General features: G+C 72.2%; 56 protein-coding genes (1 of these 56 running past the window's edge). 30 read left to right on the forward strand and 26 right to left on the reverse strand.

Annotation, left to right across the window (positions count from 1 at the left end):
• Positions 1–1,443: 1,443 nt before the first annotated feature.
• Positions 1,444–2,748, reverse strand: a complete 1,305-nt coding sequence (locus tag AB0H75_RS47935) for an RIP metalloprotease (RefSeq protein WP_367808337.1) — start codon at positions 2,746–2,748, stop codon at positions 1,444–1,446.
• Positions 2,749–2,894: 146 nt separating this feature from the next.
• Between AB0H75_RS47935 and AB0H75_RS47940 the strand changes: the two genes are divergently transcribed.
• Positions 2,895–3,491, forward strand: a complete 597-nt coding sequence (locus AB0H75_RS47940) for a response regulator transcription factor (RefSeq protein ID WP_367808339.1) — start codon at positions 2,895–2,897, stop codon at positions 3,489–3,491.
• Between the two features lie 131 nt (positions 3,492–3,622).
• Here the strand turns inward: AB0H75_RS47940 and AB0H75_RS47945 are convergent, their stop codons facing one another.
• Positions 3,623–4,738 carry a PP2C family protein-serine/threonine phosphatase gene (locus tag AB0H75_RS47945; protein ID WP_367808341.1) on the reverse strand — a complete coding sequence of 372 codons (1,116 nt, stop codon included), beginning with the start codon at positions 4,736–4,738 and terminating at the stop codon, positions 3,623–3,625.
• Between the two features lie 129 nt (positions 4,739–4,867).
• Here AB0H75_RS47945 and AB0H75_RS47950 point away from each other — a divergent pair, with 129 nt between their 5' ends.
• Positions 4,868–6,100: a GNAT family N-acetyltransferase gene (locus AB0H75_RS47950; RefSeq protein WP_367808343.1), complete on the forward strand. Its 1,233-nt coding sequence runs from the start codon at positions 4,868–4,870 to the stop codon at positions 6,098–6,100.
• Between the two features lie 36 nt (positions 6,101–6,136).
• Positions 6,137–6,289 (forward strand): hypothetical protein, encoded by a 153-nt coding sequence (locus AB0H75_RS47955; protein WP_367808345.1) that lies wholly within the window; start codon positions 6,137–6,139, stop codon positions 6,287–6,289.
• Between the two features lie 14 nt (positions 6,290–6,303).
• Here AB0H75_RS47955 and AB0H75_RS47960 read toward each other — a convergent pair whose 3' ends face one another.
• Positions 6,304–6,771, reverse strand: coding sequence for a ribose-5-phosphate isomerase (locus tag AB0H75_RS47960; RefSeq protein WP_367808347.1), 468 nt, complete (start codon positions 6,769–6,771; stop codon positions 6,304–6,306).
• 90 nt (positions 6,772–6,861) lie between these two features.
• Here AB0H75_RS47960 and def point away from each other — a divergent pair, with 90 nt between their 5' ends.
• Positions 6,862–7,347, forward strand: a complete 486-nt coding sequence (gene def / locus AB0H75_RS47965) for a peptide deformylase (RefSeq protein ID WP_367808349.1) — start codon at positions 6,862–6,864, stop codon at positions 7,345–7,347.
• Between the two features lie 60 nt (positions 7,348–7,407).
• Here def and AB0H75_RS47970 read toward each other — a convergent pair whose 3' ends face one another.
• Positions 7,408–8,811: an aldehyde dehydrogenase family protein gene (locus tag AB0H75_RS47970; protein WP_367808351.1), complete on the reverse strand. Its 1,404-nt coding sequence runs from the start codon at positions 8,809–8,811 to the stop codon at positions 7,408–7,410.
• A 149-nt stretch (positions 8,812–8,960) separates the two neighbouring features.
• On the reverse strand, positions 8,961–9,581 hold the full coding sequence (locus tag AB0H75_RS47975; protein ID WP_367808353.1) for a disulfide bond formation protein DsbA: 621 nt from the start codon (positions 9,579–9,581) through the stop codon (positions 8,961–8,963).
• Positions 9,582–9,671: 90 nt separating this feature from the next.
• On the opposite strand from AB0H75_RS47975, the gene pepN reads away from it, so the two are divergent.
• From pepN to AB0H75_RS47990, 3 genes are all read left to right on the forward strand, one after another.
• The gene (gene pepN, locus AB0H75_RS47980) at positions 9,672–12,236 is read left to right on the forward strand and encodes an aminopeptidase N (RefSeq protein WP_367808355.1); all 2,565 of its coding nucleotides are present in this window, start codon (positions 9,672–9,674) and stop codon (positions 12,234–12,236) included.
• A gap of 136 nt (positions 12,237–12,372) precedes the next feature.
• On the forward strand, positions 12,373–14,112 hold the full coding sequence (locus AB0H75_RS47985; protein ID WP_367808357.1) for a protein kinase: 1,740 nt from the start codon (positions 12,373–12,375) through the stop codon (positions 14,110–14,112).
• A gap of 92 nt (positions 14,113–14,204) precedes the next feature.
• Positions 14,205–15,167: a hypothetical protein gene (locus AB0H75_RS47990; RefSeq protein WP_367808359.1), complete on the forward strand. Its 963-nt coding sequence runs from the start codon at positions 14,205–14,207 to the stop codon at positions 15,165–15,167.
• Between the two features lie 35 nt (positions 15,168–15,202).
• Here AB0H75_RS47990 and AB0H75_RS47995 read toward each other — a convergent pair whose 3' ends face one another.
• Positions 15,203–15,577 carry a DUF5130 family protein gene (locus AB0H75_RS47995; protein ID WP_367808361.1) on the reverse strand — a complete coding sequence of 125 codons (375 nt, stop codon included), beginning with the start codon at positions 15,575–15,577 and terminating at the stop codon, positions 15,203–15,205.
• A gap of 27 nt (positions 15,578–15,604) precedes the next feature.
• Positions 15,605–15,895, reverse strand: coding sequence for a hypothetical protein (locus tag AB0H75_RS48000; protein ID WP_367808363.1), 291 nt, complete (start codon positions 15,893–15,895; stop codon positions 15,605–15,607).
• Positions 15,896–16,100: 205 nt separating this feature from the next.
• On the opposite strand from AB0H75_RS48000, the gene AB0H75_RS48005 reads away from it, so the two are divergent.
• The 4 genes from AB0H75_RS48005 (at position 16,101) to AB0H75_RS48020 (ending at position 20,104) form a co-directional block, all read left to right on the forward strand.
• Positions 16,101–16,928 (forward strand): nuclease-related domain-containing protein, encoded by an 828-nt coding sequence (locus AB0H75_RS48005; protein ID WP_367808365.1) that lies wholly within the window; start codon positions 16,101–16,103, stop codon positions 16,926–16,928.
• A gap of 216 nt (positions 16,929–17,144) precedes the next feature.
• Positions 17,145–18,983, forward strand: a complete 1,839-nt coding sequence (gene ilvD, locus AB0H75_RS48010; RefSeq protein ID WP_367808367.1) for a dihydroxy-acid dehydratase — start codon at positions 17,145–17,147, stop codon at positions 18,981–18,983.
• Positions 18,984–19,106: 123 nt separating this feature from the next.
• Positions 19,107–19,610 carry a helix-turn-helix transcriptional regulator gene (locus tag AB0H75_RS48015; RefSeq protein WP_367808369.1) on the forward strand — a complete coding sequence of 168 codons (504 nt, stop codon included), beginning with the start codon at positions 19,107–19,109 and terminating at the stop codon, positions 19,608–19,610.
• Between the two features lie 152 nt (positions 19,611–19,762).
• Positions 19,763–20,104: an STAS domain-containing protein gene (locus AB0H75_RS48020; protein WP_367808372.1), complete on the forward strand. Its 342-nt coding sequence runs from the start codon at positions 19,763–19,765 to the stop codon at positions 20,102–20,104.
• A gap of 58 nt (positions 20,105–20,162) precedes the next feature.
• On the opposite strand, the gene AB0H75_RS48025 is transcribed toward AB0H75_RS48020, so the two are convergent.
• From AB0H75_RS48025 to AB0H75_RS48035, 3 genes are read right to left on the reverse strand one after another with little or no spacing between them, the layout of a single operon-like run.
• Complete coding sequence (locus tag AB0H75_RS48025) at positions 20,163–20,390, reverse strand: zinc ribbon domain-containing protein (RefSeq protein ID WP_367808374.1); 228 nt, start codon at positions 20,388–20,390, stop codon at positions 20,163–20,165.
• 3 nt (positions 20,391–20,393) lie between these two features.
• On the reverse strand, positions 20,394–21,191 hold the full coding sequence (locus AB0H75_RS48030) for a GNAT family N-acetyltransferase (protein WP_367808376.1): 798 nt from the start codon (positions 21,189–21,191) through the stop codon (positions 20,394–20,396).
• 45 nt (positions 21,192–21,236) lie between these two features.
• Positions 21,237–21,746, reverse strand: a complete 510-nt coding sequence (locus tag AB0H75_RS48035) for an HNH endonuclease (protein ID WP_367808378.1) — start codon at positions 21,744–21,746, stop codon at positions 21,237–21,239.
• 302 nt (positions 21,747–22,048) lie between these two features.
• Between AB0H75_RS48035 and AB0H75_RS48040 the strand changes: the two genes are divergently transcribed.
• From AB0H75_RS48040 to AB0H75_RS48055, 4 genes are all read left to right on the forward strand, one after another.
• Complete coding sequence (locus AB0H75_RS48040; protein ID WP_367808380.1) at positions 22,049–24,106, forward strand: prolyl oligopeptidase family protein; 2,058 nt, start codon at positions 22,049–22,051, stop codon at positions 24,104–24,106.
• A gap of 10 nt (positions 24,107–24,116) precedes the next feature.
• Complete coding sequence (locus AB0H75_RS48045; RefSeq protein ID WP_367808382.1) at positions 24,117–24,908, forward strand: helix-turn-helix domain-containing protein; 792 nt, start codon at positions 24,117–24,119, stop codon at positions 24,906–24,908.
• 5 nt (positions 24,909–24,913) lie between these two features.
• Positions 24,914–25,264 carry a VOC family protein gene (locus AB0H75_RS48050; RefSeq protein ID WP_367808384.1) on the forward strand — a complete coding sequence of 117 codons (351 nt, stop codon included), beginning with the start codon at positions 24,914–24,916 and terminating at the stop codon, positions 25,262–25,264.
• 70 nt (positions 25,265–25,334) lie between these two features.
• Positions 25,335–26,015, forward strand: coding sequence for a DUF6461 domain-containing protein (locus tag AB0H75_RS48055; RefSeq protein ID WP_367808386.1), 681 nt, complete (start codon positions 25,335–25,337; stop codon positions 26,013–26,015).
• Positions 26,016–26,052: 37 nt separating this feature from the next.
• Here the strand turns inward: AB0H75_RS48055 and purU are convergent, their stop codons facing one another.
• Complete coding sequence (gene purU / locus AB0H75_RS48060; protein ID WP_367808388.1) at positions 26,053–26,907, reverse strand: formyltetrahydrofolate deformylase; 855 nt, start codon at positions 26,905–26,907, stop codon at positions 26,053–26,055.
• A gap of 280 nt (positions 26,908–27,187) precedes the next feature.
• Here purU and AB0H75_RS48065 point away from each other — a divergent pair, with 280 nt between their 5' ends.
• The 4 genes from AB0H75_RS48065 to AB0H75_RS48080 all read left to right on the forward strand — a co-directional run bounded on the left by AB0H75_RS48065 (position 27,188) and on the right by AB0H75_RS48080 (position 30,256).
• On the forward strand, positions 27,188–28,138 hold the full coding sequence (locus AB0H75_RS48065) for an anion permease (RefSeq protein ID WP_367808390.1): 951 nt from the start codon (positions 27,188–27,190) through the stop codon (positions 28,136–28,138).
• 43 nt (positions 28,139–28,181) lie between these two features.
• Positions 28,182–28,814, forward strand: a complete 633-nt coding sequence (locus tag AB0H75_RS48070) for a DUF47 domain-containing protein (protein WP_367808392.1) — start codon at positions 28,182–28,184, stop codon at positions 28,812–28,814.
• A 119-nt stretch (positions 28,815–28,933) separates the two neighbouring features.
• Complete coding sequence (locus AB0H75_RS48075) at positions 28,934–29,386, forward strand: hypothetical protein (protein WP_367808394.1); 453 nt, start codon at positions 28,934–28,936, stop codon at positions 29,384–29,386.
• 72 nt (positions 29,387–29,458) lie between these two features.
• A complete protein-coding gene (locus tag AB0H75_RS48080; RefSeq protein ID WP_367808396.1) occupies positions 29,459–30,256 on the forward strand; it encodes a hypothetical protein in 798 nt (265 codons plus the stop codon).
• A 49-nt stretch (positions 30,257–30,305) separates the two neighbouring features.
• Here AB0H75_RS48080 and AB0H75_RS48085 read toward each other — a convergent pair whose 3' ends face one another.
• From AB0H75_RS48085 to AB0H75_RS48095, 3 genes are read right to left on the reverse strand one after another with little or no spacing between them, the layout of a single operon-like run.
• A complete protein-coding gene (locus tag AB0H75_RS48085) occupies positions 30,306–30,770 on the reverse strand; it encodes an NUDIX domain-containing protein (RefSeq protein ID WP_367808398.1) in 465 nt (154 codons plus the stop codon).
• A gap of 8 nt (positions 30,771–30,778) precedes the next feature.
• A complete protein-coding gene (locus AB0H75_RS48090; protein WP_367808400.1) occupies positions 30,779–31,744 on the reverse strand; it encodes a YbgA family protein in 966 nt (321 codons plus the stop codon).
• Between the two features lie 50 nt (positions 31,745–31,794).
• Positions 31,795–32,067, reverse strand: a complete 273-nt coding sequence (locus AB0H75_RS48095; protein ID WP_367808402.1) for an ArsR/SmtB family transcription factor — start codon at positions 32,065–32,067, stop codon at positions 31,795–31,797.
• Between AB0H75_RS48095 and AB0H75_RS48100 the strand changes: the two genes are divergently transcribed.
• Together AB0H75_RS48100 and AB0H75_RS48105 are read left to right on the forward strand one after the other, a co-directional pair.
• On the forward strand, positions 31,996–32,322 hold the full coding sequence (locus AB0H75_RS48100) for an LLM class flavin-dependent oxidoreductase (RefSeq protein WP_367808404.1): 327 nt from the start codon (positions 31,996–31,998) through the stop codon (positions 32,320–32,322). The genes AB0H75_RS48095 and AB0H75_RS48100 overlap by 72 nt on opposite strands.
• Before the next feature lie 54 nt (positions 32,323–32,376).
• Positions 32,377–33,333, forward strand: a complete 957-nt coding sequence (locus AB0H75_RS48105) for an SDR family NAD(P)-dependent oxidoreductase (RefSeq protein WP_367808406.1) — start codon at positions 32,377–32,379, stop codon at positions 33,331–33,333.
• Positions 33,334–33,389: 56 nt separating this feature from the next.
• Here the strand turns inward: AB0H75_RS48105 and AB0H75_RS48110 are convergent, their stop codons facing one another.
• The 4 genes from AB0H75_RS48110 to AB0H75_RS48125 all read right to left on the reverse strand — a co-directional run bounded on the left by AB0H75_RS48110 (position 33,390) and on the right by AB0H75_RS48125 (position 38,905).
• Positions 33,390–35,099 (reverse strand): tetratricopeptide repeat protein, encoded by a 1,710-nt coding sequence (locus tag AB0H75_RS48110; RefSeq protein WP_367808408.1) that lies wholly within the window; start codon positions 35,097–35,099, stop codon positions 33,390–33,392.
• Positions 35,100–35,297: 198 nt separating this feature from the next.
• Positions 35,298–36,557 (reverse strand): DMT family transporter, encoded by a 1,260-nt coding sequence (locus AB0H75_RS48115; RefSeq protein ID WP_367808410.1) that lies wholly within the window; start codon positions 36,555–36,557, stop codon positions 35,298–35,300.
• Positions 36,558–36,866: 309 nt separating this feature from the next.
• Entirely contained in the window at positions 36,867–37,355 is a 489-nt protein-coding gene (locus AB0H75_RS48120) for a GNAT family N-acetyltransferase (protein ID WP_367808412.1), read from the reverse strand.
• Positions 37,352–38,905, reverse strand: coding sequence for an XRE family transcriptional regulator (locus tag AB0H75_RS48125; protein WP_367808414.1), 1,554 nt, complete (start codon positions 38,903–38,905; stop codon positions 37,352–37,354). The genes AB0H75_RS48120 and AB0H75_RS48125 overlap by 4 nt, the downstream gene beginning before the upstream one ends.
• A gap of 273 nt (positions 38,906–39,178) precedes the next feature.
• Between AB0H75_RS48125 and AB0H75_RS48130 the strand changes: the two genes are divergently transcribed.
• The 4 genes from AB0H75_RS48130 (at position 39,179) to AB0H75_RS48145 (ending at position 42,818) form a co-directional block, all read left to right on the forward strand.
• Positions 39,179–39,463, forward strand: a complete 285-nt coding sequence (locus tag AB0H75_RS48130; RefSeq protein ID WP_367808416.1) for a hypothetical protein — start codon at positions 39,179–39,181, stop codon at positions 39,461–39,463.
• A 574-nt stretch (positions 39,464–40,037) separates the two neighbouring features.
• Positions 40,038–40,901: a mechanosensitive ion channel family protein gene (locus tag AB0H75_RS48135; protein WP_367808418.1), complete on the forward strand. Its 864-nt coding sequence runs from the start codon at positions 40,038–40,040 to the stop codon at positions 40,899–40,901.
• A gap of 9 nt (positions 40,902–40,910) precedes the next feature.
• A complete protein-coding gene (locus AB0H75_RS48140) occupies positions 40,911–41,291 on the forward strand; it encodes a globin (protein ID WP_367808420.1) in 381 nt (126 codons plus the stop codon).
• An 18-nt stretch (positions 41,292–41,309) separates the two neighbouring features.
• A complete protein-coding gene (locus tag AB0H75_RS48145; RefSeq protein WP_367808422.1) occupies positions 41,310–42,818 on the forward strand; it encodes a glycoside hydrolase family 13 protein in 1,509 nt (502 codons plus the stop codon).
• 47 nt (positions 42,819–42,865) lie between these two features.
• Here the strand turns inward: AB0H75_RS48145 and AB0H75_RS48150 are convergent, their stop codons facing one another.
• Genes AB0H75_RS48150 through AB0H75_RS48160 form a run of 3 tightly spaced genes read right to left on the reverse strand, consistent with a single transcriptional unit; the run spans position 42,866 to position 45,916 of the window.
• On the reverse strand, positions 42,866–44,032 hold the full coding sequence (locus AB0H75_RS48150; protein WP_367808424.1) for an MFS transporter: 1,167 nt from the start codon (positions 44,030–44,032) through the stop codon (positions 42,866–42,868).
• Positions 44,033–44,039: 7 nt separating this feature from the next.
• Positions 44,040–44,459, reverse strand: a complete 420-nt coding sequence (locus tag AB0H75_RS48155) for an acyl-CoA thioesterase (RefSeq protein ID WP_367808426.1) — start codon at positions 44,457–44,459, stop codon at positions 44,040–44,042.
• Positions 44,460–44,482: 23 nt separating this feature from the next.
• Positions 44,483–45,916: an MFS transporter gene (locus tag AB0H75_RS48160; protein WP_367808428.1), complete on the reverse strand. Its 1,434-nt coding sequence runs from the start codon at positions 45,914–45,916 to the stop codon at positions 44,483–44,485.
• Between the two features lie 75 nt (positions 45,917–45,991).
• Between AB0H75_RS48160 and AB0H75_RS48165 the strand changes: the two genes are divergently transcribed.
• Both AB0H75_RS48165 and AB0H75_RS48170 read left to right on the forward strand, forming a co-directional pair.
• Positions 45,992–46,891: an SDR family oxidoreductase gene (locus tag AB0H75_RS48165; protein ID WP_367808430.1), complete on the forward strand. Its 900-nt coding sequence runs from the start codon at positions 45,992–45,994 to the stop codon at positions 46,889–46,891.
• A gap of 1 nt (position 46,892) precedes the next feature.
• On the forward strand, positions 46,893–47,717 hold the full coding sequence (locus AB0H75_RS48170) for a MaoC/PaaZ C-terminal domain-containing protein (RefSeq protein WP_367808432.1): 825 nt from the start codon (positions 46,893–46,895) through the stop codon (positions 47,715–47,717).
• A 7-nt stretch (positions 47,718–47,724) separates the two neighbouring features.
• Here the strand turns inward: AB0H75_RS48170 and AB0H75_RS48175 are convergent, their stop codons facing one another.
• A complete protein-coding gene (locus tag AB0H75_RS48175; protein ID WP_367808434.1) occupies positions 47,725–48,336 on the reverse strand; it encodes a TetR/AcrR family transcriptional regulator in 612 nt (203 codons plus the stop codon).
• Between the two features lie 115 nt (positions 48,337–48,451).
• Here AB0H75_RS48175 and AB0H75_RS48180 point away from each other — a divergent pair, with 115 nt between their 5' ends.
• Positions 48,452–49,606: an acyl-CoA dehydrogenase family protein gene (locus AB0H75_RS48180; protein WP_367808436.1), complete on the forward strand. Its 1,155-nt coding sequence runs from the start codon at positions 48,452–48,454 to the stop codon at positions 49,604–49,606.
• Between the two features lie 4 nt (positions 49,607–49,610).
• Positions 49,611–51,716, forward strand: a complete 2,106-nt coding sequence (locus AB0H75_RS48185) for an acetate--CoA ligase family protein (protein ID WP_367808438.1) — start codon at positions 49,611–49,613, stop codon at positions 51,714–51,716.
• A gap of 131 nt (positions 51,717–51,847) precedes the next feature.
• Here the strand turns inward: AB0H75_RS48185 and AB0H75_RS48190 are convergent, their stop codons facing one another.
• From AB0H75_RS48190 to AB0H75_RS48205, 4 genes are all read right to left on the reverse strand, one after another.
• Complete coding sequence (locus tag AB0H75_RS48190; RefSeq protein WP_367808440.1) at positions 51,848–52,099, reverse strand: SCO4226 family nickel-binding protein; 252 nt, start codon at positions 52,097–52,099, stop codon at positions 51,848–51,850.
• Between the two features lie 47 nt (positions 52,100–52,146).
• On the reverse strand, positions 52,147–53,274 hold the full coding sequence (locus tag AB0H75_RS48195; RefSeq protein ID WP_367808442.1) for a thiolase: 1,128 nt from the start codon (positions 53,272–53,274) through the stop codon (positions 52,147–52,149).
• Positions 53,271–53,678 carry a Zn-ribbon domain-containing OB-fold protein gene (locus tag AB0H75_RS48200; RefSeq protein WP_367808444.1) on the reverse strand — a complete coding sequence of 136 codons (408 nt, stop codon included), beginning with the start codon at positions 53,676–53,678 and terminating at the stop codon, positions 53,271–53,273. Before AB0H75_RS48200 ends, AB0H75_RS48195 begins: the two co-directional genes overlap by 4 nt.
• 97 nt (positions 53,679–53,775) lie before the next feature.
• Positions 53,776–54,288: a VOC family protein gene (locus tag AB0H75_RS48205; protein WP_367808445.1), complete on the reverse strand. Its 513-nt coding sequence runs from the start codon at positions 54,286–54,288 to the stop codon at positions 53,776–53,778.
• 163 nt (positions 54,289–54,451) lie between these two features.
• Here AB0H75_RS48205 and AB0H75_RS48210 point away from each other — a divergent pair, with 163 nt between their 5' ends.
• Positions 54,452–55,466: the 5' portion of an MFS transporter gene (locus AB0H75_RS48210; RefSeq protein WP_367808446.1), read on the forward strand. The gene runs 299 nt beyond the window's last position; the window shows 1,015 of its 1,314 coding nt (coding positions 1–1,015); it begins with the start codon at positions 54,452–54,454; its stop codon lies off the right edge, out of view.

The raw sequence follows: 55,466 nt of genomic DNA on the forward strand, positions 1-55,466 counted from the left end.
CTCCCCCACTAAAACACGCCGGGGCCGGGTGGGGGGCGGGCGGCCGGGCGGTCCGGGCGGGCGTGCGGCCTCTCCGGGCCGGTCCCGCCCGGCCACCCCGCCGCAACCAGCGAATGCAGCCAGAACGACGAAGCCAGTCCACCAACACCATGCACAACGCCGGCTGTCGGACAGAGCCGACGAGGTCAAAGCATGCCTTCGGAGGGAACACTACGAGGCCGGCTCGAGGTGATCAGGGAGGGGAAGATGCCTTGGTCATGGTGGAAGGATGCTTCGAGGCGATCGCGAGCCCCGGCGAGATGCGGAATCGTTACATTCGACTGTTGGGCATCAGGGTCTGCAAGTTCGAAACCTTGTCGTCTTACATCACAAAGTTTTGACCTCGCTAAATGCAGCGAACTTCAAGTGAATAGGCACGTGACTAGCGCTGACCTGCCCATACTACAGGTTATTTACCTAAGGAAAGGGTGACGAGAAAGGCTCTCGAAGACGCCAGAAGCACCTGGGTGGAGCTGTAGCATCAGGTCAAAGAAATGCCTACCGCAGGCAACTTGGTGGCTGATCTGCGGTAGGCATTGCCGATCCAACGAAAGGATCAGTATGCGTATGTTACACCCCGGATCCGGATTACTGGTGGTAGCAGTAGCAGTCGCTGCGCTGGTAACGCTACTCATCGTGACCGGACATGGAAGCGAGGCCCCGCTTGTCGTCGGGTCCGTCTCGATGGTGCTTGGCCCCTTCATTGGCAACTCGCCTAGGGGGCGCGGGAAGCGTCATGTACCTGGCCAGGACAATGATCAAGAGGCTTCGCATCGACGTGGTTGAGGCCGTGACGATCGCTGGCTTCGGTACTCGCCGTACAGGGTCGGGGCGATCGGCTGCCGCGGACCGACTCCGTCGGTCCTTGCCACCGGACGAGAGGGCTCGCCCAACGTCCCATCGAAGCCGAGAACGTCGAAACCTGTTGGCAGACTGCGGGCAGGGATGAGCCGACCCTCTCAAGCGCTGATGCGTGGGTGACCAACTGCGTGACGATCGAGGCGTACGAGCGCGGACGTTCACGGATCTTGTCTGACTGTTTCCGCAGGTCGAACCCCGTCGTTGGCCTTTTCGGGGGCACGATCAAGTGGCTTTGGGAGCAAGAAGTCGCAGGTTCAAATCCTGTCGCCCCGACCAGCACGACCAGTGAGAAGGCCGCTCACCGACATCGGGAGCGGCCTTCCGCGTGACCACCGGGAGATCGCTTCTCCTTCGGGGCAGCGAAGACGAGCGATCGGTCAGTCGTCCGGAGCGGGATGGCTTCCAGGACCAGCAGTTGCCCGGAGGTGTTCTGCTGGGCCAGGCGGTTGAGAGCCGTCCCACTTGTCCGACTCCAAGTGCGTACGCCAGAGGCCCGGCGGGTCCGCAGCCTGCCACCGGCTCACCTCGCAGGGTCGCCGAGGGTCAGCCGGTCAGGGTCAGGGGGTTGACGAGGTCGGCGTAGACCAGGAGGCCGGCCATCACCATCATCACCAGCGCGATCGCGTACGTCAGCGGCAGCACCTTGGCGATGTCCACGTATTTCGGCTCCGGGCGCCGCATGATCCTGGCGTAGGCCCGCTTGATGCCCTCCCAGATGCCGCCGGCGATGTGGCCGCCGTCCAGGGGCAGCAGCGGGATGAGGTTGAACATGCCGATCGCCAGGTTGAAGCCGGCCAGCAGGTTGACGAAGATGGCGATCTTCTTCTCGTTGGACAGGTCGCTGGCGAGGATCTCGCCGCCCATGCGGCCCGCGCCGACCACGCCGACCGGGCCCTCGGGGTCGCGTTCCTCGCCGGAGAAGGCCGCGTGCCAGACGCCGACCATCTTCTCCGGCAGGTTGACCAGCGAGCCCGCCACGCGGGCGGTCAGCTCGCCCATGTAGCCGACGACCTGACCGAGGCTCTGGCGCTGCATGACCTCGGTCGGCAGGACGCCGAGGAAGCCGACGTTCTTGTCGAGCTTCTTCGGGTCCTGCAGGTTGGGGCGGTCCTGGGCGATGAGCGTGACGTCGAGCGTCAGCGGCTTGCCGTCGCGGACGACGCCGAGCTCGACCGGGCCGGGGCCGTGGGAGCGGATGAGGCGGGTGGCGTCGTCCCAGGTGGCGATCCTGTGGCCGTCGAAGGAGACCATGCGGTCGCCGGGCTTGAGGCCGGCCTGCGCGGCCGGGGTGGGCCGGTCGGTGGGCTTGCAGGTGGTGCGCTGCTCGGTGGCCGGGATCACGCACGTGGAGGTCTCGGGCGAGACGATCGGGGCCCAGGTGGGCAGGCCGATGCCGACCAGCAGGATGCTGAAGAAGACGAACGCGAGCACGAAGTTCATCAGCGGCCCGCCGGACATGATGATGATCTTCTGCCACCACTTCTTGCGGTAGAAGACGCGGTCCTCGTCGCCGGGCCGGACCTCCTCCTGGGCGGCGTCCCTGGCCGACTCGATGAGGCCCTGCCAGGGGCCGGTGGCGGTGCTGCGCAGCTTGCCGGGGTCGTCACCGGGGCGCGGCGGCAGCATGCCGATCATGCGGATGTAGCCGCCGAACGGGATCCACTTGATGCCGTATTCGGTCTCGCCCCTGCGCCGGGACCACGCGGTCGAGCCGAAGCCCACCATGTACTGGGTGACCTTGACGCCGAAGATCTTGGCGGGCACGAGGTGGCCGATCTCGTGCAGTGCGATGGAGAACATCAACCCGAGCAGGAAGATGATGATCCCTACGAGATAGAGCCAGTTCATCTATGCGCGCTCCAGGGCAAGGCGGACGGTCCCGACAGCTTCAGAGTAGTCGAAGTCCCCGGTTCTCAAGGGCTTGCGGCGTTTCGGGCAGCCATTGACACAGAGTGATCAGACGATCACGCTAAGAGACGACGGAGGGGGACGTCTTGATCAGGATATTGATCGCCGAGCATCTGCCGTTGGTCCGCCGCGGCCTGCTGGCCACGCTCGACGCCGAGCCCGACCTGCTGGTGGTGGCCGAGGCCGGGCACGCCGACGAGGTGGCGCCGGCGGCGCTCGCGAGCGCCGCCGGCGTGGCGGTGGTGGACCTCGACCTGCCGGGCCCGCCCGTGGTGGCCGAGCTGGCCGAGCGCGTGCCGGCCTGCCGGACGCTGATCCTGTCGGCCCGGCCCGATCCCGGCCAGGTGCGCAAGGTCCTGTCGGGGCCCGCTCTGGGGTTCATGAGCCTGCGCGTGGCGCCGGAGCGGCTCGCCGACGGCATCCGCCAGGTGGCGGCCGGGTCGCGGGCCATCGAGGCGGAGCTGGCGGTGGCGGCGCTGCGCTCGGAGTGCAACCCGCTCACCCGGCGGGAGCTCGACGTGCTGCGCATCGCGGCGGAGGGCGCGCGCTCGACGGAGATCGCCGACCAGCTCTTCCTGTCGGTGGGCACGGTACGCAACCACCTGTCGCGCATCATGTGCAAGACCGGCGCGCGCAACCGGCTGGACGCCGTACGCATCGCCAGCGACTCCGGCTGGCTGTGAACACGAGCGGGGCGGGGCTCCGGCCGAGCCGCGCCGCTCCGCCGGAGCCCCGGTCATCCAGAGCATTCCAGCCGGACCGCGCCACGTGCCAGTGACCTTTCACACGACCTGACCCGTGTAGAACGTCACGGCTACGGCCGCCAGATGAGCACCAGCGCGCAGTCGTCGTTGTGGCCCGAGGCCATGGCGTTGACCAGGGCGCGGGCGCCGTCGCGGAAACCGGAGGGCAGCAGCCGGTCGGCCTCGCCGAGCAGCCTGTCGAGCCCGGCGTCGATGTCGCGGCCCGGCTGCTCGATGAGCCCGTCGGTGAACAACAGCAGCGCGTCGCCCTTGCGCAGGGTGCCGCTGTCGGGCTCGCAGTGCAGGTCGGGCACGACGCCGAGCACGACGCCCTTGGCCGAGGCGACCTGCCAGCTGCCCCGGCCCGCGTCGAACCTCACCACCGGCGGATGACCGGCCGAGGTGATCGTGTAGTCGCCGGTGGACAGGTTGAGCCGCAGGTGGACGGCGGTCACGAAGCCCTCGTCGCCCCGCTGCCTGTGCAGGTAGGCGTTGCAGGCGGGCAGGAAGTCGTCGACCGAGCCGAGCAGGCCGCCGAACGTGCCCGACAGCAGCAGCGCCCTGGTGCCGGCGTCCACGCCCTTGCCGGAGACGTCGACCAGGGCGATCTCGACGGTGTCGCCGTCGCGCATGGAGACCAGGAAGTCGCCGCCGAAGGACGACCCGCCGGCCTGCTTGAGCACCACCTTGGCGCCCCAGTCCTTGGGCAGCGGCGGCAGCTCGCCCTGGCTCTTGAGCCGGTCGCGCAGCTCCAGCAGCATCGCGTCGCCGCGCAGCCCCTGCACGCCCAGCTTGCCGCGGGTGCGGGCCATGAGCACGGCCAGCACGGTGGTGAACCCGATCGTCACCATGAGCCCGAGCCCCACCCGCCCGGCGCCGAGCGTGCCCGCGACGTAGGCGAGCGCGGCGCCCACGGCCACCAGCAGCACGACCAGGCTGCGCAGCCGTAGCTGCAGCCCGCCGACGAGGGTGATGAGGATGAGCAGCGACGGCGAGAACCACTCGGTGGAGACCTCGGCGGCCAGCACCCCGACGAGCAGCGCGAGCACGGAGAGGGTGATGAGCAGGTTGCGGTCGCGGGCGAGCGGCCCCCTGCGGACGAAGCGCACGATGGATACGAGAAAGGGCACCCGCACCAGGACGGCGCGGACCCGTGGCGGGATCAGCGGCGCCGGACGGGAACTCATGATGCGCCCGACCCTATCGGTCCGGTTCGGGTTTGGGCAGTCCACTTGACCAATGCCTTGATCATTACGGGCGGATATCGTGCGGATATTCGGTGGCCCTCCGCCTTTGCCCGCTCGTACCGTGGACGGATGACCTACCCCATCCGCCCGATTGACGAGTCCGAGTGGCCGGCGTTCAGCGGCGTCCTGGACGAGAGCTTCGGCTGGACCCCCCATCCCCAGCAGAACGAGCGGTTCAAGGCCGAGACCGAGTTCGACCGGACGCTGGCCGTCTTCGACGGCGACACCATCGTCGGGGTCACCGCGGTCTTCAGTCTCAAGATGGCGGTGCCCGGCGGGCGGGTGCTGCCCGTCGGCGGGGTGACGGCCGTGAGCGTGCTGCCCTCGCACCGCCGCCGCGGCGTGTTGTCGCAGATGATGCGCCGCCAGCTTTCCGACATCCGCGACCGGGGGGAGGCGGTGGCCGCCCTGTACGCCTCGGAGTCGGTCATCTACGGCCGCTTCGGCTACGGCCGGGCCGCGAGCGAGCTGTCGTTCCGCATCGCCAAGCGTGCCTCGGCGTTCGTCGCGAACGCGCCCGTGGACCCGTCGCTGCGCGCCCGGGTGGCCCGGCCGGCGGACGTGCGCGGGGAACTGGAGAGCCTGTTCGCCTCGCTGGTGAGCACCCGTCCCGGACGCTACGAGCGGCACGCCGCCTTCTGGGACGTCAACCTGGCCGACGAGGAGTTCGACCAGCGCGGGATGGGCTCGCTGCGCTGCGTGCTGGCCGAGGACGACCGGGGGGTGCGCGGGTACGCGTTGTTCCGGGTCAAGACGTCCTGGGACGACAACGGGGTGCCGGAGGGCGAGCTGCGGCTGTACGAGCTGGAGGCGGCCGATCCGGCGGCCTACGCGCTGCTGTGGCGCAACCTGCTCGACCGCGACCTGCTGAGCACGGTGCGGGCGCCGAGCAGGCCGGTGGACGACCCGTTGCAGGCGCTGCTGGCCGACCCGCGCCAGCTCCGCGCGACCTGGGGCGACGAGCTGTGGGTACGCCTGGTCGAGGTGGACCGGGCGCTGACCGGCCGCGCCTACGCCGCTCCCGTGGACCTGGTGATCGAGGTCGAGGACGACGTGTGCCCGTGGAACGCCGCCCGCTGGCGGCTGACCGCGGACCCGGCGGGCGCCGAGTGCAAGCAGGTCGAGGACGAGCCGGACCTCACGGTGCCGGTGTCCGCGCTCGGGTCGGCGTACCTGGGTGACGGGCAGCTCGGCCCGCAGCTCGCCGCGGGGCTGCTGCGCGAGCACCGTCCGGGCGCGGTGCGCGCGCTGGCCACCGCGATGTCCTGGAGCCCCCGGCCGTGGGCGGGCCGCGTCTTCTGACCGGAGGGCGGCCCCGTGGAGGCGTAGGCTCGGAGCATGGCGTTGCAGAGCTTGCAGATCACCGCGGTCGTCGCCATGCGCGCCCGTGACGTGTCACGGCCGTCGAAGGAGCAGCAGGAGGCCGCCGACCGGCGGCCCCTGCGCGACGAGACGCCCCGGCGCGAGGCCAGGCGCAAGCCCCAGGGGTAGGCCCCCCGGGGCGGCTACGGCAGCGGCGGGAGCTGGCCGATCGTCTCGTAGGAGGCCAGCTGCGCGATGCGCCGGCTGTGGCGCTCGCTGCCGGAGAAGGCCGTGCCGAGGAAGACCTCGACGAAGCGGGTGGCCTCGTCGAGGGAGTGCATGCGCGCCCCGATGCTGACGACGTTGGCGTTGTTGTGCTCGCGCGCCAGGCGGGCCGTCTCCTCGCTCCAGGCCAGGGCCGCGCGGATGCCGCGCACCTTGTTGGCGGCGATCTGCTCGCCGTTGCCCGAGCCGCCGATGACGACGCCCAGGCTGGCGGGGTCGCCGGCGACGCCCTCGGCGGCACGCAGCACGAACGCCGGGTAGTCGTCCTCGGCGTCGTAGACGAAGGGACCGCAGTCGGTCACCTCGTGCCCGTGGTCCTTCAGCCAGGACACGAGGTGGTTCTTGAGCTCATAGCCGGCATGGTCGGCACCGATGTAGACACGCACCCGCCCAGTCTTCCACAGCCGCGCCGATGCAGCTCGCTGGCTAGAGTAAGGACCGCACTCGACATCCAGTCCTTACGAAGGCAGGAATCCATGCGAGACATCCGCGTCATCGGCGACCCGGTGCTGCGCACGCCCGCCGAGCCCGTCACGGACTTCGACCGCGAGCTGCGCCGGCTGATCGACGAGATGTTCCAGGCGATGTACGCGGTGGACGGCGTCGGCCTGGCCGGCCCGCAGCTCGGCGTGTCGCGGCGGCTGTTCGTCTACGACATCAACAAGCGCAAAGGCCACGTGATCAACCCGGTGCTGACCGTGGACGACCCCGAGGAGGTCCCCGACGAGGAGGGCTGCCTGTCGGTGCCCGACCGGCGGACCGGCCGGCCGATCTACGCCTCCGTCGCCCGGGCCGCCGGCGTGACGGTCGAGGGGGTCGACCGGCTGCAGCGCCCGGTGCGCATCCGGGCCCGGGGCTCGCTGGCGCGCTGCTTCCAGCACGAGTGCGAGCACCTCGACGGCAAGCTGTACGTCGACCGGCTGCCGAAGAACGAGGCCCGCGGGATCATGCTGCGCGCGTAGCCCTGCGGCACGGGCGCGCGGCGGCGGGCCGCCGATCCGGCGCCCGCCCGGCCGCCCGGCTCAGAGCTGCAGGGACTTGATCTCCAGGAACTCCTCCAGGCCGTGCTCGCCGAGCTCGCGGCCGACGCCCGACTGCTTGTAGCCGCCGAAGGGGGCCAGCGGGTTGAACCGGCCGCCGTTGACGGCGACCTGGCCCGTGCGCAGCCGGCGGGCGACGGCGAGCGCGCGCTCCTCGGTGCCCGCCCAGACCGCGCCGGCCAGGCCGTAGCGGGTGCCGTTGGCGATCTCGACGGCTCTGTCCTCGCTCGTGTACGGGATCAGCGACAACACCGGGCCGAAGATCTCCTCCTGCTCGATCGTCATGCCCGGCTCCACACCCGCGAACACGGTGGGCTCGACGTAGTAGCCGCGCTCGCGCGGCCGGTCGGTGCCGCCGGTCACCAGGCGGGCGCCCTCCTCCTGGCCGCGGTTGATGTAGCGGACCACCCGGTCGCGCTGCGCCTGGGACACCAGCGGGCCGACGCGGGTGGACGCGTCGAACGGGTCGCCCACGGTGTAGCCCTCGGCGGCCTCGGCGGCCAGGCGGACGGCCTCGTCGTACTGGTCGCGGTGGACGATCATCCGGGTCCAGGCCGAGCAGGTCTGCCCGGCGTTGACGAAGCAGTTGGCCACGCCGACCTTGACCGCGGCCTTGAGGTCGGCGTCGGGCAGGATGATGTTGGCGGACTTGCCGCCCAGTTCGAGCGCGACGCGCTTGACGGTCTCGGCGCCGAGCGCGGCCACCCGGCGGCCGGCGGCGGTGGAGCCGGTGAAGGAGACCATGTCGACCTCGGGGTGGGCGGCCAGGGCCTCGCCCACGACCGGGCCGCGCCCGCTGACCAGGTTGAACACGCCCGGCGGCAGCCCCACCTCGGCGAGGATGCCGGCCAGCGCGTACGCGGCCAGCGGCGCGACCTCGCTCGGCTTGAGCACGACCGTGCATCCGGCGGCCAGCGCCGCGCCCACCTTGCAGACGATCTGGTGCAGCGGGTAGTTCCACGGCGTGATCGCCGCGACCACCCCGATGGGCTCCCTGACGACCAGCGAGTTGCCGACGCGCTCCTCGCGGGGCAGGGTCTCGGCGAGGCGGGCGAAGGACTCCAGCACACTGGCGGGCATCAGGGTCTGCACCTTGAGCGCGAAGCCCAGCGGGGCGCCCATGTCGGTGGCGATGGTCTTGGCGATCTCCTCGGCGCGCTGTCCCAGCAGGGTGGCCGCCTCGGCGAGCAGCCTGCCGCGTTCCGCCGGCGCGGTGTCCGACCAGGAGGGGAAGGCTCTTCGCGCCGCGGCCACGGCCGACTCCACGTCGTCCGGGGAGCCGGCGGGCACGCGATCGATGATCTCTTCCGTGGCCGGGTTCACGACCTCGATGGGCTCGCCGGACGCGGACGCGACCCAGGAGCCGTCGATGTACAGCTGACGCATGGCCCCATCCTGACAGCGCTTCCCGGCCTTAGCGAGAGGCGGGTCCTGAGCCGGGGATGAGGATTCTCCACCGCCATCAGGTTCTTTCCTCCGGCGGTGCATACCGGACATGCCAGGACGGGACAGGTCACACGTCAGAACGTGACGGATCAGTCGAACTGCGGGCGCTTGGTACGGGTGCGCTTCAGCTCGAAGAAGTCGTCGAACTCCGTCACCGCCAGGACGCCGTCCCACAGCCGGCCCGCGTCCTCGCCGCGGATGATCCTCGTGATGACCGGGCCGAAGAAGGCGTTGGGGCCGACGCGGATGATCGGCGTGCCGACCTCCTGGCCGACGAGCGTGATGCCCTCGTCGTGGGAGGCGCGGATCGCGGGGTCCCACTCCTCGGAGTCCATCTCGGCGGCGAGCCTCGGGTCGAGCCCGACGGCCTCCAGGGCGGCCTCGTTGATCTCGCGCAGTTTGTCCTGGTCCTTGCCGAGGCCCTGGTTGTGCAGGCGGGTGCCGAGCTCGGTGTAGAGCCGGCCGACGTACTCCTCGCCGTGCTTGGCGGCGGCCGCGGCCACCGTGCGGACCGAGCCGTGGGACCTGCGCGCCCGTTCCTTGTAGTCCTCGGGCACGTCCTTGCCCTCGTTGAGGAAGTGCAGCGACATGAAGCGGAAGCGGGGCTCGATGGGCCGTACCTTCTCGACTTCGAGCAGCCACCGTGACGTCACCCAGGCGAAGGGACAGGAAGGATCGAACCAGAGGTCCACAGGAATCTTCTCAGCCATGTGGGGCCATAACCTGAGGTGGTTCGGATCCTATTCCCGCCGTGACAGGATACCGACAACCCCGACGAAGCGGTTGAAAAGGAGCGGAACTTGGCAGGCAATCTGACCCGGGACGAAGCGCGCGAGCGGGCCCGGCTGCTGAAGGTCGAGTCGTACGAGGTCGCACTCGACCTGACGGAAGGGGACGAGCGCTTCGAGAGCGTCACCACGGTCCGCTTCGCCAGCACCACCCCCGGTGCGTCCACCTTCATCGACCTGCACGGCGCCCACCTGCGCAAGGTCACCCTCAACGGCGAGGACCTCGACGTGTCGGCCTACGACGCCGAACAGGGCCGCTTCCCGCTCCCCTCGCTCGCCGCCTCCAACGTGCTGCGCGTGGACGCCGACTGCTCCTACATGCGCACCGGCGAGGGGCTGCACCGCTTCGTGGACCCGGTCGACCAGGGCGTCTACCTGCACAGCCAGTTCGAGACCGCCGACGCCCACCGCATGTACGCCTGCTTCGACCAGCCCGACCTCAAGGCCACCTTCCAGTTCACCGTGCTGGCCCCCGCCGCCTGGGAGGTCGTCTCCAATTCCGCCGCGACCGGCGTCGAGGAGCTGCCCGAGCAGGCCGGCCGGCACGGGGCCGTCCAGGCGGCCAGGAGGTGGACGTTCGCCACCACGCCGGTCATGTCCACCTACATCACGGCGCTGGTCGCCGGGCCCTACCACAAGGTCACCAGCGAGCACGACGGCATCCCGCTCGGCCTCTACTGCCGGGCCTCGCTGGCCGAGCACCTCGACGCCGACAACATCTTCGAGGTCACCCGGCAGGGGTTCGACTTCTTCCACCGGGTGTTCGGGGTGCGCTACCCCTTCGGCAAGTACGACCAGCTCTTCGTGCCCGAGTTCAACGCCGGCGCCATGGAGAACGCGGGCTGCGTGACGTTCCTGGAGGACTACGTCTTCCGCTCCCGCGTCACCGACGCCGCCGTCGAGCGCCGCGCCGAGACGATCCTGCACGAGATGGCGCACATGTGGTTCGGCGACCTCGTCACCATGCGCTGGTGGGACGACCTGTGGCTGAACGAGTCCTTCGCCACCTACATGTCGGTGCTCGCCCAGGCCGAGGCCACGCGGTGGGGCAAGGGCGCCTGGACGACGTTCGCCAACGTCGAGAAGGCGTGGGCCTACCGCCAGGACCAGCTCCCCTCCACCCACCCGATCGCCGCCGACATCCCCGACATGCAGGCCGTCGAGGTCAACTTCGACGGCATCACGTACGCCAAGGGCGCCTCGGTGCTCAAGCAGCTCGTCGCGTACGTGGGGCTGGACAACTTCCTGGCCGGCGTGCGCGACTACTTCGCCGAGCACGCCTGGGGCAACACCGAGCTGAAGGACCTGCTCGACGCCCTGGAGCGGACCTCCGGCCGGGACCTGTCGGCCTGGTCGAAGGACTGGCTGGAGACCTCCTGGGTCAACACGCTGCGGCCCTCGTTCGAGGTGGCCGACGGCCGCTTCACCCGCTTCGAGGTGCTCCAGGAGGCACCCGCCGACTACCCGACGCTGCGCTCGCACCGCGTCGCCATCGGCCTGTACTCGCTGGCCGACGGCAAGCTGACCCGCACCAAGCGGGTCGAGCTGGACGTCGTGGGCGCGCGGACGAGCGTGCCCGACCTGGTCGGCGCGGAGCGGCCCGACCTCGTGCTGCTCAACGACGACGACCTCACCTACGCCAAGATCCGGCTGGACGACGGGTCCCTGCGCACCCTGGTGGACGGCGGCATCGCGACGTTCACCGAGTCGCTGCCGCGGGCGCTGTGCTGGTCGGCGGCCTGGGACATGACCCGCGACGGCGAGATGTCCACCCGCGACTACGTCAAGCTGGTCATCTCGGGCGTGGACGTGGTCACCGACCTGACGGTGCTGCAGGCGATCCTGCGGCAGGCCCGCCAGGCCGTCCAGCAGTACGCCGCCCCGGCCTGGCGGGCCGAGGGCCTGCGGCTGCTGGCCACCGAGCTGCGCTCGCTGCTCGCCGGCGCCGCGCCGGGCTCGGACCACCAGCTCGCCTACCTCCAGGCGTTCGCCCAGGTGGCGACCTCGGCCGAGGACCTCGACCTGCTCCAGGGCATCCTCGACGGCGGCGCGGTGCCCGAGGGGCTGACCGTGGACGCCGACCTGCGCTGGACCCTGGTGCACGCGCTGGTCGTCGGCGGGCGGATCGACGAGGCGGGCATCGCGGCCGAGCTGGAGCGCGACGCCACGGCGACCGGGGAGCGCTCGGCCGCGCAGTGCCGGGCGGCGCTGCCGTCCGCCGAGGCCAAGGCCGCCGCGTGGGAGCGCATCGTGAGCGGGAAGCTCGCCAACCACATCGCGCGGGCCACGATCGGCGGGTTCCAGGACCCGCACCACCCCGAGCTGCTGGAGCCGTACCGCGAGAAGTACTTCGCCGAGGTCGGGCGGATCTACAAGGAGTGGACCTTCGACCAGGCGTCGTCGTTCGCGGTGGGCTGCTTCCCCTCGCTGCTCATCGAGGAGGCGACCGTGCGGGCCGCCGACGAGCACCTGGCCGCCGAGCAGCCGCCGCAGGCGCTGCGCCGGCTGATCCTGGAGGGCGCCGACGGCGTCCGCCGCGCCCTGCGCAACCAGGAGAAGGACGCGGCCTCCGCCTGAGCCGTCCCGCCGGTCCCCCGCCGCGCGCGGGGGCCCGGCGCGGAGGTGAGTTTTCCCTTCCCGCACCCCGCGGGAGCGGCCGACACCTCTCCTGACATGGCGTTGTCATAGGAGAGCCGGTGTTAGCCTCGACTACGTGCTAGGCGCCGGGACCACGCTCAACGACCGCTACGTGCTGGCCGGTCGCCTCGGCGGCGGCGGCATGGGCGAGGTCTGGCGTGCCGACGACACGGTGCTCGGCCGGGCGGTCGCGGTCAAGGTGATGACGCCCGCCCTCACCGAGAACGCCACCTTCGCCCAGCGCTTCCAGAACGAGGCCAGGGCCATGGCCACGCTCACCCATCCCGGTGTGGTCGACGTCTACGACTACGGCACCTGCGAGGTCTCCGGCCGCCAGGTGACCTTCCTCGTCATGGAGTACGTCCGGGGCGAGTCCCTCGACCGGGTGCTGCGCCGCGGCCCGCTCGGCACCGCGGCCGCCCTGCGGCTGGTGGCCGAGGTGGGCGACGCCCTGGCCGCCGCGCACGCGCAGGGCATCGTGCACCGCGACGTCAAGCCGGCCAACCTCATGGTCCGCGAGGGCGGCGGGGTGGCGCTCACCGACTTCGGCATCGCGCACTCGGTCTCGGCCGGGCACCTGACGGCGACCGGGCAGATGTTGTGCTCGGCGGGCTACTGCGCGCCCGAGATGGCCACCTCCAGCGAGGTGACGCCGGCGGTCGACGTGTACGCGCTCGGGGTGGTGGCGTACGAGTGCCTGACCGGGCGGCCGCCCTTCCAGGGGGACACGCCCGTACAGATCATCTTCAAGCACCTCAACTCGCCCGTGCCGGAGCTGCCCGAGGACGTGCCCGCCGCAGTGCGGGCCCTGGTGACGAAGGCGCTGCAGAAGACGCCCGAGCAGCGCTGGGAGTCGGCCGCCGCCATGGCCGCGGCCGCCCGGCAGGCCCTGGCGGCGCCCGGTGCCGTGCCGGGAGCGGCCGGCTTCGGCCCCGGCGGCTTCGGCCCGGCGGGCATGGCGGGCATGGCGGGCTCCGCTCTCGGCCCCACGCTCGGCTCGGCCCTCGGCTCCACGCCCGGCCCTTCCTCCGGCTCCACGCCCGGCTCCGCCTCCGGTCCCACGCTCGGCCCGGTTTCCGGCGGCGGCTCGGCGAGCACGGCCGGCGGCCCCGGGGGTGCGCCCGGCGTTCACCCGGCGGGCACGGCCGGTGGTGGCCCGGGAAGCGCGGCTGGTGGCCGTCCAGAGGGTGCGGCCGGTGGTCACCCGGGGGGCCCGGCCGGTGGTGGCCTGGGAGGCGCTGTCGGGGGTGGCTCGGGAGGCGCGGCCGGGGGTCGTCCGGGAGGTGCTGCCGGTGGTGCGGGCGGGACCGTTCCCGGCGGGCTGTCCGGCACCCTGCCCGGCCACCCCGAGCAGCAGCGGCGGCGGCGCCGCACGGTGCGGGTGGCGCTGACCCTCGCGGCCGCCGTGCTGGTGTCGGCGGGCGTGGCGGGCGCCGTGTGGCTGCGGCCCCCGCAGACGGCGCAGGAGACCGTCGTGACGCCCACCGGCGTGGCCGACACCACGGCCACGACCAGTCCCAGGGCTCCGGCCACCACCCGGTCGCAGACCTCTCCCCCGGCCCGGCCGGTCCCGAGCACCACGCCGACGCGCGCCCTCACCCCGCCGCCCACTCCCTCGGTGACGGTCACCCCCACCTCGTCGGTCCCGCAGACGCCCACCACGGAGCCGCCGACCACGCCCGAGCCGACCAAGGAGCCGTCGCAGGAGCCCACGCCCGAGCCCACCCAGCCCGGCCCCGAGGAGCCCACGACCGAGCCGACGGCGGACGACAAGCCGACGGGCGAGGTCCAGTGCGTCCGCGAGCCCTGCCCGTAGCCGGATGCGGCGTGCCCGCCGGGCCCGGCCCGGGCCCGCGGAGGAAGCGGGCGATGTGCGTGAGCGATCCGAGATCGTGAGAAAGTCGTCGCGTGGATACGACTCGTGACCTGCTCATCGCCCTTGCCCGCCGCTATGCCTTCGCCGATCTCGGCGCGCTCGCGCCGGCGGCGGAGATCGCGGACGTGTGCGAGTTCGGCCAGCGGCTGATGTCCCTCGACGCCGAGGACTTCGCGGCCGAGGCCAGGGCGGTGCCCGCCGAGCTGCGGCGGCGGGCCCGAGCCTGCCACATGCCGCAGACGCCGCGCGAGCAGCCGCGCGGGGCGCTGGAGTCGTTGCGGCCGGCGTACGGGCTGCTGCTGGAGGTGATCGCGGTGCGCTGGCACCGACGGGAGCTGAGCCCGATGATCGCCGCCGTGCACATCGCCAGCGAATACCTTCCGCTGCTGGCCTTCGAGCCGCACCTCGGGCACGCCGGCGATCCGGCCCGGTGGCCCGCCGGGCTGAGCGCGCCGGGGAGCAGGTTCGGGGTGATCGGGGACCGGGAGTGCGATCACACCAAGTCCGAGCAGTCGGCCACCAACCGGACGTTGCGCGTGTCGGTGGAGCCGGGCGAGGGGTGGCGGGCGTACTTCGACCGGCAGCACAGCCAGGTCGCGGGGGCGCTCGCCGTGTGCGTGGCCGCCTGCCGCAACCCCTGCGCCGCGATGGACTGGATCGAGCCGGAGCCCCGGGCCGACCTGCACGTACGCGCCCGCACGGCGCTGGCCTTCGCCGAGACCCCGCTGGTGCGGCTGCGCCACGCGGCCCCCGTCGGGCACGGGTTCGGGGTGCCGTCGCCGGAGGAGGTGCTCGACGCCTGGGAGCGCAGCCGCCTGGCCCTGGACAAGAACCCCGTCGGCAGCGCGGCGATGAAGGACGACGGCTTCCCGCTGCCCGGCCTGCCCGCCCTCTTCGCGGCCGTCGCCGGTGCCCCCATCGAGCCCGCCACGCTGCTCAGCGGCGTCAGCGACCACGTGGTCAAGCTGCTCGAACGCGAGGGCCCGGCCCTGTAGCACCCGCCCGCGATCGAGCCGGGCCGGAGGCGGGGTCAGCGGCGGGCGGTGGCCTGCTCGCCGAGGGCGTTGATGCCGTACAGGACGCCGCCGATCAGGTCGCCGACGCTGAAGGCCGTGGCCATCGACATGGCGGTCAGCCGGCAGGCGGCGTCGGTCAGGCGGTGGCGGGCGTTCTCGCCGGTGACGATCTCCAGGCCGCGGCCCTTGACGTCCACCAGGACCACCACGGCGTCGGGGGCCTCGGGGCCGAGGGCGGCGTGGAGGCGTTCGGCGAAGTGGCGGCGCCCCCCGACCGGCCCGCCGGCGGGCTCGCCGAGGAAGAGCCCGAAGCGCAGCCCGCTGCGGATCTCGGCCGTGTGCAGGGCCTTGCGGATGTCGTCGGCCTGGGCGGTGGTCAGTCCTCGCATGGTCGCCCTCTCCTCACCGTCCGGCCCTCACCATCCGGCCGAGGCGCCGCCGACGTGCCTGCCCGGCTCCGCCGTCTCGGCCGCGGCCACCCAGTCGTCGTCGGGCACCGCCGTCCAGTGCGCCACCCGGTCGGCCAGGACGAGCCCCGAGGTGCTCACGCCGCGCTCGCTGCCGGACGGCCCGCCGAGCCACACCGGGCCGGACTCGACACGCCGCTGCGTGCCGCGCCCCGGCACCATGACCACCAGGCTGATCAGCACGAACATCCCCAAGGACACCCCGATGAGAAAGAGCAGGATCTCTGCCGCGCTGTTCACACCACGAACGTAGACCTCGTGCGCGAGTCCGGCCAGACCCTCGCCGCCCCGAGGAGTTATGATCTTGGGAGCGGTGGCGTTCCTCTCTAGAGAAGAACGTAAGTAATACCCTGAAAACGGGCGTGGAACACGATGAGCTGAGCCATAAAACTATGGACAGGGCAACACTAGGAATCGGCAAGATTCCCGGGCTACGGTGAGTTACGTGGACACCGACAACCAGCGAGAAGACGGTCACAACGCGTCACCGATCTGGGTGAGCGACCGGCCGGAGAGCGAGCAGACCGCTGCCGCCAGACCCTCGGCGCCCACCTCCACGTACGCGCCGGTGCCGCGCGCGTCCGTGCGCGACCTGCTGGCCCAACCACGCGTCCGGCGCCTGCGCACCCGCCTGCTGGTGGGCGTGGCCGCGGCGCTCCTCGTGGGCTTCCTCGCGGGCGACTGGCGGATCGGCGTGACCGCGGGCGTGACCGCGGCCGTCCTGGAGGCGGTCTACCGGGCGCGCTCCCACTCCACCGTGCCCGCGTGGCGGCGCGCGTCCGTGGCGGAGCGGCGTACCGAGGCGCAGTTGCGCAAGCTGGAGCGCCTGGGCTACCGCACGCTGCACGCGCGGGCGATCCCCGACACCGAGCAGCAGATCGACCATCTCGTGGTCGGCCCGACCGGCGTGTACGCCGTCGACTCCGAGAAGTGGGACAAACGCCTGCCGGTCCGCGTGCAGTCGGGCAAGAAGCTCTTCCACGGGCCGTTCGACCAGAAGGAGCGCCTGACCCACGCCAAGTTCGAGGCGTCGAAGGCCAGCGAGCTGATCAGCGCGGCGTTCGGCCGCGAGGTGCCCGTGGTGCCCTCGCTCGCGATCTACGGGCCGTCCGTGCCTTGGAAGATCATGACGATCCGCGGTGTGGACGTCTACCAGGGCGACCGGGCGCGCAAGTGGATCACCAAGCGGACGCGGGCGCTGACCCCCGGCGAGATCGAGCAGATCTACGACATCGCCGCCCAGGTGCTGCCGGCCCGCTACGGCGAGGGCTGATTCCGGCCGGCCGGGCTCAGGTCCGCCCGGCCGCGCGGCCGAGTTCCCGATTGTCGTTCCCGATTGTCGTTCCCACCTGTCGTTCCCACCTGTCGTTCCCACCTGTTCGACCGGGCCCGGGACGTGCCTGAGACGTGTCCGAAGCGTGGACGATTGTCTCAGTCACCGGGCGGTGGTCGTACCATGTGAAGACTCGACAGCGATGGGAGAAGCGCGATGCCCGCCCTCAGGTCACGTACGGTCACCCACGGCAGGAACATGGTCGGTGCCCGGGCCCTGCTCCGGGCGACCGGCGTAGCCGGGAGCGATTTCGGCAAGCCCATCGTGGCTGTGGCCAACAGTTTCACGCAGTTCGTCCCCGGTCACGTGCACCTGCGCGAGGTCGGCGACGTCGTCTCCGCCGCGGTGCGCGAGGCGGGGGCCATCCCCCGCGAGTTCAACACGATCGCGGTCGACGACGGCATCGCGATGGGCCACGGCGGCATGCTCTACTCGCTGCCGTCCCGCGAGCTGATCGCCGACGCCGTGGAGTACATGGTCAACGCCCACTGCGCGGACGCGCTCATCTGCGTCTCCAACTGCGACAAGATCACGCCGGGCATGTTGCTGGCCGCCTTCCGGCTCAACATCCCGACGGTCTTCGTCTCCGGCGGCCCCATGGAGGCCGGCAAGACCCCGGGCCGCAAGCTCGACCTCATCGACCCGATGATCGCCTCCGCGGACGCGTCGGTCTCCGACGAGGAGCTGCTGGAGATGGAGGAGAACGCCTGCCCCACCTGCGGCTCGTGCTCGGGCATGTTCACCGCCAACTCGATGAACTGCCTGGCCGAGGCGATCGGCCTGGCGCTGCCCGGCAACGGCACGATCCTGGCCACGCACAAGGCCCGCAAGAAGCTCTTCGAGGACGCCGGCCGCACCCTGGTCGAGATCACCCGCCGCTACTACGAGGAGGACGACGCGTCGGTGCTGCCGCGCTCGATCGCCACCCGCGAGGCGTTCGAGAACGCGATGACCCTCGACGTGGCCATGGGCGGCTCGACCAACACGATTCTGCACATCCTGGCCGCGGCCCGCGAGGCGCAGGTCGACTTCGGCCTCAAGGAGATCAACGAGATCTCGCTGCGGGTGCCCTGCCTGTGCAAGGTGGCCCCGGCCACGAACAAGTACCACATCGAGGACGTCCACCGCGCCGGCGGCATCCCGGGCATCCTGGGCGAGCTGGACCGCGCCGGGCTGCTGCACCGTGAGGTGCCCACCGTCAACGGCGGCACGCTGGCCGACCTGCTGGCCGCCTGGGACGCCAAGTCGCCGACCGTCAAGCCGGAGGCCGTGGAGCTGTGGCACGCCGCGCCCGGCAACGTGCGCACGGTCAAGGCGTACTCGCAGGACAACCGCTGGGACGACCTCGACCTCGACCGGGCCGCGGGCTGCATCCGCGACCGCGAGCACGCCTACACCGCCGACGGCGGCCTGGCCGTGCTCTACGGCAACATCTCGCGCGACGGCGCGGTGGTGAAGACCGCCGGGGTGGACGAGTCGATCTGGAAGTTCAGCGGCCCGGCGGTCGTGTTCGAGTCGCAGGAGCAGGCCGTGGAGGGCATCCTCGGCGGGCGGGTCAAGGAGGGCGACGTCGTCGTCATCCGCTACGAGGGCCCCAAGGGCGGCCCCGGCATGCAGGAGATGCTCTACCCGACCTCGTTCCTCAAGGGCAAGGGCCTGGGCAAGGCGTGCGCGCTGGTCACCGACGGCCGCTTCTCCGGCGGCACCTCGGGCCTGTCCATCGGCCACGCCTCCCCCGAGGCGGCCGAGGGCGGCACGATCGCGCTGGTCGAGGACGGTGACATCATCGACATCGACATCCCCAACCGGTCGATGGAGCTGCGCGTCCCCGAGGCCGAGCTGGCGGCCCGGCGCGAGCGGCTGCTGGCCGAGCTGGGCGGCTACCGGCCGCGCGAGCGCAACCGGCCGGTGAGCGCGGCGCTGCAGGCGTACGCCGCGATGACGACGTCCGCCTCGACGGGTGCCTCGCGGGACCTGACGCAGCTGGCGAAGTGAGGGCGGCCGGCTCGGCGGGCGGCAGGGTTCCCGCCCGCCGAGCCGGCACCCGAGCGGCCTGAGCGACCTGTCCATCCGGACAGGTTTTCGAAAAATGTCGGTCGTCGTCCGTATTCTTTGGGTATGACGACAGTCGTGAAGCACGATACTCGCCCGCTGACGACCGCCGAGATCGCCGCACTCGCACTCTCCCTCGCCCACCTCGGCGCGGGGCCCCAGGCCGTGACCGCCCGTCGCGGCCTGCAGCACGCTCTCCAGCACCTGGAGCTCGACGACGACGTCATCGCCACCACGCTCACGACGCTGACCGAGCCGCTGCCCCTGGAGGTCGCCTCCCGGGCCAGGCTCATGGCCGACGCCATCACCAGCCGCCTCATCATCCGCCTGCACTATCGCGACGCCGGGGGCGCCATCACCGTGCGCGACGTCGAGCCGGTGACGTGCCTGGTCCACCGCGAGTACTGGTACCTGGTCGGCGTGTGCCGGATGCGCCGGGCGATCAGGGCCTTCCGGTTCGACCGCATCCTCGCGGTCGAGCCCACGCTCACCCCGGCGCGCCCGCACCTGGCCGACCGGTTCCTGCCCTTCCAGCGCCGCAAGCGGATCAAGGCCGCCGGGGCGGCATGAGGTTCACAGCCGCCGGGGCGGCATGAGTTCCGGGGGTTCCCGGCGCGGCGGCTCGCGCCGGGGGCTCCTTGGGCGTGCCGGACAGGCGTAGGCTGGCGGGACACGGTCCGGAGGCGCGGCCGGGGCAGATCACCTTTCCCGAGGTGAGGTGCATGATGGCTCTCGCTCTCCAGACGCAGACCCAGGGTTACTGGACCCTCGTCAGGTTCCTCGGCGCCGTCGACGACAAGCGGGTGCTCGCCCTGCGCGTCCGGCTGCTCCGCGTCGTGGAGCACCATCCGCGGGTCGCGGCCGACCTGTCGGGCTGCCGGGTGACGGGCACCCGATGGATGAGCGTGCTGCTGGACGTGGGCGAGCGGGCACGAGCCTGCGGGCACACCTTCGCCGTCATCAGCCCGCGTCCGCACGCCGTGCGCCTGTGCCTGCCGGTGCTCGCCCGCGGGGGCCGGCTCCTGCTGTGCGAGTCGGCCGAGCAACTCCCGAACCGGGGCTAGGAGCGGCCGGTTCGGGAGCGACCGGACCAGGAGCGACCCGGCCCGGCGGCCGCCTGGCTCAGGAGCAGCAGCCACCGCCGCAGCAGCCACCGCCACCGCCACCGCCACCGCCGCCGGCGGCCGGGCGCGGGGCGGCCGCGCCGCCGGTCATGGCGACGGTGGACAGCAGTTTCACCGTGTCGTCGTGCCCCTCGGGGCACGTCGCCGGGGCGTCGGAGGCCGACATGGGGCGGGAGACCTCGAACGTGGAGCCGCACGCGCGGCAGCGGAAGTCGTAACGCGGCATGGTCTAAGCGTAGGTGATGTGCGCGTAGTCGGACACGGGCTCGTACCCGATGGCCTGGTAGATGGCGTTGCTGGTGGGGTTGGCCAGGTCGGTGAAGAGCACGAGCTGCTCGCAGCGCCCGGCCAGCCCGGCCTGGCTGACGTGGGCGGTGATCGCCGCGCCGTAGCCGCGCCTGCGGCACGACGGCGGCGTGTACACCGGCCCGACCCGGCAGACCCCGCCGGCCGCCTGCGACAGCGCCGCGAGGGAGACCGGCGCGCCGCCGTCCTCCCACACGAACAACTCGCGCCGCGTCAGCCGCTGGGCGACCCGCTCGGCCGCGTCGCCCTCGCCGAGCCCGACCTCGTCGCCGAACGCCTGGTACCAGCTCACCAGCAGCGGGAAGTCGGCGGGCGCGGCGAGCCTGCCCCGCCCCGGCACGTCGGGGACGCGCAGCGTGCCGAGCCGGTAGAGCCGCTCGGAGACCGTCCGCGCGGGCGGCCCCAGCAGGCGGACGACCTCGTCGGTCAGCTCGACCGGGCCGACGACCGTGGAGAGGTCCCGGCCGAGCGCCTCGACCAGGGACGCGACGGCCTCGACCGGCATGACGGCGAGCCCGACCGGGTACGGCGGCGTGCGGAAGGCCGCTCCGCGCACCCGCCCGCCGGCCGTCCACCAGCCGAAGCGCGGGTCCTTGACCGGCATGCCGGCCCGCAGGTTGGCCAGCACGGTCAGCGGGACGGTGTTGCCCACCGGGTCGCCGAGCAGGAAGGGCTCGGCGACCGCGGCGTACTCCTCGGGGTCCGAGGTGAAGGTCCACATGCCTGGCATGGTGCCAGGCCGGGACCTGGCGGTCCAAAGCAGCCGTCAGGCGGCCGCCTCCAGGTAGGGGGCCCACTGGGGGTCACCGACGAGCGAGGCGCCGATCAGCCGCCAGTGCGCTCCCCGTGGCACCGCCGGGCTGACGCGCAGCGTCCATCCCAGCTCTTCCAGGTATTTGTCGGCCTTGCGGTGGTTGCAGGTGGTGCAGGACGCCACGCAGTTCTCCCACGTGTGCGTGCCGCCCCGCGAGCGCGGGATGACGTGGTCGATGGTCTCGGCCCGCTGGCCGCAGTAGGCGCAGCGGTAGTTGTCACGGCGCATGAGCGCCGCCCTGGTCAGGGGGATGCGCGACCGGTAGGGGATGCGGACGTATCTGCGGAGCCTGATCACCGAGGGCACGTCGAGCGTGCGGCTGGCGGAGCGCAGCACCGCGCCCCGGCCGTCGCGGTGGACGACGTCGGCCTTCTCCCGCAGCACCAGCACGATGGCCCGGTGCAGCGAGAGGGTGGTCAGCGGCTCGTAGGTGGCATTCAGCAACAGGACCTGGCGCGTCATCGGGCCTCTCCCCGCCGCGCGCGTATCAAGGGGGACATGCCGCAGCATGTCCCGGTTATCGGCCCCTCCTGGGGCACTCGTGCTTCCGTCACGTGGACCTCCGCCGGACGGCCCAGCGGATGGTCACCACGGCACCGTCCTGTCACCCAAGTCTGGCGTTAGCAGCGTGGTCCCCGCCACCCCAAAAACACCCACGAGATGGGCCAGAGGGACGCACGGTACGTTTTATGCCCGCTTCACCAGCGCTTTACGCCACCTGCTGGGCAGCTTCCCGCGGCCTGCTTGGCAGTAGGGTTCCGAGCATGACGCGAGAGCCCTACCCGACCGCCCGCCGCGAGGACGTCGTTGACGACCTGCACGGCACCCCCGTCCCCGATCCCTACAGGTGGCTGGAGGACCCTGACAGCCCCGAGACGAAGGGATGGCTGCTCGCGCAGGGCGAGCTGTTCGGCCGGCTGAGGGGGCCGCAGCGGTTCAAGAGCCGCATCGCCGAGCTGCTGAGGTCGGGCTCGGTCGGCGTGCCCACCTGGCGCGGCGAGCGCTGCTTCTTCGCCCGCCGCACCCCCGACCAGGAGCACGCGGTCTACTACATCGCCGAGCCCGGCGGGGCCGAGCGGGCGCTGATCGACCCGATGGAGATCGACCCGTCCGGACTGACCACGCTGGACGCCGTGCAGCCCGACAAGGAGGGCCGCCTGCTGGCCTACCAGATCTCCGTGGGCGGCAACGAGGAGTCCGCCCTGTACATCATGGACGTGGCGACCGGCGCCCGCGTCGAGGGGCCGATCGACCGCTGCCGCTACTCCCCCGTCGCCTGGCTGCCCGGCGGCGAGGCGTTCTACTACGTGCGCCGGCTGCCGAGCACCGAGGTGCCGGAGAACGAGAGCCAGTTCCACCGCCGCGTCTACCTGCACCGCGTCGGCACCTCCACCGAGGACGACGTCATGGTCTTCGGCCAGGGGCTGAAGATGACCAACTACTACGGCGTGTCGGTCTCGCGCGACGGCCGCTGGCTGCAGGTCTCCGCCCACGAGGGCACCGCGCCGCGCAACGACGTCTGGGTGGCCGACCTGGCCGCCTCCAGGATCGACAAGCCCGACCTCAAGGTGGTCCAGGAGGGCGTGGACGCGCAGTCGGGGCTGACGTTCGGCCGCGACGGCAGGCTCTACGTCCACACCGACCGCGACGCGCCGCGCGGCCGGCTGTGCGTCACCGACCCGGCCGAGCCCGGCTACGACACCTGGCGGGAGCTGATCCCCGAGGACCCCGAGGCGGTGCTGAACGACTTCGCGATCCTCGACGGCCTGGAGCGGCCGGTGCTGCTGGCCGGCTGGACCCGCCACGCGATCAGCGAGATCACCGTCCACGACCTGGCGACCGGCGAGCGCGTCGGCGAGGTGGCCACGCCCGGGCTGGGGTCGATCGGCGGCATCTCCGAGCGTCCCGAGGGCGGCTACGAGGCGTGGTTCGGCTACACCGACAACGTCACCCCGCCCACCATCCAGCGTTACGACGCCCGCACCGGTGAGACCACGCTGTGGGCGGCCTCGCCGGGCGCGGTGGAGGTGCCGGACGTCCGCACCGAGCAGGTCGTCTACCGCTCCAAGGACGGCACGGACGTCCGCATGCTGATCATCTCCCCCGCCGGCGAGGCGACCGGCCCGCGCCCGACGATCCTGTACGGCTACGGCGGCTTCGGCCTGTCCATGACCCCCGGCTACTCCGCCACGGCCCTGACCTGGGTGGAGGCCGGCGGCGTCTACGCCGTCGCCAACCTGCGCGGCGGCGGCGAGGAGGGCGAGGAGTGGCACCGCTCCGGCATGCTGGCGCACAAGCAGAACGTCTTCGACGACTTCCACGCCGCGGCCGAGCACCTCATCGCGACCGGCGTGACCACGCGCGAGCAGCTGGCCATCTCCGGCGGCTCCAACGGCGGCCTGCTCGTCGGCGCCGCGCTCACCCAGCGGCCCGACCTGTACGCGGCCGTGGCGTGCTCGGCCCCGCTGCTCGACATGGTCAGGTACGAGCAGTTCGGCCTGGGCGCGACCTGGAACGTCGAGTACGGCTCGGCCGAGGACCCCGAGCAGTTCGCCTGGTTGTGGAGCTACTCGCCCTACCACCACGTCAAGGAGGGCGTGGAGTACCCCGCGACGTTGTTCACCGTCTTCCAGTCCGACACCCGCGTGCACCCGCTGCACGCCTGGAAGATGTGCGCGGCGCTGCAGCACGCCACCGCCTCCGGCCGGCCGGTGCTGCTGCGCAACGAGACCGAGGTGGGGCACGGCGCCCGCTCGGTCAGCCGCTCGGCCGACCTGTGGGCCGACACGCTGACCTTCCTCGCCACCCACACGGGGCTCTAGTGTCGAACATGTGAGCGCGCCGGGAGTGGTCATGGTCGAGGCCGCTCCCAGCGCTGCCCTGCGGCCCTACGCCACCCGCCTGACCGCCTACGGCGAGCACCACGGCGCGCCGGTCACCCGCTCGGAGGCGGCGATCCCCGGGGCCGTGCTCATCCTGGCGTTCGGCACGCCGATGGAGGTGGGCGGGCGGCGGCTGACGGCGTTCGCGGGCGGGCTGGGCGACCGTTTCACCGTCACCCGCACGCCCGGGCCGACGGAGGGCGTGCAGGTGCTGCTCACGCCGTTCGGGGCCAGGCGGCTGTTCGGGGTGCCGATGCGGCACCTGACGAACCTCGTCCTGCCGGCGGGCGACGTGCTGGGGCCGTGGGCGGCCGACGCCGTGGAGCGGCTGGCCGCCACGCCGTCCTGGCAGGAACGGCTGGCGCTGGCCGACCGGCTGCTGGTGGCGCGCGTCCGCCGGGGGCCGGAGCTGGGCCCGGAGGTGCCGTGGGCGTGGGCGCGGCTGCTGGAGTCCGGCGGGCGGGTACGCGCGCCGGAGCTGGCCGCCTCGCTCGGCTGGAGCCACCGGCACCTCGTGGCGCGCTTCCAGGACCAGGTGGGGCTGCCGCCGAAGACGGCGGCGCGGGTGATCAGGTTCGGGCGGGCGGTGCGGCTGCTGCGGTCGGGGGCCGCTCCCGCGCGGGTGGCGGCCGAGTGCGGCTTCTACGACCAGGCGCACCTCAACCGCGAGTTCCGGGTGCTGGGCGACCTGACGCCCGGTCAGATTCGTCCAAGACCCCGGGGCGGGCGCGCGGCATCCTGAGCGTCATGGAACGAACCGTTTACGCACTCGCCCGCTACCAGGACTGCGCCGCCGCGATCGACTTCCTGACCGGCGCGTTCGGGTTCCGGGCGCACGAGGTGTCCAAGAACGACGAGGGCGTGGTCCACCACGCCGAGCTGCTGGTGGGCGGGGACATCATCCTGCTCGGGCAGGGCCGTCCCGGCGGGCCGGGGATCTACGTCGCGGTGGACGACGTGGACGCCCATCATGACCGCGCGGTGGCGGCGGGGGCCGCGGTCACGATGGCGCTGACGGACCAGCCGTACGGGTCGCGGGAGTACGGCTGCACCGACCCCGAGGGCAACCAGTGGTGGTTCGGCACCTACCGGCCCTGAGGATCGGCTCCTGAGGAGCGGCCCTGAGGAGCGGCGTTCCTGTCGGTCCCGGCTGACAGGATGCGGTGGCATGACGACAGAGCTGCTGGCCCCTTACCGCTGGCTGTACGGGGACGACTGCCCCCTGGGTGACATCTACGCCGTGGCCTTCGTGCGCGGGCTCGGCCCCGCCGAGGTGTTACGCCGCTTCGACCCCGCCGGGGCGCCCGGCCGGGAGATGACCTTCGACGAGCTGGACACGGAGGTCGGCGAATTCGTCATGGAGACCAAGGGCGGCTCCGGAGGCGGTTACGTCGGCGTGGTCGAGGCGGGCGGGTGGTGCGTGGCCGTCGAGTTATGGGGCTGGTCGTCCGCTGTCGGGGAGGCCGTGAGCGCGTTGTCGCGCGGGGGCGAGCTGGTGGCCGTGAGCCGGCACGACTACGCCGACGACCACTTCGTCCACGCGCTCGACGGCGCGGTCGTCACCGAGTTCGACCCGAACGTGCCGCACTACCGGTACGGCACCGACGCCCACCGGCTCGACGGCCTGATGCGCGAGGTCGGCATGCGGCTCGACGGGCCCGACGACGAGCCCGACGACGACGGGCCCGGCGACGACGAGCTGGTGGACGGCCGGTACGACCCGAGCCTGGCGCGGGCGTTCGCGCTGGCGGCGCGGATCACCGGCGTGCCGTTCGCGCCGGAGCTGCTCGACGGCCCGCTCCTGGTCGGCCAGGTCGCCAAGGGGTGGGCAGGGGCGGGCGAGGTCTAGCGGGTGGGCCGAGGCGGGCGAGGTCTAGCGGGCGGGCCTAGCGGGGGAAGACCACCGTCTTGTGGCCGTCCAGCAGCACGCGCTGCTCGGCATGCCACTTGACCGCCCTGGCCAGGGTCACGCACTCCACGTCCCGGCCGATGGCCGCCAGGTCCTCGGGCGAGTGGCTGTGGTTGACCCTGGCCACCTCCTGCTCGATGATCGGCCCCTCGTCCAGGTCGGAGGTCACGTAGTGGGCGGTGGCGCCGATCAGCTTGACGCCGCGGTCGTGGGCCTGGTGGTAGGGCTTGGCGCCCTTGAACGACGGCAGGAACGAGTGGTGGATGTTGATCGCCCGCCCGGCCAGCTTCTCGCACAGGTCCTGCGAGAGCACCTGCATGTAGCGGGCCAGCACCACCAGGTCCACCTGGTAGTGCTCGACCAGCGCCAGCACCTCGGCCTCCTGCTTCGGCTTGGTCTCCGGGGTGACCGGCAGGTGGTGGTAGTCGATGCCGTACGACTGGGTGAGCGGCCGCAGGTCGGGGTGGTTGGAGACGACGGCCACGATGTCGATGCCGAGGGTCTTGGCCTTGACCCGGTAGAGCAGGTCGTTGAGGCAGTGGTCGAACTTGCTGACCATGATCAGCACGCGCGGCTTCCTGGCCACGTCCCGGACCGTGAACTCCATCGCGAAGTCGGGCGCGAGCGCCGCGAAGGCGGCCCTGAGGTCGTCCTCGCCCAGCGGCCCGGCGAACTGCACGCGCATGAAGAAGCGCTGCGCCACCCGGTCGCCGAACTGCTGGCTCTCGATGATGTTGCAGCCGTGGCGGACCAGCAGGCCGGAGACGGCGGCCACCACGCCTGGCCGGTCGGGGCAGGACAGCGTCAGGATGTATTCGGCTGGGCTGGTCATGCGGTCACTCTCGCGGGCGTCGTGGGTGTGGGTCAGGTGTGGGTGCCGGTGTGGGTATCGGTGCTGGTCTGGGCAGAGTATCGGGCCGCGGGCGGGTTCGCCGCCGGCTGCCTCTTCACTCCTGCGTGGCGGTCGGCCGACATCGAGCGTACCCGCCGCGGCGGGCGCCGTGGCGGGGCACTGAGCGGTCCGATTTTGGGTAGGTTCCGGGCATTACGGACAATTCTGCTACGCAAGCTGGTCCCGCCCCGCCCTTCCGGGGCGGACAGGGGGGACGCACGTGCCTGTGGACGCCGCCGTACTCGCCGCGGTCGCCGGCCTGTTCGCCGTCGTGTCCGGGGTCAACGACGGCGGCGCCCTGCTCGCCACCGGGCTCAAGCTGCCCACGGTGCGGCCGGCGACCGGCGTCCTCGTCCTGGTCGTCATGGTGGCGGCCGTGCCGCTGCTGTCGCACCAGGTGGCGCTGACGTTCGTGAACCGGGTGGCGCACTTCGACCAGCCCGGCGGCCGGGCCGCGACCTCGGCGGCCGTGCTCGCGGCGCTGGGCGTGGTGGCCGTGCTCAGCGCCAAGGGCCGGCCGACCAGCCTGACCCTCGCCGTCGTGGGCGGGCTGACGGGCGCAGGCCTGGGCTGGGGGCTGCCGGTGTCGGCGGGGACGGTGGCGCAGGTGCTGGCGTTCGGCGTCGCGGCGCCGGTCGTGGGCGGGCTGCTGGCGTGGGCCCTCTTCCGGGTGCTCCTGCTGGTGACCACGGCCGAGGGGCTGGGGTGGTGGCACCGGGCGGGGTTCCTGCTGCAGACCGTCGCGTACGCCGCCAACGACGCCCAGAAGATGCTCGCCCTCTTCATGATCGCGGTCGGCTTCCAGGGCGCGCCGCCCGCGTACACGTCGCTGGTCGCGGCCCTGTTCGCCCTCGGCACCCTGTACGGGCTGCCCAAGGCCGGCCGCACGCTGAGCCGCGAGATCATCGCCTTCAGGCCCGCGCACGGCGTCGCGGCGGAGCTGGCCTCGGGCGTGGCGGTCATCGGCTGCGCGGCGGCCGGGATGCCGGTGAGCATGACCCAGGCCGTGGCGGGCGGCCTGATCGGGGCGGGCGTGGCGCAGGGCGGCGGCGGCCGGGTCCGCTGGTACGCGGCGATCAAGATCGTGTCGGCCTGGATGCTGACCTTGCCCGCGAGCGGCCTGCTGGGATGGCTCCTGGCCCTGGCGGTGAAGGGACTGATGACGTGGTGAGGGGACGGCGGTGCCTCGGTCGCCGGCCGGAGACGGAGGCGCGATGAAGCGGCTGCGGCGGATCAGGGACCTCATGGCGGGGCGCATGGACACCGGGGTCGCCGAAGCCCTGCTCGGGCAGTTGCAGGCCACCAAGCAAGGGGCCTGGCTGGCCATGTCCATGATCGGGGGCGAGGTGGGGCGTACCGGGGCGCACGAGCAGATGCGCTCCATCGAGCACCTGGGGGACGAGGAGCGCGCCCGTCTCGTCGAGGAGCTCAAGTCCGCCCTCGTCACGCCCATCGACAGGGAGGACCTGTTCCGGCTGTCCCGCTCGATCGACGACGTGCTGGACTCGTTGCGGGACTTCGTCCGCGAGTCCCACCTGTACCGGGTGCCGGACCAGATCCGCTTCACGCCCCTGCTCGACCAGGTCATCATCGGCATCGACGCCCTGGAGCAGGCCGTGCGCGACCTGGCCGCCAGCCCCTCGGTGGTGGCGGTGGACGCGCTGGAGGCGAAGAAGGCGGGCGGGGCGATCCGGCGGATGTACCAGTACGAGATCTCGCGGATCTTCTCCGGGGAGCTGACGCCGGAGGCCATGAAGGAGCGCGAGCTGGTGCGGCGGCTGGAGATCGTCGGGGTGGCGATCGGCGACGCGGCGGACGCCATCGCGGACGGCGCGATGAAGCGCTGAGCGAGGATCCGGGGGTGCGGGGTCCGGGGGTGCGGGGTCCGGGGGTGCGGGGTCCGGGGTGCGGGGGTGCGGAGAGTCCGGGGTCCGGGTGGCCGGTGCCGGGATGGGAGCATGGGGGCATGGCGCGGCGAATGGGACGGGCGGCCGCGGTGTGCGCCGTTCTCGGGGTGTTGTGGTGGGCCACCATCCGTGTCGCCTGGCTCGGGGTGGGGTGCGGCGACTGGGGGTGTCTCGCGCCGTCCGTCGGGCTGCTCGCGGTGATCAGCCTGGCGCTGCTCGCCGGGTCCGTACGGGTGCTCGACCGGGTGGACGTGCGGCCCGGCCGGCGGGTGGCGCTGGTGGCGGCCGGGACGCTGGTGGTGCTCCGGCTGGCCGGGGAGGCGCTGCCGTCGTGGACGTCCCGGTGGGCGGACGCGGCGGCGGCCGGGGCGGCGTTCGCGGTGGCGGGGGTCGTGGCGGCGTTCGTGACGGAGACGAGGGTGGCCTGGTGGTGGAAGGTCGTGGTGGCGCTGGCGCTGGCCGCGCTGCCGCCGGCCGCGCTGGCGGTGACCCTGTCGGGAGCCGACTTCTGAAGGTCCCTCACCACGGCAAAGGCCCCGGCCAAGTACACCGGCGAAGGGCACGCTTGGGGCTACGGTGGGGGCGTGGCGTTCAACGAGCTGCTCAACGACCTTGACCACAGCGCTTCGGCCCAGGCCGCCGGGATCCGGCGCGGCTACGGCGGACCGCCCGCCCGTACGGTCTCCGCCCGCGCCGGCCTGACCCGGCTGCGCTGCGCGTCGCTGCTGAAACCCCTGTACGCGTGGGTGAGCGCGGCCCGCATCCCCGACCGCACGCGCTGGCGCCGCCACGCCGAGCCCGCCGTCGTCATCTCCTCCAACGCCGACACGCTCAACCTCTGGCTCGCCGTCGGCCCCGGCGTCGTCCTCGACGACCTGCGCGAGCGCACCGGCGTGTCCTGGGCCCTGCCCAACGGCGACCCCTCGCGCTTCGGCTCGGTCGAGGTCACCGCCGACGAGGTCGCGACCGCGTACGCGGTGTTCGCCCAGTCGGCCGCGGCGGGCGATCCGGTGGCCTCGGACGTGCTGCGCTGGATGCGGCTGGTGGAGGGCGAGCAGACGTTCGGGACGCGGGAGGCGCTCGGCTCCGCCGAGGCGGCGATCAAGTGCGGCTGGTACGGCGCCCCCGAGGAGACCTGCCTGCGTACCCACGCCGTGGCCGTCCTGCCGCGCGGCGGCACCCGGGTGACCGTCGTGGTCGGCATGACGGCGCTGCCGTACACCGACGCCGCCGACCGCGAGGACTACCGGGAGCGGGTGGGCCGGGGCCTGCCCGTGGAGCACGTGCACGAGAAGCTGGCGGGCTGGCTGCTGCGCGAGCTGATGGCGACGACCCTGACCGAGCTGGGCGGCGCCACCGGGCACCCGGCCAGGAAGGGCTGACGACCCAGGAAGGGCTGACGACCCCGGCCCCACGCCCGCCGGTGGCCGCTCACCGGTCGGCCGCCGCCGGTGAGCGGCCCCCGGCCGTGAGGCGCCTGACGACCTCGGCCAGCTCCGGCGGCTCCGCCCCCGCGGGCAGCTCCTCGGCCCACACGTGGCCGAGGTACGCCTCCCGCTCCTCCCCCGTCAGCCCGCCGGGCTCGACGGCGGGCCGGGCGGCCGCGAACCGGGCCAGGTAGAACGGCTCGATCCTGACGTACCGGACACCCAGCCACCGGAAGTCGCGCCCGACCTGGACCGACCGGTCGAGCACGGCCGAGCCGGGCAGCCCGGTCTCCTCGGCCAGCTCGCGCCGGGCGGCGTCGAGCGGCCCCTCGCCGGGTTCGAGCCCGCCGCCGGGCGGCTCCCACAGCTCGGCGCGGGCGACGCGGTCGTACCAGCGTTGCAGCAGCACCCGGCCGTCGCGGTCGAGGCAGACGACGCGCGCGGCGGGACGGGAACTCGTCGGCTCCATGAGGGCGGCTACCCGGCGGCCGGCACGTGGTTGCGCAGCCGCAGGTCGTCGGGGTAGGGCGAGAAGTAGCTCTGGTCGCGGACGTACTCGGCCGCCTCGCCCCGCGCGTGGTGGCGCAGCAGCGTGGTCGGGACGCTCAGCGGCACCAGGCCGGCCCGGTAGGACTCGATCACCTCGACCAGGTCGGCGCGGCGGGTGGGGTCGAGGACGAGCATGCCCATGCAGTGCTGCAGGACGTTGACGTTGCGGCCCACGGTGGCCTTGACGGCCATGACCTGCTGGAAGACCTCGCGGTAGGCCGCGGACACCTCCTCGCGGGGCCGCACGCCCGCCACGGCGACCACCCGCCCGGCCTCCCGGTAGCGCAGCGGGTCGTGGGCGAGCAGCTGCATCTTGTGCCGCGCGTGGAAGGCCACCAGGTCGCGCGGCCGCCAGTCGCCGCTGAGCAGCGCCCGCAGCCGGGCGTGCGCGAACACCCGCTCGACGAAGCTCTCGCGCAGCAGCGCGTCGTGCAGCCGGCCCTCGTCCTCGACCGGCAGCAGCGGATGGGAGCCGATGATCAGGTCGGCGAACACGCCCCGGTTGCGGCGGTCGGCGGGCTGCCCGTCGGCGCGGTAGACGGGCACGCCGTGGATGCCGCAGGTGGGGCTCTTGGCCTTGAAGACGTAGCCGTCGACGTCGAGGGCGGCGGCCCGCTCGGCGGCCAGCGCCCGCATGCGGTCGGTCAGGTCGGTACGGGTGGCGCGGGTCATCAGCCGGGGGCCCTCGGCGGCGGCCTCCAGCCGCAGGGTCTCGCGGGGCGCGCCGAGGCCGATCTCCATCTCCGGGCAGATGCGGACCCAGTCGACGTAACGGTCGAGGGCGTCGGACAGGAACCGGTCACGGCTGTGGCCCCCGTTGTACCTGACCAGCTCGCCCAGCAGGCAGCTCGACACCGCCACCCTGGGCCGCGCGTCCGGCATGGCCGTGATCATTCACCCATCCAAGCTCGTCGGGAGCACGCGGGCAACCAAGCCCGGGAAGATCAGTCGCCTGTGACCTGCCCGGACACCGGCCGATCATGCGCCTCCGCGAGCACCAGCCCCAGCAGCCCGGGGAAACGCTCCTCGAACTCCGCCCGGCGCAGCCGGTTGAGCCGGCGGCTGCCCTCGTCGCGCTGCTCCAGCAGGCCGACGTTGCGCAGGACGGCGAAGTGGTGGCTGAGCGTGGACTTGGCCACCGGCAGGTGGCTGAACGTGCCGCAGGCCCGGGTCCAGTCGGGCACCCCGGCCAGCTCGCGGACGATGCGCCGGCGCACGGGGTCGCCGAGGGCGTCGTCGTCGGCACCGGCGTCGCCAACGTCTGGTCCCGCGACGCGACGACGGCCGCGGCGGCCTCGGTCGCCCTGGCCGACGCCTTCCCCGAGCGGTTCCTGCTCGGCCTCGGCATCAGCCACGCGCCCGTGGTCGCCTCCCGCGGCCACGACTACACCAGGCCGCTGGCCACCATGCGCGCCTACCTCGACGACGCGCCGGCCCAGCTCGCCCGCCTCGCCCCCGCCCTGGAGCTGTGACCGCGGCCGGGGGTGGTTGACCTGGAGCGCGCTCCACTCCGTAGCGTGGGGAGCATGACCACGCCACAACACAAGATCGGTTCGGGGTTCGGCGCGAGGAGCACCGCCGAGGACGTGCTCGCCGGGATCGACCTGTCCGGCAAGCTGGCGATCGTCACCGGCGGCTACTCGGGCCTCGGGCTGGAGACCACCCGGGCGCTGGCCGGCGCCGGCGCCCGGGTCGTCGTGCCGGCCCGCCGCCCCGAGGCGGCCCGCGAGGCGGTCGCCGGCCTGCCCGGCGTCGAGGTGGACGAACTCGACCTCGCCGACCTGGAGAGCGTGCGCGGCTTCGCCGAGCGTTTCCTCGCCACCGGCCGCAGCGCCGAGATCGTCATCGACAACGCCGGGATCATGGCCTGCCCGGAGACGCGCGTCGGCCCGGGCTGGGAGGCCCAGTTCGCCACCAACCACCTCGGCCACTACGCGCTGGTCAACCGCCTCTGGCCGGCCATCGCCCGGGGCGGCGGCCGGGTGGTGTCGGTCTCGTCCGCCGGCCACCGGCACTCCGGCATCCGCTGGGACGACGTGCACTTCGAGCGCGGTTACGACAAGTGGCAGGCCTACGGGCAGGCGAAGACCGCCAACGTCCTGTTCGCCGTGCACCTCGACGCCCTGGCCCGGCAGGCGGGGGTGCGGGCGTTCGCGCTGCACCCGGGCGCGATCCTCACGCCCCTGCAGCGCCACCTGCCCCAGGAGGAGATGGTCGCCCTCGGCTGGATCGACGAGGCGGGCAACGCGCTGGACCCGAGCTTCAAGACCCCGGCGCAGGGCGCGGCCACGCAGGTGTGGGCGGCCACCTCACCGCAGCTCGCGGGCATGGGCGGCGTCTACTGCGAGGACTGCGACATCGCGGAGGTCATCCCCGGCCAGGCCTCCGGCCCGGGGGTGCGGGAGTACGCGGTGGACCCCGAGCAGGCGGCGCGCCTGTGGCGGCTGTCCGCCGACCTCACCGGCGTCGACGCCTTCTCCTGACACGCGGGTGCGCTGAGGCTCCTGAGACACGGGCGCGTCACGGGCCGGGGCCTCGCTCAGAAGGAGGTGCCGGCCCGCTGCTCGTCCGCCTCGGCCTCGGCGATCCGCCCCAGGGCGCGCAGGGCGACGGCCCGGTTGGCGTACAGGTCGGGCTGGGGCTGGAGCTCAAGGGCACGGGTGAGGTCCTCGACCGCGCCCTCGGGGTCGCCGCTCTCGAACCGCAGCACCCCCCGGTTCCCCCACGCCGCCGCCAGCCGGGGCGCGGCCGTCACGGCCCGGTCCAGCGCCGTCCTGGCCTCGGCGAACCGGCCGGCCGCGGTCTCCACCTGCCCCAGCACCGTCAGCAGGTGCGGGTTGCCGGGCGCCAGGGCGAGCCCGGCGGCGGCGTCGGCCGCGGCCTCCTCGTCGCGCCCGAAGGCGGCCAGCAGCCCGGCGCGGTTGATGTAGGCGTCCAGGTAGCCGGGGTCGAGTTCGAGCACCCGGGCGAGGTCGTCGAGCCCGCCCTCGGTGTCGCCGCGCGTCACGCGCAGCTCGGCCCGGTTGTAGTGGGCCTCGGGCAGCGGCGGGCCGGCGCGCATGGCCCGCTCGTAGTCGGCCAGCGCCTCGTCGTACTGGCCCAGCTTGAACAGCAGGTTGCCGCGCTCCAGGTAGGTGTCGGGGAAGGCGGGGTCGAGGGCGACCGCGGCGGCGTAGTCGTCCAGCGCCTCCTTGTGCCGGCCGAGCGCGGCCAGGAGCTGGGCCCGGTTGGCCAGCAGCACCATGCGGTGCAGCGGGTGCCGCTCCCCCAGCTCGCGCGCCAGCTCGATGGCCGACTCCACCAGCGCCAGCGCGGCGTCGAGGCGCCCGTGCCGCAGCTCGACGAGGGCCAGCCCGTTGCGGTCGAAGCCCAGCTTGAAGGCACGCTCGGCGGGGTCGGGCAGGAGGGTGGAGATGGCGATCGCCAGGTTGGCCCAGCGCCGGGCCCGGCCGAGGTCGCGCTGCGCCGGGTCGGGGTGGCGGGCGTCGAGCATCGCGGTGCCGTACGCGGCGGCGGCGTGCATCTTGGGGTCCTGGGCGACCTCGCGCACCCGGTCCCAGAGCGTCCGCGCCTCGGCCAGGCGGCCGAGGCCGCCGAGCGCGGTGGCGGTGCGCTGCGCGAAGCGCCACCACGCGGCCCCGCCCGGCTCGGTCGCGGCCAGGCCGCGCTCCCCCAGCTCGACGACGGCGTGCAGGAAGCCCTCGCGCATGGAGCGGTCCACGAGCGCCCACAGCTCGGCCGCGTCACGCGCGTCGGGGGCGGGGTCGGGGCCGCCGCTGTAGAGCAGGAGCGTGAGCCTGGCGGGCGGGATGCGCCGCACCATGACGTCGAGCAGTTCGAGGTCCGTCGGATCGGCCTCGGCGAGGTTGCAGACGGCCAGCGCCCGGCCGGGCGGCACCGTCTCGCGGACGAACTCGGCCAGGCCGTTGGCCAGCCGCAACGTGCGCTTGGGCGCGGGCACGAGGATGCGCTCGTCGTCGGGCAGCCGGGTGTCGATCGTGACCCGCCGGGGCGGCACCAGCTCGGCCAGCTCGGGTGCCGCCACGCGGATCTCGATGTCGTGGGCCGTCACCAGGCTGGTCCCGCTTCTCAGGGCCTGGGGGACCAGCCGGCGCAGCAGAGCGGCCGCGACGGTGTAAGGGCCGCGGGGCCGTCGATGCGCGTCGATCAGCGGCATCAGCAGTCGCGCGGCCCCCCATTGGGCAGGTGGTTCGCCCTCGACTCTGAGGTGGGACCTGTCCTCAGTCACCCCTTGTGAATGACGCTGGAGGTCCCGGCCAGTCTCGCGGTTCCTGGCTTGCGGACGACGATGCGTTTCATGACGTACCTCTCCACTCAGGGTTGAGCCCTCTATTATTAGGGCACCCCTACGAATATCAAGGCTTGCAGTGAATAAGCGGGATGGCCGAGGATAAGAAGCAGTTGCCTTTTGATTGGGTTTTCTAACCTATTTGGTGTGAAACCAGTGGGGCAATCCCGCGATGTGCTCCTGTTCGGATTCTCCCATCAACTCGCACAGGCAGCGGCCCAGCCGAGCGACCGATTCACAACAGTCTGGACCAGCCGGCTTCCTGGTGCGGAGGATGGTGGTGGCGCGTTCGATGAGCCGTTCGAGGCTGGGCTCGCCGCCGCCTTTCAATGAGCGGGTGTGCCAGGGGCAGGAGGCGGCGTTCGCGCAGGCGCTCTTGGCGATGTACGGCACCTGCTCGCCGTACAATCGCAGCGGATCCTCACGGCTGATCCTCCGGTTGGCCAGCGCTCTCGCGGCCGTCCTGGACAGGTCGAGAAGTTCGCGGCGCCCGCGCCTGCGGTCTTTTCCCACCACGGCGGCCCGTGCCGGGAGGGCGAGCAGCATCGCGCCCGCCATGAGGCCGCCGCCCACCACCATGCTCCAGCCCACCTGCTCGTGGAACCAGATCACCGCGATGAGGGCGACCCAGACGGGCTGCGACGACATGAGGACGGCACTCGGTACGGCGGGCACGTGTGCCTGCCCGTACGAGCGGGCCAGGAACCCCAGCGCGCACGACACCACCGCCAGGTGCGCCAGCAGCAGCCAGTCGGACGCGCCGGCCGGCAGCGTGATGCCGTCCCGCGCGCCGACGGCTCCCGTGGTCAGCCCGATGGTGGCGAGCTGGATCAGGGTCAGCGCGTACGGGCGGAAGGCCCGCCGGCCGGACAGGTGCCCGAGCAGGAGCGTGTGGCCCGAGTAGAGCACGGCCGCGGCGAGGGTGGCCGCGAGCGCGAGGAGCGAGATCTGGTGCTCCCCGACCCCGCGCATCAGCGTGAACGCGGTCATCCCGCACAGGGCGAGCACGACCCCGTACCAGACGCGGCGCGGCACCCGGGTCCTGTGGACCACGAGCGCCAGCAAGGGAGTGATCACCACGCCGCAGCCGACCGCGAACCCGGACACCGCCGACGGCAGCCCGTGCAGCGCCACGGCCTGCGCGGTCTGCCCGATGCCGAACATCACCCCGAGCACGGCCCCGTTGGTCCACGTCTCACGCGGCAGCCCCCGAAGGCAGCGCGGCCGGATCAGCAGGAGGGTCAGCGCGGCGAGCAGATAGCGCTCCGCGAGGAGATCCTCGACCGGTAACCGGTGAATGAGATCCTTCATCAGCGGGAACGCCGACCCCCATGCGGCGCTGACGAACAACAGAAGCACGGCTCCCATGAGGGGTCGGGGAGCGGGCACGACTGCCATGCCAGAAAGCATCTCACTACTATTCGCAGCCACAGGTGTACAGCCAGCAGCCGGTGAGGTTCCTCTACCACTTGGAGTTAAGACCCTCACCCGCGGGTTCGTACATCCATACCGTGCGGGCCAGGGAACGGCGATTTCCTCCGGATCCCTTATCGGGAATGGGGGTGTCCATGAGCGGTGACACCGGGATCGGTGAGGCCCGGCGGAGCGGTCACGCCGGGAGGTCCGGGAGAGGTCACCGGAGCGTCGTGGGAGGGGCGGGCCCCAGGAGGGGGATCGATGGGGCCGCGAAGAGGAACGGTGCCGGGGCTACCGTTCGAGAGGCGTGGGCGGGACCAGACGTTTCTCGCCGTAGATGACGGTCAGGTCACCCACGCGCTGCCTGGACAGCTCACGCCATCCTTGGCGCTCGTACAACGCGAGCGCCGCTTCCTGGTTGAGCGTGGTGTCTCCTCTGACTCTGTGGAACCCGAGCTCCATCGCCCGCCGTTCGAGCGCGTGCAGCATGGCCGCACCGAAGCCACGCCGCTGGAACTCGGGATGGACGCGTAACCGGCAGACCTCGGCCGTGCCGGTGTCCACGGGTCTCAGCCCGCCCATCGCGACAACTCGCCCGTCGCTCTCCCCGACGAGGAAGTCACCGCCGCACGCCAGGTAGATCTCCTGGATGCGCGGGAAGTCGTCGTCGTAGTAGACGCCGTCACCGGGGAACAGGCCCACCTCGGCAAGGCAGATCTGATGGAGCGCGAGGATGGTGTCGAGATCGGACCAGCGATAACGCCGTATCGTCAGCTTCACGCACCGCCCCCTTTCACCTGGGACTTGGGCCGCCGCCGCAGCGCGGCCCGGTAACCTTCGAGCCCGGGAGCGTTGGGCTCGCGGGCCACGATCGCCTGCTCCAGCGCCTGAGCCGGACGCACGATGAAGTCCGTCAGGTACTCATTACCCACCAGTTGCAGCGCCTTGGTGCCGATGGCCAGCGCCTCGGCGATGTCGCCGTCGAGGAGGCGGCACTGCGCCTGGTCCAGGCGGATCAGCGTCTGGTCCAGGATGTGGTCTTCGTACGCGCTGAGCGCCTGGTCGAGCACGACTTCGGCCTCCAGGGTCTGCCCGAGCTTGGTGAGCACGTCGCCCTGGTAGAAGTAGAGCTGCTTCTCGGTGTAGCCGAAGGCGAGGTCCTCTTTGTCCTCGTCCTGCATGTGCGAGAAGGCGTTCCTGGCCCGGGCCAGCGCGCGCTTGGCCTGGTCGACCACTTCCTTCTTGCTGTCGGCCCCCGACATCATGGCCAGTGCCCTGGCCTCGACGACCGGCGCCATGGCCTGGGCCGGGCACGGCGTGGAGCCGGCCAGGTCGCGGCTCTTCTTGGCGAGGTGGAGAGCCTCGCGGGCGTCGCCGAAGTAGAGCGGGACGAGGGACTCGCGGGCGCAGATCCAGGCCCGCAAAGCACGGTCGCCGGTCTCGTCGGCCGCCGTGCGCCCGGTGCGGAAGAACGCCCGCGCCAGCCGGTGGTCGCCGAGGTTGATGAGGATCATGCCGCTCAGCCCGGCGAGCTGGGCGGCCATCCGGCACAGGCGCTCCTGGAGGTCGGTGGGCTGCCGGCGGGCCATCGCCGTGCGTACCGCGCTCAGCTCCAGCAGCACGTCGCACAGCAGCCGCAGCGGGGCGGTGGTGGTGTACTGGCGGCCGAAGCTGACCGTCGTCTCCTCCCACTGGTCGAGCATCTGGGCGGAGACGGTGGCCGACACGAGCGTCTCGTCCATCCGGCGCCTGATGCCCTCGCACGCGCCGAGCACCGGGCCGTCGAGTTGCTCCGAGAGGTTCGTGTCGGTGTTGAGGAGGTTTAATAGGGTGCGCCGGAGGATGTTCTCGTCCTCCTCGGCCTCCGGCTCCGTCACCATCGGATGCATCCGCAGCTCCCGCTCCAGCGACATCGACGAACGCCGTTCGAGGTCGCTGACCAGTACGCCGGGCATCCGGTGACCGTGGCCGCAGATGCACGGCGCCTCGAACCCCAGCGCCACCGGCTCGACCCGGTAGACGGTGCACAGGTAGTGCAGGTATTCGGGGCCGGGGCGCTTGAGCCCGCTCTCGTAGGCGGACAGCAGCGTCTCGCCGATGCCGGGCTGGGGTTTCTGATCTCGATCGAACAGCGCCCTGACCTGCTCGATCACATCGGCCAGCGCGATGCCGTGCGCCAGGCGATGGGCTTTGATCCGGCTCGTGCTGAACTGCGGCGCGCACGCCTCGTGGATCTCATCAGCGATCTGGGCCGAGGTGCGCCCGGCGGCCAGGCCCTTGGCCCGGATCCGTCGCGCGATCTCCGTCTCCCTGTGCTGCCTGCCGGACATCCCGGCCCCTCTCACGAAAGTCTCGACCGGTCCGCAACTGATGACAGATAGTAGTCGCCAAGTCGCTGTGCGCCTACCCATGACTATGAAGCAATGCGCGCGGGATGGAAACGCTCCGCACGAAGCCTACGGTTAAGGATCGTCCTCCCAGGGGCTGGTTCTTACAACCCATGAGGAAGAAGCAACTCCCTGTAGCCGGATCCGGCTCGTTGCGCCCGCCGCCGTCTTGAGACATGTTTGGCCCACCAGCAGCGATTCGAGGGAGGACGAACGGTGGGGGACGACGACTACGAGCGACTTGAGCGTCTCGTGAAGGAGCTCGGCGCTCGCGGGCTGCTCGCGCGAGTGGTCCAGAACCAGAGCGGCCGGAAGTTCGTACGGGTGATCAACCCGAACGCCACGAGCCTGTCCGAGAACGTCACCTGCCGGCCGACAGCCGTATCCGATATGCCGGACTGGTGGTACTGCTGGTCCTGGGGCGAGCGGATGCACACGGCCGACGACCCGGCTGGTGCGGCGACGAAGGTCGCCCGCGTGCTCGCCGCCGTGGAAGAGTGACCACGCGGTGGACCGGGTGGAGCGCAGCCACCACGGCTCACCGCACCCACGGCGGCTCCACGGAGCCGGCGGGGTGACCGGTGCGGAGGGTTTTCCGCGCGACGGAGCCCTGGTCACCCCGCCGGCTCCGCCTTTCGCAGGCGTGATCTCGCCCGCGCGGCTCGCACCCGCGCGCGCGACCAAGCCACCCGCCCGGTACGCCGTGCGGGTGTTCGGGGGATCCCCCCGGAACCGGCGCGGGACACGCTTCCGGGTGCGTGTCCCGCTCCGAGCCGTCCGTCATCGGAGCGTGGGCTCTCTCCCTCCGCGGCCCGGAGAGCCCGCGACCCCGTCTTCCCCGGCGTGATGTGACGGCGGGCGGTTCGGTCGGCGGTATTTTGGTTCCGAGCTAGATCAAAAGGGTCCAAAGCCGACCGAACCGTTTCCGAGGGGGATTCACCTAGTGCTACTGCTTGGGCCGCCATCACCACAGCCCGAGTCGACATCGACCGGTTTGCCGGATCTGGACCAGCTCACGAACGGGGTGAGCACGGTTTGCCAGAAGGACACGGTGCTCTGCTCTACGCTTGCGGGCGTGTTCGACAACGCGCCCTGGGCAGGGCTGGTGGCCACCGCCATCACGGTGGTGCTGATCCTGGTGATCGCGTTCGTGCTGCGCAACTTCGCGCACCGGGTGATCACCCGGGTGGTCAACCGGGCGGCCGCGGGCGGGTCGATCACCAGCAGGTTCCGCAAGGGCGCGCCTCCCGACGGCATCGACGTCCTGCTCCACGAGCGGCGCAAGCAGCGGGCCGAGACCATGGGCTCGGTGCTCAAGTACATCGCCTCGATCGTGATCCTGGGCACCGCGGTGCTGACCGTGCTCGACCGGCTGACCATCCCCATCGCCCCCGTGCTGACCAGCGTCGGCATCCTGGGCGTGGCCATCGGCTTCGGCGCCCAGGAGCTGGTCAAGGACTTCATCGCGGGCATGTTCATGCTGCTGGAGGACCAGTACGGCGTCGGTGACGTGATCGACGCGGGCGCCGCCTCCGGCACGGTCGAGGCGGTGACGCTGCGGGTGACCCGGCTGCGCGACACCGACGGCCGCGTCTGGTACGTCCGCAACGGCACCATCACCCGGGTCGGCAACGAGTCGCAGGGCTGGTCGCGCGCCTACGTGGACGTCCCGGTGGCGTACGACGCCGACGTGGTCAGCGTCAAGGTCCTGCTGGAGCACATGGCCGAGGAGATGTGGGCCGACCCCGAGCTGCGCGAGAGCAAGATCGTGGAGCAGCCCCAGGTGTACGGCGTGGAGCAGCTCTCCAACAGCGCGCTGGTGTTCCGCGTCGCGGTCAAGACCCTGCCCTCCGCGCAGGCCGAGGTGGCGAGGGAGCTGCGGCTGCGGGTCAAGACCGCCATGGACGCCGCGGACATTCCCATGGTCGCCATTGCTTAAGCTAATGCTGTGACTGAGACCTCCTTCTACGATGCCGTCGGCGGCGAGGAGACCTTCCGGCGCCTCGTCCATCGCTTCTACGAGGGGGTCGCCGAAGACCCGGTCCTGCGGCCGCTCTACCCCGAGTCCGACCTGACGGGCGCGGAGGAGCGGCTGCGCGGCTTCCTCATCCAATACTGGGGCGGCCCCAAGACCTACAGCGAGCAGCGCGGCCACCCCCGGCTGCGGATGCGCCACATGCCGTTCGTGATCGGCGAGCCGGAGCGCGACGCCTGGCTGCGGCACATGCGCGACGCGGTCGACTCCCTCGACCTGCCGGAGGAGCAGGAGACCAGGCTGTGGGACTATCTGGTCTACGCCGCCCACAGCTTGGTGAACTCCCCTGCCTGACGGGGCATGAGAGCCCACATGGACATCCCCTGGTGGCGTGACGCCGTCGTTTACGAGATCTATGTACGCAGCTTCGCCGACGCCTCGGGCGACGGCGTCGGCGACCTCAACGGGGTGCGGCAGCACCTGCCCTACCTGCGCGCGCTGGGCGTGGACGCCGTCTGGCTGACGCCGTTCTACCCCTCGCCGATGGCCGACGGGGGCTACGACGTGGCCGACTACCGCGGCGTCGATCCGCTGTTCGGCTCGCTGGCCGACTTCGACGCGCTGGTCGCCGAGGCGCACGAGCTGGGGCTGCGGGTGATCGTGGACATCGTGCCCAACCACAGCTCCGACCGGCATCCCTGGTTCCAGGAGGCGTTGCGGGGCGAGGGCCGTGACCGTTACGTCTTCCGCGACACGACCAACAACTGGCAGTCCACCTTCGGCGGCCCGGCCTGGACCCAGGTGCCGGACGGCCAGTACTACCTGCACCTGTTCGCCCCCGGGCAGCCCGACTTCAACTGGCGCAACCCGGAGGTCCACGAGGAGTTCCTCGACATCCTGCGGTTCTGGCTGGACCGCGGGGTCGACGGGTTCCGCATCGACGTGGCGATGGGCCTCTACAAGGCGGAGGGCCTGCCCGACGTCGGCGACCAGTCGTTCAAGGCGGCCTCGCCCATCTGGGGGCAGCCCGAGGTGCACGGCGTCTACCGCGCCTGGCGCCGGGTGCTCGACGGCTACCCGGGCGAGCGCATGGCGGTCGGCGAGGTGTGGACCGACAGCCCCGAGGACCTCGCGCGCTACGTGCGGCCCGACGAGCTGCACCAGAGCTTCAACTTCGCCTGGCTGCAGGCGCCCTGGTCGGCCACCGCGTTCAGGAAGGTGATCGACGACACGCTCGGCACCGTGCCGTTCGCGACGTGGGTGCTGTCCAACCACGACGTGGTACGCCACCGCACGCGCTACGAGACGGCCGACCCCGGCACCGGGGCGGCGCGGGCCAGGGCGGCGCTGCTGGCGATGCTGGCCCTGCCCGGCTCGGCCTACCTCTACCAGGGCGAGGAGCTGGGGCTGCCGGAGGTCACCGACCTGCCGGCCGAGGCCCGGCAGGACCCGGTGTTCTTCCAGTCGAAGGGGGAGCTGCCGGGGCGCGACGGCTGCCGGGTGCCGATCCCGTGGACGGTGGACACCCCCTCGTACGGCTTCTCGCCGGACGCCGTGGAGCCGTGGCTGCCGCAGCCGCCGGTGTTCGCCGAGCTGAGCGTGGCCAAGCAGGAGGGCGACGCCGACTCGACGCTGGAGTTCTACCGACGGGCCCTGGCCACCCGCCGCGATCTGGTCAGGGAGATTCCCTACACCCTGGAGTGGCTGGACTCCCCCGAGGGTGCGCTTTTCTTCTCCCGGGGCCCGCTGGTCTGCGCCCTCAACTGCGGCCCGCGCCCGGTGCGCCTGCCGGCGCACGAGGCGGTGATCCTGGCGAGCGGCCCGGTCAAGGGCGGCCTGCTGCCGCCCGACACGGCCGTGTGGCTGCGCCGCGCGTCCTAACCGCCCGCACGGCCCGCGCCGCACGTCCTGGCCGCCCACGCCGCGTGTCATGACCGCTGCCCGTGCTCCCCTCGCCAGGGCACGACCGGCACCGACAGGATCGCGCAGGCCAGCCCCGCGGCGAAGCCCGCCCAGAAGCCGGCGCGCTCCATGAGCACGCCGGCCAGCGGCGTGGCGGCCAGCGAGACGGTGTTCTGCAGGGTGTTGTGGGTGCCCAGCACCCGGCCCGCCCACGCGGGCCCGGCCAGCTCGCCCGCCGCGAGGTAGGCGAGCCCGTTGCCGGCCACGGTCATCACGGCGGCCAGGGCCAGCATGGCGGGGCCGAGCCAGGTCCTCGTGAGCGTGCCGGCGACCAGCAGGGCCAGCACGGCGAGGTTGGCGAAGGTGATCAGCAGCAGGGGCCGCATGCGCAGCCCGGACCGGTCCGACCAGCGGCCGGCCGCGATGCGCACCGCGGCTCCGCCGATCGCGGCCGCGCCGAACAGCCGGCCGGCCGCGACGGCGTCCCAGCGGTAGAGCTCGACCAGGCAGGTCACGCCGTACGTGCTGACCACGATCTGGGGCACCACGTGCAGCGCGCTGGTGGCGTGCACCCGCCACAGCGCGCGCTGCCGGTACGGCGAGCCGCCGCCCGCCGCGCCGCCGCTCCCGGCCGGCTCGTGCGGCGGCTCGGCCAGGAACAGGGCGGCCAGCACGGCGGCCAGCAGGCTCGCGCCCGCGCAGACCAGGAGCACGCCGGGCAGCCCGCACGCCCCCGCGACCGGCGGCAGCACGAACGCGCCCACCGCCATGCCCAGCGTGAAGGAGACCTGCCGCAGGCCCATGGCGACGCCCCGCTCGGGCGGCCGGAACCAGCGCAGCACGATCCGGCCGCCGCCGACCATCGCGGCCGAGCCCGCCGCGCCGGCCAGCGCGAGCAGCGCGACCACCGCCCACGCCCGCTCGACGAGGGCGACGGCGGCGAACAGCACCGCCGCCAGGCCCACGCCGGCGCCCAGGATCAGCCGCTCGCCGTGCCGGTCGGCCAGCGCGCCCCAGGCGACGAGCGCGGCCAGGATGCCGAAGGCCGGGGCGTTGGCGATGACCCCGGCGACCGGCAGCGACACCCCGAAGTGCCGCTGGATCTCCGGCATGACCAGGGGGAGGCCGAACAGGCCCAGGGTGACGCTCGCGTGGGCGTTGACCCCTAACGCGAGCATCCACCAGCGTCTCATCCGGGTCTCATCCGGAGAAACGCTTGAGGTAGGTCAGCTCCTCCTCGGTGAGCCGGCGCGGGGCGGCCCGCTGGACGTCGTAGGCGGCGATGACCGAGGCGGCGGTGACGTAGAGCTGGTCGTCGTCGCGGATCTCGTAGCGCAGCCGGAAGCGTACCGGCCTGATCTCCTCCACCCAGGTCTCCACGCGCACCGGATCGGGACGGAAGCCGAGCGGGCGGCGGTAGTCGATCTCGTGCCGGGTGACCACGAGGCCGCCGAACGGCTGCTCCCCCGCGTTGTGCAGGTCGATGGCGAACATGCCGAAGCGGGCGTCCTCCAGGTAGTCGAGGAAGCGCACGTTGTTGACGTGGCCCTGGGAGTCGATGTCGGCGAACCGCACGGCTCGCAGGTAGACGTGCCGCCGGGGACTGCTGTGCTCAACCACGCCGAACACGCTACCGGTCCCGGTCAGGACGTCCTGCGCCGGGCCAGGCAGGCCAGCACGGTCAGCACCGAGATCGCGGCCATCGTGCCGAGCGCCCACTGGTAGCCGGTGACCAGCCGCTCGACGGCGCCGCCGGAGAGCCGGGCCAGCGTGCCGGCGAAGACCTGCTGGTGCAGGGCGGCGGGCAGCGGGGCGGTGATGATCGACAGGACCAGGCCGGTGCCGACGACGTTGCCGGTGTTCTGGAGCATGAGGCGCATGGCGTTGACGATGCCCAGCCGGTTGGAGGGCAGGCCATCGAGGATGGCGGTGGTGTTGGAGGGCAGGAACACGCCCGAGCCGAGCCCGATGAGCACCAGCCCCAGCGCGACGGCCGGGTACGGCGCGTCGGCCGACATCACGGCGAACATGGCCACCAGCCCGCACGTGGTGGTGGCGGCCCCGGCCACGGCCAGCGTGCGCGCGGTGAGCAGGCGTTGCAGGAACCCGGAGACCACGGAGGCGGTCATCGCGGCCACCGCCAGCGGTAACACCTTGAGCCCGGCCTGCACCGGGTCCTCGCCGCGCACGGCCTGGAAGTAGAGCGCGACCATGAACACCATGCCCATGCGGGCGACAGCGTTGAGGAACGAGGCGAGCGTCCCGAAGGCGAAGGCCCGCTCGCGGAACAGCTCCAGGTCCACCACCGGGTGCGCGGCCCGCCGCTCCCTGGCCAGGAACAGCGGCAGCCCGGCCGCGAACGCCACCAGCCCCGCCACCACGACCGGGTGCCCCCAGCCGAGCCGGGTGAACTCCGACAGCGCCAGCAGCAGCCCGCCCAGCGTGACCAGCACGAGCAGGCTGCCGGGCAGGTCGAGGCCGCGTTCCCGGTCGCCGGGGGCCGGGCCGCGCAGCACGAGCGCACCCCAGACCAGGCAGGCCACGCCGAGCGGCACGTTGAACCAGAACACCCAGCGCCAGCCCAGGCTCTCGGCCAGGAACCCGCCCAGCGTCGGCCCGACCAGCCCGGCGATCGAGAACGAGGCCACGTAGACGCCCATGCCCTCGCCCAGCCGCTCGCGCGGGAAGGCGTCGGTGACCAGGGCGGCGCTGTTGGTGAGCAACATCGCGGCGCCGGCGGCCTGCACCACGCGCAGCGCGACGATCGCCCACGCGCCGGGCGCGAACCCGGCCAGGAGGGCGGCGGCGGTGTAGGTGCCCAGCCCCAGGAGGTACATGCGGCGCCGCCCGAACAGGTCGGCCAGCCGGCCGAACACCACCATGAGGACGGTCGTGGTCAACTGGAAGCCCAGGAGGATCCAGCCCGCGGCCGTGGCGTCCGCCCCGGTGTGCCTGGCGATCTCGGGCAGCGCGACGTTGATGGCGCTGCCGCCGAGGCCGGTCAGCACGCTGGCGAGGCTCACGACCGACAACGTTCGCCAGGCCTGCCTCATGGAGGTGGTGGTCGTGAGCGTCAAGAGACCCTATCCTTTCTAGATTTTAATACTAGAATCCAATTCACATCGTCAGCCGGTCAAGGATCGAGGTGTCGGATGAGCGGGATAGTCGAGGGCCGCGTGGTCATCGTCACGGGCGGGGCCCGGGGCATCGGGCGCGGGCACGCGCTGGAGTTCGCCAGGCAGGGCGCGAAGGTGGTGGTCAACGACCTGGGCGCGGAGGTGGACGGCACCGGCTCGTCCGGAGCCGCGGCCGAGGTGGCGGCCGAGATCGAGGCCCTGGGCGGCCAGGCCCTCGTCAACGGCGAGGACGTCTCCGACTTCGAGGGCGCCGAGCGGCTGGTACGCGCCGCCGTCGACCACTTCGGCGACCTGCACGTGCTGGTCAACAACGCGGGCATCCTGCGCGACCGGATGCTCGTCAACATGACGGCCGAGGAATGGGACGCCGTCATCAGGGTCCACCTGCGCGGGACGTTCGCACCGCTGCGCCATGCCGCCGCCTACTGGCGGGCCAAGGCCAAGGCGGGCGAGGCGGTGGACGCCCGGATCATCAACACGACGTCGTCCTCCGGCATCTACGGCAACCCCGGACAGGGTAACTACGGCGCCGCAAAGGCGGGCATAGCGGGCCTCACCATCATCGCGGCCAGGGAGCTGGAGCGTTACGGCATCACCGTCAACGCCATCGCCCCCGCCGCCCTGACCCGCATGACCGAGAGCCTCATCCCGGCCGGCGTCAAGGGCGCCGACCCCGACGACATCGCGCCGCTGGTGGTCTGGCTGGCCAGCGCCGAGGCGCGCGGCATCACCGGCCGGGTCTTCAACGTGCGCGGCGGCGCGATCAGCGTGGCCGAGGGCTGGCACGCGGGCCCCGGCGTGGACAAGGGCTCCCGGTGGGACCCGGCCGAGCTGGGCGCGGTGATCCCCGCCCTGGTCGAGAAGGCCGCGCCCAACGCGCTCACCAACGGCCGCATCCCCGGGCGGGAGGACTGACATGCCGCTCGACCACGGCGTCATAGGCCAGGAAGGGCCGGCGTACGAGCGCACCTGGACCGCCAAGGACACCATGCTGTACGCGCTCGGGGTCGGCGCGGGCACCTCGGAGCTGGAGTTCACCACCGAGAAGGGGCAGCGGGTGCTGCCGACGTTCGCGGTGCTGGCGGCTCAGGCGCCGGGGCGGCGGCTCGGCGACTTCGACCGGGCCATGCTGGTCCACGCCGAGCAGGCGTTCGAGCTGTTCCGCGAGCTGCCGCCGGCCGGCGGGGTGCGCACCTCCAGCACGGTCACCGGCATCTACGACAAGGGGTCGGGCGCGCTGGTGACCACCGAGGCCCGCGCGGTGGACCTGGAGACCGGCGAGCCCGTCGTGGTCAGCCGCAGCGCGGTGTTCATCAGGGGCGAGGGCGGCTTCGGCGGCGAGCGCGGGCCGCGCGACGACTGGACGCCGCCCGGCCGGGCCCCCGACCACAAGATCACCTATGCGACGCGGCCCGAGCAGGCGCTGGTCTACCGGCTGTCCGGCGACTACAACCCGCTGCACAGCGATCCGGAGTTCGCCGCGCGGGCCGGCTTCGACCGGCCGATCCTGCACGGGCTGTGCACGTACGGGGTCACCGGCCGGGCGTTGCTGCACGCGGTCGCCGGCTCGGACCCGGCCCGCTTCAGGGCGATGTCGGGCCGCTTCACCAGCCCGGTCTTCCCGGGCGAGGCGCTGACGGTGTCGATCTGGGCGGACGGCCCCGACGTGCTCTTCAGGACGGCGAAGGACGACGGCACGGTGGTCATCGACCGGGGCCGGGCCACCGTGGCGCCGGCCTGAGCGGGGCTCAGCTCTCGTCGAGGACCTTCAGCGGATCGAGGCGGCGGATCAGCGTCATCGCCGCCTCGATGACCTCCTGGGCCTCCTCCTCGGTGTCGGAGGTGGCCACCTCGCGCGCGGCCTCGCCGATGATGCTGGTCAGCACGGCCACGGTGAACCGGTCGAGCGGGTCGCCCCCGGCGCCGAGCAGCACGGCGTTCTGCCGCACCCACTCGCGGCCCCGGGTGCGGCGGATCAGCTCGAAGCCGGGCGGCCCGTCGCCGTCGATGAACAGGCGGACCAGGTCGCGCCGCTCCCAGGCGCCGGCGAGGTAGGCCCGCGCCCCGGCGATCAGCAGCTCGACGGGGTCGCCGACGCCCTCCTTCTTGGCCTTGGACACGCTGGCGGCCGCCGCCTGCTCGTGCGCCGCCTGGTGGTCTTCGTACAGGGCGAGGAACAGCTCGGTCTTGCCGCCGAAGTGGTGGTAGAGGCTGCCCACGCTGGAGCCGGCGCGGGCCACCACCTCCGAGACGTTGGCCTCGGCGAAGCCGTGCTCGCTGAAGACCTCGCGAGCCGCCTGCAGCATGCTCCTGCGGGTCTGCGCGGTGCGGCTCCACTCCCACGAGGACTTACGTGCCATGCGTGCCATCGTAGCGCCCCCAAATTCTAGAATCTGATTCTTGACAGCGGCGGCCGGGGACTGGAATGTATTCCTAGAGAAAGATTCTAGAAATTTCTGCAGGCAGGAGGCGGCCGTGGACTTCTCGCTCAGCCCCGAGGAACGGCAGATCCGCGACACCGTACGGTCCTTCATCGAGAAAGAGGTCATGCCGCTGGAGCCCGAGGTGCTGCGCAACGAGCGCGAGGGCCGCCCGGGGCTCGACCGCGACGTCCAGCGCGACCTGCGGGCCAAGGCCAGGAAGTCCGGTTTCTGGGGCATCAACACGCCCGAGGAGTACGGCGGCGCCGCCCTCGGCCCCGTCATGTCGGCCATCATCGCCATGGAGCTGGGCCGCACCTTCGTGCCGTTCACCTTCGGCGGCAGCGCCGACAACATCCTCTACGCCGGCACCGAGGAGCAGAAGCGCCGCTACCTCATCCCCACCATCGAGGGCGAGCGCCGCTCCTGCTTCGCGATCACCGAGCCCGGTGCCGGCTCCGACGCCCGCAACATCCGCACCAAGGCCGTCCGCGACGGCGGCGAGTGGATCATCAACGGCGAGAAGACCTTCATCACCAACGGCAGCGAGGCCGACTTCGTCATGGTGTTCGCCGTGGCCGAGGGGCACGGCGTGACCTGCTTCCTGGCCGACCGGGACATGGGCTGGAGGTCCGAGCCCATCCCGACCATGGGCGAGTGGGGGCCGGCGTCGCTGGTGTTCCAGGACGTACGGGTGCCGGAGGAGAACATCCTCGGCGAGCTGGGCAAGGGCTTCGAGCTGGCCATGCAGTGGATCGGCCAGGGCCGCTACATGATCCCCGCCCGCGCGATCGGCTCGGCCGAGCGCATGCTCCAGATGGCCGTCGACTACTCCAAGATCCGCAAGTCGATGGGCCAGACGATCTCCGAGTACCAGGCCATCCAGTGGATGATCGCCGACTCCCAGGTGGAGATCGAGGCCGCCAAGTGGCTGACGCTCTACGCGGCCTGGCGGGTGCAGGAGGGCATGGACGCCCGGCACGCCTCCTCCATCGCCAAGCTCAACGGCGCCGTCATGGCCAACCAGGTCGTGGACCGGGTGCTCCAGATCCACGGGGGTATGGGGTACACGAAGGAGCTGCCGATCGAGCGGTGGTACCGGGAGCTGCGGCTGCTGCGCATCTTCGAGGGCACCGACGAGATCCAGCGGCGTACCATCGCCCGCAACCTGATCAAGGGGCACGCGCGGCTCGGTCTCATCGGGGAGTGATCGTATGTCGGTCGAGGCACTGTCGTCGGTCAAGGCACTGTTCAACCCGCGCTCGATCGCGCTGGTCGGCGCCACGGACAAGTCGGGATGGTCGGTCAGCACCCTGCTCAACCTGCGGACGCACGGCTTCCCCGGGCCCGTCCACCTGGTGAACCCGCGCGGCGGCGTGGTCCACGGCCTGCCCGCCCACCGCAGCCTCACCGAGATCCCGGAGCCGGTGGACCTGGCGTACGTCATGGTCCCGACCGCCGCGGTGCTCGGGGTGCTGCGGGAGGGCGCCGAGCTCGGCATCCGCGCCTACGTCGTGCTGACGGCGGGCTTCGGCGAGTCCGGCGCGGAGGGCGCCCGGATGGAGGCCGAGATCGCCGCCTTCGCCCGCGAGCACGGCCTGACCGTCCTCGGGCCGAACGGCAACGGCTACATCAACGCCGCCGCCGGGGTCACCCCGTACGGGCTGCCCATCCCGGAGCCGCTGCTGCGCGGCGCGGTCGGCGTGGTGCTGCAGAGCGGCGCGCTGGCCAGCTCCGTGCTGGGCTTCGCCCTGGCCCGCAACGTCGGCATCAGCCTGCTGACCTCGATGGGCAACGAGTCGGTCCTCACGGTCACCGACGTGGTCGACTACCTGGTGGACGATCCGGCGACCAGGGTCATCGCGTTGTTCCTGGAGACGATCAGGAACCCGGCGGAGTTCGCCCGGGTGGCGCGGCGGGCCCTGGAGGCCGGCAAGCCCATCGTGGCGCTGAAGATCGGGCGCAGCAAGCTGGCCTCGCGGACCGCCCAGGCGCACACCGGCGCGCTGGTCGGCGACGACGACGTCATCGACGCCGCCCTGCGCCAGCTCGGCGTGATCCGGGTGCGCTCGCTGGAGGACCTGATCATCACGGCGGGGCTGCTGGCCGCCACCGGGCCGCTGCCCGGCCGGCGGATCGGCGTCGTCACGCCCTCCGGCGGCGCGTCGGAGATCATCGCGGACCGGGCCGAGGACGAGGGGCTGGAGCTGCCGGCGTTCGCGCCCGAGACGGTGGCGAGGCTGGCGGAGATCGTGCCCTCGTTCGGCACCGTCCAGAACCCCCTCGACGTCACCGGTTACGTGCTCGTCGACCGGACCCTGCTGGGCCGGGCGCTGGAGGTGGTGACCGCCGATCCCGGCATCGACGTGGTGCTGCTGCTGTCCGAGCCGCCCAAGGTCGCGCCGCCCGATCCGGCGCCGGTCCTCGCCCTGTACGCGGCCAGCGCACGGCGCATCGCCGAGTCGCCGGTGCCCGTCGTCGTGGTGAGCAACGTGCTGACGGACGTGACGGAGTTCGGGCGGCGGGTGCAGCAGGAGACCGGCTACCCGTACGTGGCGGGCGGGATCGAGCACGGGTTGCAGGCCATCGCCGCCGCCGTCCGCTGGTCGCAGACCCGCGACCGGGTCCTGTCCCGGCCGGCCGCCCCCGAGGCCGCGCCCGTGGCCGTCCCTGAGGGGGCGTCCGGGGTGTGGGCCGAGCACCGGGCCGCCGCGCTGCTGGCCTCGGCCGGCCTGCCGGTGGTGCCGTCCGCGCTGGCCCGGTCGGCGGAGGAGGCGGTGGCGGCGGCCGAGGGCTTCGGCTATCCCGTGGTGCTCAAGGTGGCCGCCGAAGGGCTCGGCCACAAGAGCGACGTCGGCGGGGTCCGGCTGGGCGTGCGCGACGCCGGGGAGGTGCGGCGCGTCCACGCGGAGCTGACCGGCGCGGTACCGGAGGCGGACGGCGTGCTCGTGCAGCCGCAACGCGGCGGCGGGGTGGAGCTGCTGGTCGGGATCGTCCGCGATCCGGCCTGGGGGCCCACGCTCGCCGTCGGGCTCGGCGGCGTGTGGGTGGAGGTGCTGCGGGACGCCGCGTTGCGGGTGCTGCCCGTGGACGCCGCCGAGGTGCGCCTGGCCCTGTCGGAGCTGCGGGGGTCGGCGCTGCTGCGCGGGGCCAGGGGCGCCGAGCCCGCCGACCTGGACGCGGTGGCCGAGGTGGTGGCGCGGATCGCGGCGTTCGCGGAGAGCCTGGGCGACCGCCTGGAGTCCCTGGAGATCAACCCGCTGCTGGTCACCGGCTCCCGCGTCGAGGCCCTGGACGCGCTGGTGACCTGGCGCCCCTGACCGGACGCCCCTGGCCTGGCGCCCGTGACCGGACGTTCGTGACCGGACGCTCCTGACCGGGCGCCCCTGACCGGGCGCTCGTGCGGGCGGCGCCGGCCGGGGTCCGCGGATCCCGGCCGGCGCTCCCTGTCCTACTCGACCTCGACGGGCAGCTCGTAGATCTCCGTCGTCGGGTGGCCCGCCTTCTCGTGCACCCGCAGCACCGCCTCCTTCGACGGGCCGGACGACAGGCAGAACACCTTCCCCGAGTCGGGGTCCAGCCAGGCCCGCTCGAAGTGCACGCCCTCGGCGTCCTCGATCGCCAGGTCGCGCTCGTGCGCCTCGCGCAGCTGCTCCTCGGTCGCGCCGACGAAGCCGCTGTGCACGTCCATGAACTTCGGCATCGCGTCCTCCTCCCTTTCCGCGAGGATGGGCGTTCCGTGCCGTTCCATCAAGGGCGCCGGCCGGCCAGGACGAGGGTGGCGGCCGAGGCGAACATGCCGCCGTTGCCCAGCACCACGCTCACCTCCGCGCCCGGCACCTGGGCGGCGGCCTCGCCGCGGAGCTGGCGCACCGCCTCCTGGATGGCGAACATGCCGTACATGCCGGTGTGGGTGTAGGACAGGCCGCCGCCGTTGGTGTTCATCGGCAGGCGGCCGCCGGGCGAGGTGTGGCCCTCGGCGACGAACGCCCCGGCCTCGCCGCGGCCTACGAAGCCGAGGTCCTCCAGGCCGTAGAGCGGCACGTGCGCGAAGGCGTCGTAGATCATGAGGTGGTCCACGTCCTCGTGGGTGATCTTGGCTTCGGCGAAGGCGGCCTCGCCGGACAGCCGGAACGCCCTGGAGGTGGTGAAGTCCTCCATCTGGGAGATGATCGGCGACTCGGCCGACTCCCCCGAGCCCAGCAGGTGGACCGGGGCGCGGCGGGCGCGCTCCTCGCTGGTGACGATCAGCGCGCCGCCGCCGTCGGTGACCAGGCAGCATTCCAGCAGGTGGAAGGGGTAGGCGACCAGGCGCGAGGCGAGCACGTCCTCGACCGTGATGAGGTCCCGGTACATGGCGCGCGGGTTGAGGTGGGCCCAGCGGCGCTGCGCCACCGCGACCTCGGCGAGCTGCTCGTGGGTGAGGCCGGTCTCCTTCATGTAGCGCAGCGCGGTGATCGTGAACGACGTGGGCGGCCCCACCACTCCGTACGGCAGCTCGAACTGCCCGAGCAGCGAGTCGGCCCCCATCCCCCAGCGGCCCGCCCCGATGCGCGAGCGGCCCGACTCGCCGTGGGTGATGAGCACGGTGTGGCACAGCCCGGCGCGGACGGCCGCCGCCGCGTGCCGGACGTGGAACAGGAACGACGAGCCGCCCACGCCCGTGCCGTCCAGCCAGGCGGGGGTGATGCCGAGGGCGTGGGCGATCTGGATCGGGCCGGGCGTGCCGACCGTGGCGACGCCGTCGATGTCGTCCTTGGTGAGCCCCGCGTCGGCGAGGGCGTTGCGCGCGGCCTCCAGGTGGAGCTGCAGGGTCGAGTGGTGCGGCAGCCGGCCGACCTCGTCGGTCTCGGCGGCGCCGGCGATCACGATGTTCATCGGGCGCCCTCCGCCGGCTCGAAGAGGGGCACCGAGACGTCCCCGCGCCGCTCGAACACCACGCGCAGCTCCATGTCCAGGGGCAGCTTCTCGGGGACGTTCTCGACGCCCACGATGTTCGTCATCATGCGCACGCCCTCCTCCAGCTCCACGACGGCGATCGCGTAGGGGCCCTCGTCCTCGAAGCCGGGCGCGGGGCGGTGGTTGATCACGTATGAGTAGAGGGTCGCGCGCCCGCTGGCCCGGACCCATTCGACCTGGTCGCTGCCGCAATGGGGGCAGCTCGGCCGCGGGTAGAAGTAGTGGCGCGCGCACGACTGGCAGCGCTGGATCCTGAGCTCTCCCGCGGCCGTGCCGTCCCAGAACGGCTGGGTCTCGGGCGTGGGCCTAGGTGCCGGCTTCATCGGCCTCCCCAATCTGGTTCTAGAATCTCACTCTAGATCTACCGCGATCGGGAAGGGAAGGGGATCGAGGGGCGGGGTCAGGGTCGAGGGCCGAGGATCAGGGGCTGGGGATGCCGTCGCCGTTGCGGCCGTGGCCGGCGAGCACCTGCTCCAGGCTCGGGCGCGGCTCGTCGGGGGCGCGGAAGCCCGGCTGGGCGAGCTGGATCAGCACCCCGTGCGCCTCCTTGGGGTGCAGGAAGACCTCCCGCCAGCGCGTGCCGGCCCGGTTGAGCCCGTGCAGCCGGTAGCCGCGGGCGGTGAGCCGGGCGACGGCCGCGTCCAGGTCGTTGACGTGGAAGTTCAGGTGGTGGACGCCACCCCGGCCGCGGGTCAGCTCGAAGAAGCTGTCGAAGAAGGCCGAGCCCGACAGCGGCTCCATCAGCTCGACCTTGCCGCCGTTGGGATAGGTGAGCTGCAGGGTGCGGTAGCCGGCGGCCCGGTTGTCGCCGCCGCCGCCCAGGTGCCGGCCACCGAGCAGGTCGCGGTAGATGGGCAGCAGGTCCCTGATGCGCGGGGCGGCCACGGCCGTGTGGTCGAAGGTCACCTCAAGGCCGTCCAGCTCCAGATCCACGGCATGACTCCTAACGACGGAGGGAATCCTAGAATTTGATTCTAGCGCGTGACCGGCCGCTCACCCTTGACTGCGGCCCGCCGGAGGCGCAGCATCGCAGAAGCAGATTCTAGAGCTAGCTTCTAGAACAGGCGGGGGCCCAGCCCGATCAGAAAGGCCATCCATGAGGCTGTCCTACGTCCGTGAGCTCGACGAATACCCCACCGGCGCCCGGCGCATGAAGATCCTCACGATGGCCGTCCTGGCCATCCTCATCGGCTCCTACGAAGGGCAGATCGCGCCCGTCGTCCCGCTGCTGCTCAAAGACCTGGACATGACGCTGGCCACGTACGGCGCCGTCTCCGGAGCCGCGGCCGTGGCCGGCGCGATCGCCTCCATCCTCGGCGGCCGGCTCACCGACCGGGTGGGCCGGGTACGGCTGCTCATCCCCCTCATGGCGCTGACGGCCGTGTGCTGCTTCGCCATGACGCTCGTGCACAGCCCGCGCGACCTGCTGATCGCCAGGATCGTGCTGGCGTTCGTGGACGGGGTGGCGATGGCCAGCACCGCGCCGCTGATCCGCGACTTCTCGCCGCGCCTCGGCCGGGCGCAGGCGTTCGGGTTCTGGACGTGGGGGCCGGTCGGCGCGAACTTCCTGGCCGCCGCCGTCGCCGGCTGGACCCTGCCGATCTTCGACGACTCCTGGCGCTCGCAGTTCGTCATCATGGGCTGCTTCTCGCTGGTCATCTCCATCGTGATCGCGCTCAACATCGCCGACCTGTCGCCCGAGCTACGGGCCAGGATCCAGCACACCGAGCGCGCCGCCAGCGAGGTCGTCGAGCCGTGGCGGCCGGTCCGGGTGCGGGCGCTGTTCGCCCGGCCCAACATCTGGGCGCACGTCGTCGGCATCTCGCTGTGGCTGGTCCTCTACATCACGCTGTCGCTGTTCGGGCAGACCATGCTGGTCGGCGCCCTGGGCGTGAGCAGCGCGGAGGCGTCCACCATCATGGCGGCGTTCTGGAGCCTCAACCTCATCACGCTCATCGTCACCGGCCGCCTGTCCGACCGCCTCCAGCTCCGCAAGCCCTTCACCCTGGGCGGGACGCTCGCCGCCGTGCTCGTCACCGCCGTCCTCGCCGTCCTGCTCGGGCAGCCCGGCGTCTCCTCCGGCACGCTCATGCTGGTCGGCGCGCTGCTCG

Origin of the sequence: Nonomuraea sp. NPDC050783, from assembly GCF_040802095.1 — a bacterium.
Lineage (GTDB): Bacteria > Actinomycetota > Actinomycetes > Streptosporangiales > Streptosporangiaceae > Nonomuraea.

Coding starts and splice junctions, on each gene's coding strand:
- AB0H75_RS47935 (WP_367808337.1), bottom strand. CDS start 2,748: ATGAACTGGCTCTATCTCGTAGGGATCATCATCTTCCTGCTCGGGTTG.
- AB0H75_RS47945 (WP_367808341.1), bottom strand. CDS start 4,738: ATGAGTTCCCGTCCGGCGCCGCTGATCCCGCCACGGGTCCGCGCCGTC.
- AB0H75_RS47950 (WP_367808343.1), top strand. CDS start 4,868: ATGACCTACCCCATCCGCCCGATTGACGAGTCCGAGTGGCCGGCGTTC.
- AB0H75_RS47955 (WP_367808345.1), top strand. CDS start 6,137: ATGGCGTTGCAGAGCTTGCAGATCACCGCGGTCGTCGCCATGCGCGCC.
- def (WP_367808349.1), top strand. CDS start 6,862: ATGCGAGACATCCGCGTCATCGGCGACCCGGTGCTGCGCACGCCCGCC.
- AB0H75_RS47970 (WP_367808351.1), bottom strand. CDS start 8,811: ATGCGTCAGCTGTACATCGACGGCTCCTGGGTCGCGTCCGCGTCCGGC.
- AB0H75_RS47975 (WP_367808353.1), bottom strand. CDS start 9,581: ATGGCTGAGAAGATTCCTGTGGACCTCTGGTTCGATCCTTCCTGTCCC.
- AB0H75_RS47995 (WP_367808361.1), bottom strand. CDS start 15,577: ATGCGAGGACTGACCACCGCCCAGGCCGACGACATCCGCAAGGCCCTG.
- ilvD (WP_367808367.1), top strand. CDS start 17,145: ATGCCCGCCCTCAGGTCACGTACGGTCACCCACGGCAGGAACATGGTC.
- AB0H75_RS48015 (WP_367808369.1), top strand. CDS start 19,107: ATGACGACAGTCGTGAAGCACGATACTCGCCCGCTGACGACCGCCGAG.
- AB0H75_RS48020 (WP_367808372.1), top strand. CDS start 19,763: ATGATGGCTCTCGCTCTCCAGACGCAGACCCAGGGTTACTGGACCCTC.
- AB0H75_RS48025 (WP_367808374.1), bottom strand. CDS start 20,390: ATGCCGCGTTACGACTTCCGCTGCCGCGCGTGCGGCTCCACGTTCGAG.
- AB0H75_RS48030 (WP_367808376.1), bottom strand. CDS start 21,191: ATGTGGACCTTCACCTCGGACCCCGAGGAGTACGCCGCGGTCGCCGAG.
- AB0H75_RS48035 (WP_367808378.1), bottom strand. CDS start 21,746: ATGACGCGCCAGGTCCTGTTGCTGAATGCCACCTACGAGCCGCTGACC.
- AB0H75_RS48040 (WP_367808380.1), top strand. CDS start 22,049: ATGACGCGAGAGCCCTACCCGACCGCCCGCCGCGAGGACGTCGTTGAC.
- AB0H75_RS48050 (WP_367808384.1), top strand. CDS start 24,914: ATGGAACGAACCGTTTACGCACTCGCCCGCTACCAGGACTGCGCCGCC.
- AB0H75_RS48055 (WP_367808386.1), top strand. CDS start 25,335: ATGACGACAGAGCTGCTGGCCCCTTACCGCTGGCTGTACGGGGACGAC.
- purU (WP_367808388.1), bottom strand. CDS start 26,907: ATGACCAGCCCAGCCGAATACATCCTGACGCTGTCCTGCCCCGACCGG.
- AB0H75_RS48070 (WP_367808392.1), top strand. CDS start 28,182: ATGAAGCGGCTGCGGCGGATCAGGGACCTCATGGCGGGGCGCATGGAC.
- AB0H75_RS48075 (WP_367808394.1), top strand. CDS start 28,934: ATGGCGCGGCGAATGGGACGGGCGGCCGCGGTGTGCGCCGTTCTCGGG.
- AB0H75_RS48085 (WP_367808398.1), bottom strand. CDS start 30,770: ATGGAGCCGACGAGTTCCCGTCCCGCCGCGCGCGTCGTCTGCCTCGAC.
- AB0H75_RS48090 (WP_367808400.1), bottom strand. CDS start 31,744: ATGATCACGGCCATGCCGGACGCGCGGCCCAGGGTGGCGGTGTCGAGC.
- AB0H75_RS48105 (WP_367808406.1), top strand. CDS start 32,377: ATGACCACGCCACAACACAAGATCGGTTCGGGGTTCGGCGCGAGGAGC.
- AB0H75_RS48115 (WP_367808410.1), bottom strand. CDS start 36,557: ATGGCAGTCGTGCCCGCTCCCCGACCCCTCATGGGAGCCGTGCTTCTG.
- AB0H75_RS48125 (WP_367808414.1), bottom strand. CDS start 38,905: ATGTCCGGCAGGCAGCACAGGGAGACGGAGATCGCGCGACGGATCCGG.
- AB0H75_RS48145 (WP_367808422.1), top strand. CDS start 41,310: ATGGACATCCCCTGGTGGCGTGACGCCGTCGTTTACGAGATCTATGTA.
- AB0H75_RS48150 (WP_367808424.1), bottom strand. CDS start 44,032: ATGAGACGCTGGTGGATGCTCGCGTTAGGGGTCAACGCCCACGCGAGC.
- AB0H75_RS48165 (WP_367808430.1), top strand. CDS start 45,992: ATGAGCGGGATAGTCGAGGGCCGCGTGGTCATCGTCACGGGCGGGGCC.
- AB0H75_RS48170 (WP_367808432.1), top strand. CDS start 46,893: ATGCCGCTCGACCACGGCGTCATAGGCCAGGAAGGGCCGGCGTACGAG.
- AB0H75_RS48175 (WP_367808434.1), bottom strand. CDS start 48,336: ATGGCACGTAAGTCCTCGTGGGAGTGGAGCCGCACCGCGCAGACCCGC.
- AB0H75_RS48185 (WP_367808438.1), top strand. CDS start 49,611: ATGTCGGTCGAGGCACTGTCGTCGGTCAAGGCACTGTTCAACCCGCGC.
- AB0H75_RS48190 (WP_367808440.1), bottom strand. CDS start 52,099: ATGCCGAAGTTCATGGACGTGCACAGCGGCTTCGTCGGCGCGACCGAG.
- AB0H75_RS48195 (WP_367808442.1), bottom strand. CDS start 53,274: ATGAACATCGTGATCGCCGGCGCCGCCGAGACCGACGAGGTCGGCCGG.
- AB0H75_RS48200 (WP_367808444.1), bottom strand. CDS start 53,678: ATGAAGCCGGCACCTAGGCCCACGCCCGAGACCCAGCCGTTCTGGGAC.